This is a genomic window from Paraburkholderia adhaesiva (assembly GCF_021390575.1).
Lineage (GTDB): Bacteria > Pseudomonadota > Gammaproteobacteria > Burkholderiales > Burkholderiaceae > Paraburkholderia > Paraburkholderia adhaesiva.
Map to the genome: position 1 here is coordinate 403112 of NZ_JAJEJQ010000004.1, position 57671 is coordinate 460782.

Here is a 57671-nt window from a genome sequence, read left to right on the forward strand (position 1 = left end):
GTCAGCACGACCGACAACGGCACGCTGAACGTGTCGGGCAACGTCACGAACGACGCGAACGGCACGATCGACACCAGCAATGGCGGCACGACCGATGTCAACGGCAGCCTGGATAACAACGGGACGGTGGCCACCGACAACGGCTCGCTGAACGTCAACGGCAGCGTGGACAACAACGGCACGCTGAACACGACGGGTGACAATGGCACCACCAATATCGGTGGCGACCTGAACAACAGCGGCAACGTCAGCACGACCGACAACGGCACGCTGAACGTGTCGGGCAACGTCACGAACGACGCGAACGGCACGATCGACACCAGCAATGGCGGCACGACCGATGTCAACGGCAGCCTGGATAACAACGGGACGGTGGCCACCGACAACGGCTCGCTGAACGTCAACGGCAGCGTGGACAACAACGGCACGCTGAACACGACGGGTGACAATGGCACCACCAATATCGGTGGCGACCTGAACAACAGCGGCAACGTCAGCACGACCGACAACGGCACGCTGAACGTGTCGGGCAACGTCACGAACGACGCGAACGGCACGATCGACACCAGCAATGGCGGCACGACCGATGTCAACGGCAGCCTGGATAACAACGGGACGGTGGCCACCGACAACGGCTCGCTGAACGTCAACGGCAGCGTGGACAACAACGGCACGCTGAACACGACGGGTGACAATGGCACCACCAATATCGGTGGCGACCTGAACAACAGCGGCAACGTCAGCACGACCGACAACGGCACGCTGAACGTGTCGGGCAACGTCACGAACGACGCGAACGGCACGATCGACACCAGCAATGGCGGCACGACCGATGTCAACGGCAGCCTGGATAACAACGGGACGGTGGCCACCGACAACGGCTCGCTGAACGTCAACGGCAGCGTGGACAACAACGGCACGCTGAACACGACGGGTGACAATGGCACCACCAATATCGGTGGCGACCTGAACAACAGCGGCAACGTCAGCACGACCGACAACGGCACGCTGAACGTGTCGGGCAACGTCACGAACGACGCGAACGGCACGATCGACACCAGCAATGGCGGCACGACCGATGTCAACGGCAGCCTGGATAACAACGGGACGGTGGCCACCGACAACGGCTCGCTGAACGTCAACGGCAGCGTGGACAACAACGGCACGCTGAACACGACGGGTGACAATGGCACCACCAATATCGGTGGCGACCTGAACAACAGCGGCAACGTCAGCACGACCGACAACGGCACGCTGAACGTGTCGGGCAACGTCACGAACGACGCGAACGGCACGATCGACACCAGCAATGGCGGCACGACCGATGTCAACGGCAGCCTGGATAACAACGGGACGGTGGCCACCGACAACGGCTCGCTGAACGTCAACGGCAGCGTGGACAACAACGGCACGCTGAACACGACGGGTGACAATGGCACCACCAATATCGGTGGCGACCTGAACAACAGCGGCAACGTCAGCACGACCGACAACGGCACGCTGAACGTGTCGGGCAACGTCACGAACGACGCGAACGGCACGATCGACACCAGCAATGGCGGCACGACCGATGTCAACGGCAGCCTGGATAACAACGGGACGGTGGCCACCGACAACGGCTCGCTGAACGTCAACGGCAGCGTGGACAACAACGGCACGCTGAACACGACGGGTGACAATGGCACCACCAATATCGGTGGCGACCTGAACAACAGCGGCAACGTCAGCACGACCGACAACGGCACGCTGAACGTGTCGGGCAACGTCACGAACGACGCGAACGGCACGATCGACACCAGCAATGGCGGCACGACCGATGTCAACGGCAGCCTGGATAACAACGGGACGGTGGCCACCGACAACGGCTCGCTGAACGTCAACGGCAGCGTGGACAACAACGGCACGCTGAACACGACGGGTGACAATGGCACCACCAATATCGGTGGCGACCTGAACAACAGCGGCAACGTCAGCACGACCGACAACGGCACGCTGAACGTGTCGGGCAACGTCACGAACGACGCGAACGGCACGATCGACACCAGCAATGGCGGCACGACCGATGTCAACGGCAGCCTGGATAACAACGGGACGGTGGCCACCGACAACGGCTCGCTGAACGTCAACGGCAGCGTGGACAACAACGGCACGCTGAACACGACGGGTGACAATGGCACCACCAATATCGGTGGCGACCTGAACAACAGCGGCAACGTCAGCACGACCGACAACGGCACGCTGAACGTGTCGGGCAACGTCACGAACGACGCGAACGGCACGATCGACACCAGCAATGGCGGCACGACCGATGTCAACGGCAGCCTGGATAACAACGGGACGGTGGCCACCGACAACGGCTCGCTGAACGTCAACGGCAGCGTGGACAACAACGGCACGCTGAACACGACGGGTGACAATGGCACCACCAATATCGGTGGCGACCTGAACAACAGCGGCAACGTCAGCACGACCGACAACGGCACGCTGAACGTGTCGGGCAACGTCACGAACGACGCGAACGGCACGATCGACACCAGCAATGGCGGCACGACCGATGTCAACGGCAGCCTGGATAACAACGGGACGGTGGCCACCGACAACGGCTCGCTGAACGTCAACGGCAGCGTGGACAACAACGGCACGCTGAACACGACGGGTGACAATGGCACCACCAATATCGGTGGCGACCTGAACAACAGCGGCAACGTCAGCACGACCGACAACGGCACGCTGAACGTGTCGGGCAACGTCACGAACGACGCGAACGGCACGATCGACACCAGCAATGGCGGCACGACCGATGTCAACGGCAGCCTGGATAACAACGGGACGGTGGCCACCGACAACGGCTCGCTGAACGTCAACGGCAGCGTGGACAACAACGGCACGCTGAACACGACGGGTGACAATGGCACCACCAATATCGGTGGCGACCTGAACAACAGCGGCAACGTCAGCACGACCGACAACGGCACGCTGAACGTGTCGGGCAACGTCACGAACGACGCGAACGGCACGATCGACACCAGCAATGGCGGCACGACCGATGTCAACGGCAGCCTGGATAACAACGGGACGGTGGCCACCGACAACGGCTCGCTGAACGTCAACGGCAGCGTGGACAACAACGGCACGCTGAACACGACGGGTGACAATGGCACCACCAATATCGGTGGCGACCTGAACAACAGCGGCAACGTCAGCACGACCGACAACGGCACGCTGAACGTGTCGGGCAACGTCACGAACGACGCGAACGGCACGATCGACACCAGCAATGGCGGCACGACCGATGTCAACGGCAGCCTGGATAACAACGGGACGGTGGCCACCGACAACGGCTCGCTGAACGTCAACGGCAGCGTGGACAACAACGGCACGCTGAACACGACGGGTGACAATGGCACCACCAATATCGGTGGCGACCTGAACAACAGCGGCAACGTCAGCACGACCGACAACGGCACGCTGAACGTGTCGGGCAACGTCACGAACGACGCGAACGGCACGATCGACACCAGCAATGGCGGCACGACCGATGTCAACGGCAGCCTGGATAACAACGGGACGGTGGCCACCGACAACGGCTCGCTGAACGTCAACGGCAGCGTGGACAACAACGGCACGCTGAACACGACGGGTGACAATGGCACCACCAATATCGGTGGCGACCTGAACAACAGCGGCAACGTCAGCACGACCGACAACGGCACGCTGAACGTGTCGGGCAACGTCACGAACGACGCGAACGGCACGATCGACACCAGCAATGGCGGCACGACCGATGTCAACGGCAGCCTGGATAACAACGGGACGGTGGCCACCGACAACGGCTCGCTGAACGTCAACGGCAGCGTGGACAACAACGGCACGCTGAACACGACGGGTGACAATGGCACCACCAATATCGGTGGCGACCTGAACAACAGCGGCAACGTCAGCACGACCGACAACGGCACGCTGAACGTGTCGGGCAACGTCACGAACGACGCGAACGGCACGATCGACACCAGCAATGGCGGCACGACCGATGTCAACGGCAGCCTGGATAACAACGGGACGGTGGCCACCGACAACGGCTCGCTGAACGTCAACGGCAGCGTGGACAACAACGGCACGCTGAACACGACGGGTGACAATGGCACCACCAATATCGGTGGCGACCTGAACAACAGCGGCAACGTCAGCACGACCGACAACGGCACGCTGAACGTGTCGGGCAACGTCACGAACGACGCGAACGGCACGATCGACACCAGCAATGGCGGCACGACCGATGTCAACGGCAGCCTGGATAACAACGGGACGGTGGCCACCGACAACGGCTCGCTGAACGTCAACGGCAGCGTGGACAACAACGGCACGCTGAACACGACGGGTGACAATGGCACCACCAATATCGGTGGCGACCTGAACAACAGCGGCAACGTCAGCACGACCGACAACGGCACGCTGAACGTGTCGGGCAACGTCACGAACGACGCGAACGGCACGATCGACACCAGCAATGGCGGCACGACCGATGTCAACGGCAGCCTGGATAACAACGGGACGGTGGCCACCGACAACGGCTCGCTGAACGTCAACGGCAGCGTGGACAACAACGGCACGCTGAACACGACGGGTGACAATGGCACCACCAATATCGGTGGCGACCTGAACAACAGCGGCAACGTCAGCACGACCGACAACGGCACGCTGAACGTGTCGGGCAACGTCACGAACGACGCGAACGGCACGATCGACACCAGCAATGGCGGCACGACCGATGTCAACGGCAGCCTGGATAACAACGGGACGGTGGCCACCGACAACGGCTCGCTGAACGTCAACGGCAGCGTGGACAACAACGGCACGCTGAACACGACGGGTGACAATGGCACCACCAATATCGGTGGCGACCTGAACAACAGCGGCAACGTCAGCACGACCGACAACGGCACGCTGAACGTGTCGGGCAACGTCACGAACGACGCGAACGGCACGATCGACACCAGCAATGGCGGCACGACCGATGTCAACGGCAGCCTGGATAACAACGGGACGGTGGCCACCGACAACGGCTCGCTGAACGTCAACGGCAGCGTGGACAACAACGGCACGCTGAACACGACGGGTGACAATGGCACCACCAATATCGGTGGCGACCTGAACAACAGCGGCAACGTCAGCACGACCGACAACGGCACGCTGAACGTGTCGGGCAACGTCACGAACGACGCGAACGGCACGATCGACACCAGCAATGGCGGCACGACCGATGTCAACGGCAGCCTGGATAACAACGGGACGGTGGCCACCGACAACGGCTCGCTGAACGTCAACGGCAGCGTGGACAACAACGGCACGCTGAACACGACGGGTGACAATGGCACCACCAATATCGGTGGCGACCTGAACAACAGCGGCAACGTCAGCACGACCGACAACGGCACGCTGAACGTGTCGGGCAACGTCACGAACGACGCGAACGGCACGATCGACACCAGCAATGGCGGCACGACCGATGTCAACGGCAGCCTGGATAACAACGGGACGGTGGCCACCGACAACGGCTCGCTGAACGTCAACGGCAGCGTGGACAACAACGGCACGCTGAACACGACGGGTGACAATGGCACCACCAATATCGGTGGCGACCTGAACAACAGCGGCAACGTCAGCACGACCGACAACGGCACGCTGAACGTGTCGGGCAACGTCACGAACGACGCGAACGGCACGATCGACACCAGCAATGGCGGCACGACCGATGTCAACGGCAGCCTGGATAACAACGGGACGGTGGCCACCGACAACGGCTCGCTGAACGTCAACGGCAGCGTGGACAACAACGGCACGCTGAACACGACGGGTGACAATGGCACCACCAATATCGGTGGCGACCTGAACAACAGCGGCAACGTCAGCACGACCGACAACGGCACGCTGAACGTGTCGGGCAACGTCACGAACGACGCGAACGGCACGATCGACACCAGCAATGGCGGCACGACCGATGTCAACGGCAGCCTGGATAACAACGGGACGGTGGCCACCGACAACGGCTCGCTGAACGTCAACGGCAGCGTGGACAACAACGGCACGCTGAACACGACGGGTGACAATGGCACCACCAATATCGGTGGCGACCTGAACAACAGCGGCAACGTCAGCACGACCGACAACGGCACGCTGAACGTGTCGGGCAACGTCACGAACGACGCGAACGGCACGATCGACACCAGCAATGGCGGCACGACCGATGTCAACGGCAGCCTGGATAACAACGGGACGGTGGCCACCGACAACGGCTCGCTGAACGTCAACGGCAGCGTGGACAACAACGGCACGCTGAACACGACGGGTGACAATGGCACCACCAATATCGGTGGCGACCTGAACAACAGCGGCAACGTCAGCACGACCGACAACGGCACGCTGAACGTGTCGGGCAACGTCACGAACGACGCGAACGGCACGATCGACACCAGCAATGGCGGCACGACCGATGTCAACGGCAGCCTGGATAACAACGGGACGGTGGCCACCGACAACGGCTCGCTGAACGTCAACGGCAGCGTGGACAACAACGGCACGCTGAACACGACGGGTGACAATGGCACCACCAATATCGGTGGCGACCTGAACAACAGCGGCAACGTCAGCACGACCGACAACGGCACGCTGAACGTGTCGGGCAACGTCACGAACGACGCGAACGGCACGATCGACACCAGCAATGGCGGCACGACCGATGTCAACGGCAGCCTGGATAACAACGGGACGGTGGCCACCGACAACGGCTCGCTGAACGTCAACGGCAGCGTGGACAACAACGGCACGCTGAACACGACGGGTGACAATGGCACCACCAATATCGGTGGCGACCTGAACAACAGCGGCAACGTCAGCACGACCGACAACGGCACGCTGAACGTGTCGGGCAACGTCACGAACGACGCGAACGGCACGATCGACACCAGCAATGGCGGCACGACCGATGTCAACGGCAGCCTGGATAACAACGGGACGGTGGCCACCGACAACGGCTCGCTGAACGTCAACGGCAGCGTGGACAACAACGGCACGCTGAACACGACGGGTGACAATGGCACCACCAATATCGGTGGCGACCTGAACAACAGCGGCAACGTCAGCACGACCGACAACGGCACGCTGAACGTGTCGGGCAACGTCACGAACGACGCGAACGGCACGATCGACACCAGCAATGGCGGCACGACCGATGTCAACGGCAGCCTGGATAACAACGGGACGGTGGCCACCGACAACGGCTCGCTGAACGTCAACGGCAGCGTGGACAACAACGGCACGCTGAACACGACGGGTGACAATGGCACCACCAATATCGGTGGCGACCTGAACAACAGCGGCAACGTCAGCACGACCGACAACGGCACGCTGAACGTGTCGGGCAACGTCACGAACGACGCGAACGGCACGATCGACACCAGCAATGGCGGCACGACCGATGTCAACGGCAGCCTGGATAACAACGGGACGGTGGCCACCGACAACGGCTCGCTGAACGTCAACGGCAGCGTGGACAACAACGGCACGCTGAACACGACGGGTGACAATGGCACCACCAATATCGGTGGCGACCTGAACAACAGCGGCAACGTCAGCACGACCGACAACGGCACGCTGAACGTGTCGGGCAACGTCACGAACGACGCGAACGGCACGATCGACACCAGCAATGGCGGCACGACCGATGTCAACGGCAGCCTGGATAACAACGGGACGGTGGCCACCGACAACGGCTCGCTGAACGTCAACGGCAGCGTGGACAACAACGGCACGCTGAACACGACGGGTGACAATGGCACCACCAATATCGGTGGCGACCTGAACAACAGCGGCAACGTCAGCACGACCGACAACGGCACGCTGAACGTGTCGGGCAACGTCACGAACGACGCGAACGGCACGATCGACACCAGCAATGGCGGCACGACCGATGTCAACGGCAGCCTGGATAACAACGGGACGGTGGCCACCGACAACGGCTCGCTGAACGTCAACGGCAGCGTGGACAACAACGGCACGCTGAACACGACGGGTGACAATGGCACCACCAATATCGGTGGCGACCTGAACAACAGCGGCAACGTCAGCACGACCGACAACGGCACGCTGAACGTGTCGGGCAACGTCACGAACGACGCGAACGGCACGATCGACACCAGCAATGGCGGCACGACCGATGTCAACGGCAGCCTGGATAACAACGGGACGGTGGCCACCGACAACGGCTCGCTGAACGTCAACGGCAGCGTGGACAACAACGGCACGCTGAACACGACGGGTGACAATGGCACCACCAATATCGGTGGCGACCTGAACAACAGCGGCAACGTCAGCACGACCGACAACGGCACGCTGAACGTGTCGGGCAACGTCACGAACGACGCGAACGGCACGATCGACACCAGCAATGGCGGCACGACCGATGTCAACGGCAGCCTGGATAACAACGGGACGGTGGCCACCGACAACGGCTCGCTGAACGTCAACGGCAGCGTGGACAACAACGGCACGCTGAACACGACGGGTGACAATGGCACCACCAATATCGGTGGCGACCTGAACAACAGCGGCAACGTCAGCACGACCGACAACGGCACGCTGAACGTGTCGGGCAACGTCACGAACGACGCGAACGGCACGATCGACACCAGCAATGGCGGCACGACCGATGTCAACGGCAGCCTGGATAACAACGGGACGGTGGCCACCGACAACGGCTCGCTGAACGTCAACGGCAGCGTGGACAACAACGGCACGCTGAACACGACGGGTGACAATGGCACCACCAATATCGGTGGCGACCTGAACAACAGCGGCAACGTCAGCACGACCGACAACGGCACGCTGAACGTGTCGGGCAACGTCACGAACGACGCGAACGGCACGATCGACACCAGCAATGGCGGCACGACCGATGTCAACGGCAGCCTGGATAACAACGGGACGGTGGCCACCGACAACGGCTCGCTGAACGTCAACGGCAGCGTGGACAACAACGGCACGCTGAACACGACGGGTGACAATGGCACCACCAATATCGGTGGCGACCTGAACAACAGCGGCAACGTCAGCACGACCGACAACGGCACGCTGAACGTGTCGGGCAACGTCACGAACGACGCGAACGGCACGATCGACACCAGCAATGGCGGCACGACCGATGTCAACGGCAGCCTGGATAACAACGGGACGGTGGCCACCGACAACGGCTCGCTGAACGTCAACGGCAGCGTGGACAACAACGGCACGCTGAACACGACGGGTGACAATGGCACCACCAATATCGGTGGCGACCTGAACAACAGCGGCAACGTCAGCACGACCGACAACGGCACGCTGAACGTGTCGGGCAACGTCACGAACGACGCGAACGGCACGATCGACACCAGCAATGGCGGCACGACCGATGTCAACGGCAGCCTGGATAACAACGGGACGGTGGCCACCGACAACGGCTCGCTGAACGTCAACGGCAGCGTGGACAACAACGGCACGCTGAACACGACGGGTGACAATGGCACCACCAATATCGGTGGCGACCTGAACAACAGCGGCAACGTCAGCACGACCGACAACGGCACGCTGAACGTGTCGGGCAACGTCACGAACGACGCGAACGGCACGATCGACACCAGCAATGGCGGCACGACCGATGTCAACGGCAGCCTGGATAACAACGGGACGGTGGCCACCGACAACGGCTCGCTGAACGTCAACGGCAGCGTGGACAACAACGGCACGCTGAACACGACGGGTGACAATGGCACCACCAATATCGGTGGCGACCTGAACAACAGCGGCAACGTCAGCACGACCGACAACGGCACGCTGAACGTGTCGGGCAACGTCACGAACGACGCGAACGGCACGATCGACACCAGCAATGGCGGCACGACCGATGTCAACGGCAGCCTGGATAACAACGGGACGGTGGCCACCGACAACGGCTCGCTGAACGTCAACGGCAGCGTGGACAACAACGGCACGCTGAACACGACGGGTGACAATGGCACCACCAATATCGGTGGCGACCTGAACAACAGCGGCAACGTCAGCACGACCGACAACGGCACGCTGAACGTGTCGGGCAACGTCACGAACGACGCGAACGGCACGATCGACACCAGCAATGGCGGCACGACCGATGTCAACGGCAGCCTGGATAACAACGGGACGGTGGCCACCGACAACGGCTCGCTGAACGTCAACGGCAGCGTGGACAACAACGGCACGCTGAACACGACGGGTGACAATGGCACCACCAATATCGGTGGCGACCTGAACAACAGCGGCAACGTCAGCACGACCGACAACGGCACGCTGAACGTGTCGGGCAACGTCACGAACGACGCGAACGGCACGATCGACACCAGCAATGGCGGCACGACCGATGTCAACGGCAGCCTGGATAACAACGGGACGGTGGCCACCGACAACGGCTCGCTGAACGTCAACGGCAGCGTGGACAACAACGGCACGCTGAACACGACGGGTGACAATGGCACCACCAATATCGGTGGCGACCTGAACAACAGCGGCAACGTCAGCACGACCGACAACGGCACGCTGAACGTGTCGGGCAACGTCACGAACGACGCGAACGGCACGATCGACACCAGCAATGGCGGCACGACCGATGTCAACGGCAGCCTGGATAACAACGGGACGGTGGCCACCGACAACGGCTCGCTGAACGTCAACGGCAGCGTGGACAACAACGGCACGCTGAACACGACGGGTGACAATGGCACCACCAATATCGGTGGCGACCTGAACAACAGCGGCAACGTCAGCACGACCGACAACGGCACGCTGAACGTGTCGGGCAACGTCACGAACGACGCGAACGGCACGATCGACACCAGCAATGGCGGCACGACCGATGTCAACGGCAGCCTGGATAACAACGGGACGGTGGCCACCGACAACGGCTCGCTGAACGTCAACGGCAGCGTGGACAACAACGGCACGCTGAACACGACGGGTGACAATGGCACCACCAATATCGGTGGCGACCTGAACAACAGCGGCAACGTCAGCACGACCGACAACGGCACGCTGAACGTGTCGGGCAACGTCACGAACGACGCGAACGGCACGATCGACACCAGCAATGGCGGCACGACCGATGTCAACGGCAGCCTGGATAACAACGGGACGGTGGCCACCGACAACGGCTCGCTGAACGTCAACGGCAGCGTGGACAACAACGGCACGCTGAACACGACGGGTGACAATGGCACCACCAATATCGGTGGCGACCTGAACAACAGCGGCAACGTCAGCACGACCGACAACGGCACGCTGAACGTGTCGGGCAACGTCACGAACGACGCGAACGGCACGATCGACACCAGCAATGGCGGCACGACCGATGTCAACGGCAGCCTGGATAACAACGGGACGGTGGCCACCGACAACGGCTCGCTGAACGTCAACGGCAGCGTGGACAACAACGGCACGCTGAACACGACGGGTGACAATGGCACCACCAATATCGGTGGCGACCTGAACAACAGCGGCAACGTCAGCACGACCGACAACGGCACGCTGAACGTGTCGGGCAACGTCACGAACGACGCGAACGGCACGATCGACACCAGCAATGGCGGCACGACCGATGTCAACGGCAGCCTGGATAACAACGGGACGGTGGCCACCGACAACGGCTCGCTGAACGTCAACGGCAGCGTGGACAACAACGGCACGCTGAACACGACGGGTGACAATGGCACCACCAATATCGGTGGCGACCTGAACAACAGCGGCAACGTCAGCACGACCGACAACGGCACGCTGAACGTGTCGGGCAACGTCACGAACGACGCGAACGGCACGATCGACACCAGCAATGGCGGCACGACCGATGTCAACGGCAGCCTGGATAACAACGGGACGGTGGCCACCGACAACGGCTCGCTGAACGTCAACGGCAGCGTGGACAACAACGGCACGCTGAACACGACGGGTGACAATGGCACCACCAATATCGGTGGCGACCTGAACAACAGCGGCAACGTCAGCACGACCGACAACGGCACGCTGAACGTGTCGGGCAACGTCACGAACGACGCGAACGGCACGATCGACACCAGCAATGGCGGCACGACCGATGTCAACGGCAGCCTGGATAACAACGGGACGGTGGCCACCGACAACGGCTCGCTGAACGTCAACGGCAGCGTGGACAACAACGGCACGCTGAACACGACGGGTGACAATGGCACCACCAATATCGGTGGCGACCTGAACAACAGCGGCAACGTCAGCACGACCGACAACGGCACGCTGAACGTGTCGGGCAACGTCACGAACGACGCGAACGGCACGATCGACACCAGCAATGGCGGCACGACCGATGTCAACGGCAGCCTGGATAACAACGGGACGGTGGCCACCGACAACGGCTCGCTGAACGTCAACGGCAGCGTGGACAACAACGGCACGCTGAACACGACGGGTGACAATGGCACCACCAATATCGGTGGCGACCTGAACAACAGCGGCAACGTCAGCACGACCGACAACGGCACGCTGAACGTGTCGGGCAACGTCACGAACGACGCGAACGGCACGATCGACACCAGCAATGGCGGCACGACCGATGTCAACGGCAGCCTGGATAACAACGGGACGGTGGCCACCGACAACGGCTCGCTGAACGTCAACGGCAGCGTGGACAACAACGGCACGCTGAACACGACGGGTGACAATGGCACCACCAATATCGGTGGCGACCTGAACAACAGCGGCAACGTCAGCACGACCGACAACGGCACGCTGAACGTGTCGGGCAACGTCACGAACGACGCGAACGGCACGATCGACACCAGCAATGGCGGCACGACCGATGTCAACGGCAGCCTGGATAACAACGGGACGGTGGCCACCGACAACGGCTCGCTGAACGTCAACGGCAGCGTGGACAACAACGGCACGCTGAACACGACGGGTGACAATGGCACCACCAATATCGGTGGCGACCTGAACAACAGCGGCAACGTCAGCACGACCGACAACGGCACGCTGAACGTGTCGGGCAACGTCACGAACGACGCGAACGGCACGATCGACACCAGCAATGGCGGCACGACCGATGTCAACGGCAGCCTGGATAACAACGGGACGGTGGCCACCGACAACGGCTCGCTGAACGTCAACGGCAGCGTGGACAACAACGGCACGCTGAACACGACGGGTGACAATGGCACCACCAATATCGGTGGCGACCTGAACAACAGCGGCAACGTCAGCACGACCGACAACGGCACGCTGAACGTGTCGGGCAACGTCACGAACGACGCGAACGGCACGATCGACACCAGCAATGGCGGCACGACCGATGTCAACGGCAGCCTGGATAACAACGGGACGGTGGCCACCGACAACGGCTCGCTGAACGTCAACGGCAGCGTGGACAACAACGGCACGCTGAACACGACGGGTGACAATGGCACCACCAATATCGGTGGCGACCTGAACAACAGCGGCAACGTCAGCACGACCGACAACGGCACGCTGAACGTGTCGGGCAACGTCACGAACGACGCGAACGGCACGATCGACACCAGCAATGGCGGCACGACCGATGTCAACGGCAGCCTGGATAACAACGGGACGGTGGCCACCGACAACGGCTCGCTGAACGTCAACGGCAGCGTGGACAACAACGGCACGCTGAACACGACGGGTGACAATGGCACCACCAATATCGGTGGCGACCTGAACAACAGCGGCAACGTCAGCACGACCGACAACGGCACGCTGAACGTGTCGGGCAACGTCACGAACGACGCGAACGGCACGATCGACACCAGCAATGGCGGCACGACCGATGTCAACGGCAGCCTGGATAACAACGGGACGGTGGCCACCGACAACGGCTCGCTGAACGTCAACGGCAGCGTGGACAACAACGGCACGCTGAACACGACGGGTGACAATGGCACCACCAATATCGGTGGCGACCTGAACAACAGCGGCAACGTCAGCACGACCGACAACAGCACGCTGAATGTCAACGGCAGCGTCACGAACGACGCGAATGCCACGCTGGACACGACGGGCAACAGCACGACCAACATCGGTGGCGACCTGAACAACAGCGGCAATGTCGGCACGACCGACAACAGCACGCTGAATGTCAACGGCAGCGTCACGAACGACGCCAATGGCACGCTGGACACGACGGACAACAGCACGACCAGCATAGGTGGCGACCTGAACAACAGCGGGTCAGTCACCACCGATGACACCAGCACACTTAACGTTGCCGGCAACATCAGTTGCGACGGAGAGATGAACGGAGTGAGTTGTGGGAACAGCTCAGGCAATGGTTCGGGTGGTGGCGCGGTCGATGACAACAGTAATGGTTCGGTTGGCGGCTCGGTCGATGACAGCGGTAATGGTTCAGGTGGTGGTGGCTCCGGCGGCGGCAGCAATGCCGGTGCGATCGGGGGGGGGGTCGGTGGTGCTGGCCTGCTTGGTCTGGCCGGTTGGCTCTTCTGGTACGACTCGACGCACGACTGGATTCTCGAGAGTCCGCAGGCACTGACGGTGGATGCGGGAGACTCCGTGCTGTGGGTGGACGCTACCCTGGACTATGTCGAGGTTGATGCGTTCAAGCATCGTGCGATTGTGCGCCTGCACACGAGAACCGGGCTCATCGAACGCAATCTGGCCTTCAAGGACCGTGCGGACGGAGTGGACCATTTCGAGGCAGACGACGCGGTGGCGAAGATGCATTCGTCACTCTCGTTCAACCACGAAACCCGCGAGTACTTCTTCGAGGAAAGTGGCGTGAAGGATGGTAAGCCGTACACCGTCAAGGCACACGGCTGGCTGAAGTCGCGCACCGCGTTGATGCAGTAGTGGCTGGTTTGCCGTACCGGAACAGGGAAATCCCGCGCTGTCCCGGTACGGCGGCGTTTTATCTGCCTTGTGTTTTTCGCTGCCGGACGTGCGGTTTGCCGGCCTGGTGATGGACGACGTGATGTGAAACCACTCGACCTTCAGCAAGAACGGTGACCGGCTGCTTGAGCACGACGTCATCGTGGGGTTGTTCAACGAGGCGGTCGAGATGGCGCTCGCACGTGGCTACCTGCCGGACGAGAATTTCAGCGCGGATGGCACACTGATTCAGGCGTGGACCGGACACACGCGCTTTGTGCGCAAGAACTAACCGGATGACGATGCGTCACGCGATGGCGGTACGCGTCAGCGTGAGCGCTGTCACGGTGGGAAACGTAGCAACGAGATGCACAGGATTGAGCAAGGACAGCCAGACGGAACTGTTTCGCAGAACCATCGCACCAGTGCGCTGCTTTACTACATCGGGCACCTCCTCACGGATATCCGGCATGGTCTGGTCGTGAATGCGCAGGTGACGCAGGTAAGTGGCGGTACGGGAGGCTGCGGCTGAAATGCTCGCGACACAGCACAATTTATTGACGTCCCGATTACGGTTGGGGTTGATTTGAGAGATTCAGGAAATTTAGGCCTGCATGAGAAACCGGTCTGACCGTAGTGATCCGTTTTGGGTTGCGTGCGCGCATGTGCAGATTACCCCAGGCAGGTGAGAGTTATGCATATGCGTAGAAAGTACGATTTCCGTGGGTCGAAACATCGATGGTGGTCTGGTCTGGCGAGCGGACCGGTCGTGGCGCTTCTATGGGCAATGAATGTGTCCTGCGTGCAGGCGGGCGAATTGGGGCCTTTCCCGGCCACATTGGCTGACAGCGCGCCCGTCATGGTGCGCGCGTTTCCGGCCGGCAGTCCTCAGGAAAAGGCCGTCCAGGCGGCGCTGCAGGACGCCCTGCGCCAGGGCGTCCCGCCCACCACGTTGCAGGAAGTCGACCAGTGGTCGACACGTCTCACTGCCGACTTGCGCAAGGGGGGATTCCCTCTTGGCCAGGTGCTGATGACGCAGCAGGATTGGGAAGCTCGCTCCCAGACGGGACAGTTGGTGTTTACGGCCTTCCCGGGCCGCGTAAGCGAGATCGTCATCCATAACAAGTCACGCGTGGCGGACGACCGGCTCCGGAGCATTGTGACGCACGCATTGTGCGGGAGCGCGACGCTCGGCGAGGAATGTCTGTTCCAGACCTCGCGGTTTGAGCGGACCACTCAACTGCTGCAAGATCTCCCGGGCGTGGCGCTCGACGGTGCTCCGCAGTTCGCACCAGGCACCGGCACGGGTACGGTGAAGGTCGAGTTCCCGGTGACGCAGAAGGGGAAGCCCGTCTCGGTAAGCGCGTCGATCGATAACAACGGGATTGAAACGACAGGGCGCACGCGCGCCGGAGTGAGCGTCTCCGCCAATAACTACTTCGGGCTCGGAGAAGATTACGCGTTCACGATCACGGGTACCGACAAGCGGATGTGGACCGGGTCGGTAGCCGGAAGTATTCCGATCTTCTCCGACGGTCTACGGCTGACTGGTGGCTTCACCCGGCAGCAATATTCCGTTCTGGCCAGCGGAACGCCTCTGGCCGGTGTAGCCAACACGGTCTCCGCGGGTTTTCTTTACCCCTTTACGCGAGGCCTCGACAGGAACGTCTGGGGCGGTCTGTCGCTGCTGCATACCAACACGTCCGTCGAGTTTAGCGATTTCGGTGTCGGGACACGCAGCAAGCTCGACTCAGTGCAACTCTCGCTGGCAGCCAACAACGGCGACCGAGCGCAGCAGTTGCGCACTAACGTGTGGAGTGCGCAGGGCGCGTTGACCGTAGGGCACCAGCGTAACGATGACCCTAGCGATTCCGTAACTCAGCGCGGAGGGACTTACGTCAAGGCGACGGGCACCGGCTTTGGCACCTATGCGCTGGACCGCACAGGCAACCTGTTCCTGAGCGGACGCGTCACGGGCCAGTTGGCGGACCGGAACCTGGATTCGAGCGAGCAGCTCACGCTCGGCGGCCCGACGGCTGTCCGCGCGTACCGCCCCGACGAGCCGTCAGCCGACGAAGGCATTGTTGCGAACGTGGGGCTGTACCGGCGGTTTTCTATAGCCGCGGGTCACCAGATCCAGCCCGGAGTCTTTGTCGACTATGCGATCGCCCGCATGAACCACAGCCCATGGACGAACTGGGCTTCCAGCTACCCCGGGGTGCCCAACGTAAAAAATATCCGGAATCTCGCCGGTTACGGAGTGAGCGTGGACTGGCTCACCCCCTACGGTGCAACTGTTTCGGCATCTGTCGCAAAGCCATTTGGTTTCTCGGATGGCTCATGGGTTGAGCCGGGTCGCAAGCCCGTGCAGTTCTGGCTCGGTGTCACCTGGAATCACTGATAGCTCCGTCTTTACTTTGTGAATACATCATGGCAGACAAGTTTCCACTGAACGAATTCGAATACCACGCCTACCGGCGCGACCGCGAGCAGGCAGCGCGCACGCTGATCCGGCTTCTTGAGATCGTTGACGCCAACTACGGCGTGCTGATGGACATCGATACGTGGGCGCAGTCAGAATCGGCCCGCGACATCATGGATGATCACCTGCTTACGCGGCTGACGAGCGCGATCACGACCCTTGCAACGGACCCCGAATTCTCGGTCTCGGACTTCGGTGTAGCCCGCCTCGCATTGTTTCACCGGTGGTTGTCGGCGCTCTTTTCGGCGAGCCCTTTCCGCAATGCTGACCACATCCTCCGTTCGCTGGGCACGGAGTCGGACGCCAAGAATATCCTGCAGCTGCGCAACGCCGAATCGCGCAAGTTCCAGCTCTTTTACCTGACCGACTCCGAGGTGCGGCTGGACTGGGACGTGCTCTGGGAATTCGACAGGGTGCGGGCGGCCAACCTTGCCATTTCCATTCTTTCCACGCGGCTGATGGCCTCGCCCTCGGCTCACGCGAAGCGGGAAATGCTGCTGCGCTGGCTGCCGCCGCGCCTGCCCGAGCTGGAATGGGACCAGTTGCCCGGCGGCGTCATCCACGACGCCTACATGCACTGCTCCTATGCCGACCAGCCCGGCAAGCACGACATCAAGCGCTCCATCAATGCGCTGATCCGGCGCAAGCTGGCGAGCCTGGAGATGCTCGACGTGACGCGTCCGGCGCAGGCGCCTGCGGCAGGCGAAAAACCCGTACTCCTGGTGGTGCTGGAGTGGTTTTCCAAAAACCACTCGATCTACCGCACCCACTCGCAGACGATGGTGGCCATGCGTGACAAGTTCCATCTGGTCGGCATGGGCTACGAGAACAGGGTTGACGACGTCGGCAGGGAAGTGTTCGACGAGTTTATCCCCATCCAGGGCGCTCACCTCTGGGAGCATGTGGCGCATGTGCGCGAGGTGAGCGAGACCCGTAACGTCCAGGTCATGTACATGCCCAGCGTGGGGATGTTCCCGACCACCATGGTTCTTGCCTGCCTGCGGGTTGCCCCGCTGCAGATGATGGCGCTGGGTCATCCGGCGACGACGCACGGGCACGCGATGGATTATGTGGTCGTGGAAGAGGACTACGTGGGCGACGAGGCGTGCTTCAGCGAAAAGCTCCTGAAACTTCCCCGCGACGGGATGCCGTACCGCCCGCCCGCTGCGATGACGCAGATGAAGCTCGAGCGCGGGCACCTGGGGTCGCCTGCGACGCCGGATACGGTCAGGATTGCGGTGGCGGCTACCATTATCAAGCTGAACCCGGGGTTCCTGCGCATGTGTGGCCAGATCGTGCGTGAGGCGAAGGTGCCGGTGGAGTTCCACTTCCTCGTCGGTCAGGCGAGCGGGATCACCTATCCGCAGCTTCGCCACATCATCCGGCGGCTGGTGGGCGAGAAAGCGGTGACGCACAAGCACCAGAACTATGAAAGCTACATGAAGGTGATCGCCGACTGCGACATGTTCATGAATCCGTTCCCGTTCGGCAATACCAACGGGATTGTGGATACTGTCTGGGCAGGGCTCGTGGGCGTGTGCAAGACCGGACCGGAAGTGAATGAGCACATCGACGAGGGAATGTTCAGGCGGCTCGGTTTCCCGGAGTGGACGATTGCTGACACGCATGAGGATTACAAGGCGGCCGCGTTGCGGATGATCCACAACGTTGAGGAACGTCACCAGCTTGCTGCGGAGCTGGCCGGCCCGCAGGCCATCGAGAAGCTCATCTTCAAGGGGCGTCCGGAGATCCTGGGCGAGCGTATCGAGGCGCTGTGGCGCGAGCGCTTTTCCGATGCCATTCCAGCCGCCACCGGGGGGCGCCGGTGGAAGCGGAGCAAAACCCGGGTATCTGCGTGAGACGTCCATGGCCAGGACCATCTATCCCGCCTGCCGGTTGTCCACGGCGGGCGGGGATTTCGTGAACATCGGGCACGTGTGCGCGCTGGATGCCATGGGGTTCGACGCGACGCTCGCGTACTTCAATGCAGGCATCGGCGCAAGCCGGATCGCCTGTCGGTCGACCCCTTTTGCGGATTTCCTTGCGCGCGGGGAGAAATTGCTGGCTGTTGCCTGGTCGCCGGGGGAGCGGCCGCTTGAGGCAACCAGCGTGCACACGGCGTTCCGCTCAAGCTCAAGATACCCGAAGCACCGGAACGTGCCCTGGGTGCGGGTCCGGAATATGCCGCGCGAGAAGATCGGTCGTGCGCCCGGCCGGTGGGAAAGGACGACCCATGCATGAAACCCGCAAGTCCGTGGTTCGTCGGGCGCGAGAGCCCGCATTCGTCGACCACTATTTCCGCGGCGCCGGCATCGACATCGGTGCCGGCGACGACTGGCTGGGCAGCTATGCCCACATGTTCCCGCTCATGGGGCAGGTGGTGGCCTGGAATTCACCCAGAGGCGACGCGGTTCATGTGAAAGGTGTAGAGGATGGGACCTACGACTTTGCCCATTCCAGTCATGCACTGGCGAACGTGGCTAATCCGGCACACGTGCTCGCGCGCTGGCTCGATATCGTCAGGCCGGGTGGTTACCTGATTGTCACGGTACCCGACGAGGACCTTTACGGGAAGGGCGTCTGGCCCAGCCGGTTCAACCGCAACCACAGGGTGAGCTTCACCATCGGCAAGCCGGGCGCGCCGGACGACGGCACTGGAGCCCGGCTGCCGCATTCGGTCAGCGTGCTGGATCTGGTGGCGGCCATGCAGCCGGTGGCTGCCTGCGAACGCCTGGTACTCCTGCGGGACTTCTACGACGGGAAGTGCCCGGGCGTCGATCAGACCGCCAAGGGCGTGGCCGAGTGCGCCATCGAAATTGTGTTGCGCAAGCGCGAGGTACCGACGCCCAGGATGCTGGCCGACGAGGCGATCCGGGCAGAGAGTGCCGAAGCTGGCCTCGCGGCATGCCGGCGTGCGCTGGCACTGTACCCGTACCGGTTCGACGTGTACCACCGCGCGATGGTGCAGATGATACGCTGGGGCGTGCCCGCAGAGCAGGACCGCATGTGGGAAGAGGCGCTCGCACGTCTGCCCGATAACATGAGTGTCCGTCTGTACCACTGCCTGCATGAGATCATGAGCGGCCGGCTGCAGAAGGGATTTACCCTGCGTGAGGCGCGTCTGGCGCATTCGGAGTGGCGCCGCCGCACGAAGGTGCAGCCGCCCGAAGATATCCCGGCCTGGACGGGCGAGCCGCTTGTCGGCAGGTCGATCGTGATCTGGAGCGAGTTCGGACTGGGCGACGAGATCTTCTTCTTCCGGTTCGCCCGCATCCTGCACGAGAGGTGCGGCGCCGCGCATGTGGCCGTGGTGTGCCAGGCGCCGTTGCTGGAGCTGTTTGCGGCCTCCGGTGAGGCGGACGAGGTGGTGGACATCGCGCACGTGGCTGATCTTGCGCCTTGCGACTACTGGGTGTATCCGCACGCAATTCCAGCGTACCTGTCGTTAGAACTCGACGGGATGCAGTCCTGCGTGCCGTACCTGCGCGTACCCGAAGGGCAGCCGTTGCCGGTGGCCGTGAAGGAGACGCGCGGCGACAGCCTGAAGGTGGGAATCGTGACAAGAGGCGACCCGACCCACGAGAACGACACCGCCCGGTCCCTGTCGTCGCTCTCGCGCCTCGACAGCCTGTTTGAACTCGAGGGCGTGGATTTTTTCAGCCTGCAAAAGGGGGAAGGAATTGAGGAGTCAGCCCGCTACGCGCGGGAGCGTAAAAACTTCCATGACCTGGGACCGGACCTGCGGACGATGGCGCAGACGGCCGCCGCCATCCGGAGTCTGGACCTGCTGCTGACGGTGGATACGTCGGTCGCGCACGTCGCTGCGGCGATGGGCAAGCCGGTATGGCTGATGCTGCCGCTGATCTGTGACTGGCGCTGGCACTACCTGCGCGAGGACAGCCCCTGGTATCCGACGCTGAGGATCTTCCGCAACAGCTGGAACCGCGATATCCGGGACTGGACGGATGTGGTCAAACGGATCCGCAGCGAACTGCAGGCGTGGCGAGACCGGCTGTGCGACGGGGCGCACTCTGGCGAACGCATCGCGGACCGGTTGTGGCGAAGGCATCCGTGAGATTCACAATGACAGGACTGACATCATGTTCAACCAATCCACAGACCGGCTCGTTTCGGGTGCGGTCACTGGCGCGCTGCTCACGGCTGCCATCGTCATCCTGACGATCTGGCTGGATTTGCCTTCGTGGCGTCACGCTGATGCGTTCGTGCGCCTGGCGGTACCCGCGGCAATCTCGGCGGCGCTGTTGTTTCCGCGGCCACTGCTGCTGCGTACGGTATGGAAAAGCCGGCGCGATCCATGGGTGTTCGACGAGGACCTTGACCAGCTCATGCGCGGACGTGCGGTCGGTCTGGTGGGTGGAATGTTCATCGGTATTACGCTGGCCGGGCAGATGCTCTGAGAAGGATCACGTCAGGGATGCAAAGAACAACTTAGGGCGGGCAATGAGAGCGGAAGCAAGGGCGACCGGGTTTCCACGGGCTCGTTCATCTGGTGGGGATTGCGCTTCCTGCAATGGGCATGTTCCTTCTTTGCACCGCGCTCGCTAGCCATGCACTTACCGCAGGATCGTTCAGCAATGGCTTGCACTTTTTTCTGAAGCAGGGCGAAACAGGCATGCGGCAGGCCGTGGATCGTGGCATACGATCGGACCAGGGCTGACTGCTGCGTGCAATGACGTACGGCGAGACTTCCGGGGTTACGGTATGACACATACAGGCGAGGCAGCCATGACGCCGCCCTGGGGCAAGGCACGCTTCAAGCTGTTCTTTGGAGCAAGGGGGACGGTGGTCCGCGTGACCACCGTCCAGAGCAGCGGTAGCGCGGAACGCGACAGGCAGTGCATCGCGTATTGCTGGCACCGCACGGTTCCGCTGCGCAAGAAGGGGGTGCGGACGAACGCGCAGTGGTTCATCCTGGACATCGACGCGCACGCGGTACTGGACGTATCGCCGCAGTGAATAGCGGAGCGCGAGCAGGGCCGCATCGGCGATGCGGCGCGAGGCGCAGCGGTTGCGTCCTGGATCACAACAACATGGGCATCCTGCTGCGGCGCCAGGGCCATGTGGGGACGAAGCAGATGCAGGGGGGCAGAATTTCCGTGTTCAAGGCGGATTGAGAATCGCACGGATGGTCGAACGAATCGATCCGCGTAAAGGATAGCGAACTGGTTCATCGCTGTCTTCCAGCCGTGAGCAGCACGCCCCCAATCGGCAGCGATATTGCGCAGCGCCAGCCAGATGAGTTTCGTGGCTGCGTCGTCAGCCGGGAAGTGTCACCGGGGTCCTGATGATCTTGTTCAGTTCGTCGATTCTCTAAAAGCAACTAACTGTCTGTCGCAAGCTTATCCCGCAATCAGGCAACGTGCCAAGGTGGCCCGGCAGGAGCTGCGGGCAGGGCTGCGGATTTTATCCACAAGGTTGTCCACCGAAATTGTGGAAAACTGTGCACCGGATGTGCGCCACGGCTTCAGCCTGCCGTCCGCCACGTCCTGAATGACCTTGAACCGGTCCAGCTCCCGCATGCTCATCGTGATCATCCCGGTACAGGCCATTGGCGGCTCCACGCATCGGTAAAACCGCCCAGCATGCACCTCAAGTCAACGCGGGGTACGACATCTGTACTTTGCTCAGGTACGACACTACTACTTTGCTCTTACACGTAATGTCATGGCCAGATACAGATGTCCGATCTCCGGCTCAATAGAAATGTCCGGTTTTGAAGGGAGTTGATTCTGTCTTTCCGGGGTTGAACTTCCATCGTGTTGAAGGGTAGAGGATGAAGCAGCAGGGCGCTGACGTCTATTCAGCGGCTCCTTGCAGACCGCGGGCCCGGTTTTGAATCTGACTTTGGGGCCTGCGCCAGCTTCACGATCACCGCGTCCATGTCCGCCTGCGTGAACTCGCGTTGCTTCTTCGTGCCAGGCACGCGTGCCTTTGCACGCACCGGCTCACCCTGATTCGTGCGTGATGGCGAGCCCGAGGCACGCCGATTGTCGCGCTGCGCCTGCAGCGCCTGCGCCACCTGCAGTGCGTGTGCCAGCCGCTTGTGCTCGATCACCGCGCCCTGGTCCACCCCGGTGAGCCGGTCGTACTCGCGGTACGGCAGCACGCGAGCCTGCGCCCGCAGTTCGATGCGCCCATCCGGGTACTCCCAGACCTCGATGTAGCGATGCACGAGCCTGCGGTTCTGGGGCGTATCGTCGAGCAGGTACATCACGCGGTCGTACTGCACCGTGAGCGACTTCGTCACCCGCCGCGTTTCGCGCCAGGTGAGCAGGGCGTCCAGATCCTCGTCCCCGCGCAGCGGCCGGTGCGCGTCGAACGTGCTGCGCGGCGCCTTCGCGAAGCGCATGTTGTAGGCCGCCATGAAGGCGGGGGCATACGCGTTGGCCTTGCTCACCGTGCTGATGCCACGCAGCCGCAGCTCCTTGACGAGCCGGTCCTGCAGCGTCAGGTGTGCGCGCTCGACCCGCCCCTTGGCCGAACTGCTGTTGGCGCAGAACGTGTCGATGTTCAGCTCGTACATTGCGCGCCCGAAGTGCGTCACGCTGTGGCCAGTCTTGCCGGCGCTCACGCTGCGGAACACGCTGGCGCGGTCGCTGTACAGTGCCACCGGCTTGCCGTGACGCTCCAGGTACGCGCGCGTGGCCTCAAAGTAGCTGAACGTCGATTCGGTCTGCGTGAAGTGCAGGTGCATCAGCCGGCTCGTCGCATCATCGACGTACACCAGCAGCGTGCAGGCCGGCGCCCGGTCCTCGAACCAGCGGTGGTCGCTGCCGTCGATCTGGATGAGCTCGCCCAGGCACGCACGCCGCGCACGCGGCTGGTAGACCTTCGGCGGGCGCTGGGCGCGCGGAATCCACAGGCCCGCATCGCGCATCCATCGGCGCACGGTCTCCCTGGCCAGCGTCATCCCGTGGCACTCGCGCAGCTTCTCGCAGGCCAGCGTCGGCCCGAAATCGGCGTAGCGCTCGCGCACCAGCGCCATGGCCCGGGCCCGCAGGTCGATGGACAGTTCCCGGTTGCTCGGCCGCCCGCGTTTGGACGAAACCAGCCCGGCCGGACCCGCGGCCTCATAGCGCCGGCACAGCCGGCTGATCTGCCGTACGCCGAGCTGCAGCCGCTCAGCCGCCTGAAAACACCGCAGGCGGCCTTCAATGACCGCCTCGATGACCTTGACCCGCTCGAGTTCGCGCATGCTTGCCGTGATCAGCTCACGTCCGTTCATGGTTCGCCCCTGGTCGACGCCTCACGCGAGCGTGCGCTTCAACCAGGGCAGGAATCGGACATCTCTAATGAGCCAGAACCGGACATTTCAAAAAAGCCGTAACACGTAAAAATGCGATAATTAAGATTATGTTAAATTGAGTCGCGCGGGTGCGGCCTGTTTGCTCGTGCTGTGCACGAGCAAACAGGCCGAGACGGATTCAACTCAGGAATCGTTGTACAGAAGCCCGCCGGGACGGACTGTTGATCACTGCACTGGGCCCACAGGGCGCATGGAAAAGATTTCCATCCAGTTCTGGCCGCCGTACGTGATGCCGACGAACGTGACAGCCAAAGTCGGATCATCGACTACATAGGCGAGGATGGTTTCGCCCTCGATGTTCCAGGTTCGCAGCCCCGGCATGACGTCGTCGTGCCGTCCCCCTCGATTCGGAAACGTGGCGAATTTTTCGCACGTGTCAAACACGGTGGATCGGTAGCGATCGATAGACGCATCGGAGCGATCGTGGTCCACCATGTATTCCTCGATATTGCGCAGCATCTCGTAGAACGACTGCAGGTATTGAACCTTGTACTGCATCAGCCAGCCGCCCCCTTCTTTGCTCGACGCTGCTGCCTGTTCCGATCAAGGTGTTCCTCGATCTGCTCCCGGGTCATCGCACTTCCCGGGTTGGCCTTGTACTGAAGATAGCTCGGGACCACTTTCTCGGTCAGCCATTGACGAACCGCGTTGTCGCGCTCCTTCAGCAGCCGGAGCCCATCCCGGATTACCTCGCTATCGCTGTTGTAATCACCCTCTGCGGTTCGTTCGCGGACAAATTCGAGCAGCTCCGGAGTCAGCGTGATTGTCAGGCGTTCGCTCGCCATGATTAAGCCCCAATTTAAGACTGTATGACACTATCATACACCGCGCTCGCCCGGTTGGAAAAGACGCGGCGTGTCACGGCGCTACCACCAGGAGAATGGCCAGCCTCCGCTCTTTTTCTTGTCGTGGTCTTCCAAGGCGCGATGAATACACGCTTTCGCCGTCACGCTGAGGTCTGATATCTGCAGAGCGGCCTTGAGGGCATCCGAACCACCTCTTTTGGCGACCTCGCGCGCTAGCTCCAGAATCTGCTCTCCATCATTGCTCAACTGCAAGGCGCCGCAATCGGAAGACGATACTGGCCATCTGGTCAGTGCGCTGTCGATCACTGATCGCATGCCATAAGAAGTGGCGCTCAAGCGTGCCAACGACGTCTCGAGGTACCGCGTTTCACGGCTGCTTAGGCGGTACGATTTAACCGCACGATACAGGGGGGCGAAAGTTATCCCGGCCAGCTTCCGCGATGCAGGGTCTTCAAGCCGAAGCGATAGCAGATACCCAATTATGAGTGACGAGGTTCCGGCAGGAGGTGCCTTCTCCAAGATTGTGAAAAGCGCAGACCAAATTTGGATGTGGTCGAAAGGCGGCGGCTGCCCAATTTGCGCCGCTGCGAGGACTTCAAGCATGTCCGGCGTAATCGCGTCTACGTTTTCAGCAAGAAGTTGCAGACGAGAAGGACGCGCAACGATCCAGATAGCGATCTTTTCCCGAATCTTTGCATTCCCTTGCTTAAACAGCGCAACTCCGATGCTTTCCCCGTTAGCAGATAGTGCTTCCAGAAGCGCTCCAACGGTATTCGGCCCTATCGTCGGTCGTAACGCACTGAGCACCGCGGCCCAATCGACGTCTCTAAATTCAGCAACCCGACTGATCAACGCTCCTCTGGCCGCATCATCAACTGGCCACCATTCGGGCGTTTCCAGCACATCGGGCCGTAGTTGCGCCATTGCAATCCGATTAATATCACTGGCTGCTCCAGCAACGACGGCGCTCGGCGAATGGGTGACCACTTGCTTGAACAAATCTAACGCAAACCCATCGCTTTCAGCCGACAGGCAGGAGTCCAACAGCGCGCGCATTTGCTGCGACGAAAGCGAGGTCAACCGCTTAGCCAGCGGGCCAGAATCGACGTCTACTGGCGCGCTGCCGGCCATAGACACGAGTTTCATGACGTCATCAAACTCGATCGTCGCTACAACTGCAGCTGCAATCAGATCTCGCGCGAGCCGAGGCATCTTCCCGTCCACGATCAAAGGACGAGCCGCAGCAAGCCGTTCAACCGGGGCTGCCTCACGAGCCTTTAGAAAGAAGCTAGCAACTTGAGCTGCAGATCTACGGGGCACCGGACTCTCTATCGCGTACCGACCCAAGAAAGCTCTCAGGTCGGTCGGTCCCGCAATGGGAAGATCATCAAGCAATGCTGAGTAGCCCTCTGGCTCTGAAATTTGCGCTACATCAGTCGATTCAAGCGTATGCATTGAAAATCGCATTGTGCAGGCGAAGTTAAAGCCAGAAAGGCCACCGCCTTCCGCGGTGGTGAAGGCAAACTCGCGTCGAAGAGCTGGCCACATCTGACGCCACAGCGCAAGCGCGAGGATTTCGTCGCTGCTACTCCTCGTTGAGCGCACAATCACATCGTCTGCTGGACAATCGCCATACAACTGAAGTAAGGCGCTCTGAGCTTGGGACTTGGAAATGTTGATATGCGTGGTCTTACCGCCTTCAGCTGACAGGATCACAGGGCGCCTGTATTCGTCAAACTTTTCAAGACGAGGCGGTTGGAAAAGCGACTGCAGGAAAAGCAGGTCTGGAAGAACAACCAGCGTCTGGTAGTCGAGTAAAAGTGAGTGAGTCCAGACGCTTCCTGGTCGGTATCCTTGTCCTGCCGGCCAAGTGCGTGCGAGCACGTACCTCGATGCTGACTGCAGAGGGTAAGCAGTGAGGTATGACTTTCCGCTGCTGAATGCTGATGTCGCCAGCAAATCGCTAAGTACGAGCATGACGGAGCGCGCCTGGTCGTCGAGCACGGCTGAACTGGCTAGTTCGCGATGCCCGCGATCATAACCATGCAATGTCTGCTCAATGCGGACTTCAGCCTTCCACTGCATCACTGCCGCCTGAAAAATGAATCATCCACCCAATGGGGGCGGTGATATCGTGCGCGTCGGCTCCATGGCCCACAATGTGGATTCGTTCGGAGGGACGGATAATTTTCTCGAGTGCCTCCTTGTCTTCTGGAAGACGACCGTCTTGCGCACTTACTCCATAGACGCGCGAATTCCAGATGTCCTTGTTTGTTTCAAGAAATTGTCCGAGCATGGGGCGCCGGGTTGACAGCCACTTATCAGGTGTCATCTCCTTGTCCTTCATGACTAGGTCCCATGCCGACACGATGACTGCAATTTTTCGGCATCGCGCACGCAATGGGCGCCGGTTCGCGATCTGCAGAAACTCTACGATCTTGACTTCTTCCGGCATGTGCTCGGGCTGAAAGCGATTCGCCGTCTGTTGTTCGATGGCTTGAACAGATTCGTCTGTCGCGTCATCATGTCCATCATCGGCATGGGCGGCTTGGACGACGCCGGCTGTCCCGCTGGATTGAGCATCGCCAAGCGTAGCGTCCTCACTCTGCGCCAGTTCGCTGTCAAGAATGTCAGCGAGCTCGTCGATCAGCATTGCGTCGTCTGCGCGATCCGCATTCGTGAAAAGTAGAATGCCATCTGACTGGGCAAGTGCATCGAAGAGATCCGACTGGCATTGACTGATGCAAGCAGGCTGCTCGAATACTTCTCCGCGCAAGTCCGGTATGAGAAGTTTCGTATCGGCGCCCGTTTTCCTGTCCGCGACGTGAAGCTCCACCCAACCTTCTGTTGCCGGCTTTGTCCTTTCGATGCGTCTACAGTCAAGCCATTCCTTCTCAAGCTTGTTCAGGTGCGCCTCGTGCGCTGACAATCCTACAAGACAGAGGTCGGTCGGTACTTCATCGGCAAGCAACAAATGGCGCAACGCGGCAATGAACGTGCTCTTGCCCGAGTTCGGTATTCCGACTACGAGAAGGCTTCTCATGATCGCTTATCCCAATACGGAAGCATCAACGTATCCAGTTCCGTCATGGCGGAAGGAAATATTTTAGTCAACTGGAACAGCCTCGGGGCGGTCGTGCCAAACACATTATCGATCAGTTCGGTCAGCCCTTGGCCTATCTCTCCTCCCTCCGCCTGCTTTCGCGAAGCGGTTACGAGCGCGATCACCTGTACACTGCCCTTCGTCCGTCGGGAAAGGTCGGTCGCGAGCTCCAGCAGCGTAGCCATCGATTTTTCCAGCGCGCCCGCTGCTTTGAGCTTGTCAGCTTTTGTACCGACTAGGCGAACTACCTTGCCATCGAGAACGCCGCCCTGATGCATCGCCATCAAGAGTCGGCGCGCGTACGATATACAAACATGAGGCGACGCTTCCAGATGGTGCAGGTCAATCAACAGCAGAATGACATCTGCGCGCCCAAGCTCGGCAAATTCGCCGATTTGCACCGGCTGATCAACCGCAGTGTCGAAATGTTCGCCCGAACGATCCGAGAAAATCAAGTCTCTTATCCCTGATCTCGTCGCAATCCGCAGGTGCGTGAAATTAAGCTGCGCAGCTCTCGGTGTGCGTGGAGTGTCGGGTGCGTCGCCGTTGGATGCAATTCGCGCCAGATGACAGCGCTCTTCATAGCCCCTCAATGTTTCAGAGCCGGCAAACCGATAACCAGCAAGTCGTCCACGATGGAGGAGCTCGTATATGGTGGCGATCATCGTGGTCTTGCCGGTCTCCGGCCCAGCTGCGATGCCTACCACTATTCCGCCACGTTCCCGAAGCAACCGGTCGCAGGCATGCACGTCAAGACTTGCAGCTATCCCGGTCCCAGCCATTGATCTGGCTGCATGCGCCTTCGCATCTGGTTGTGTGCCTTGTGCGATTTCTTCCGCTTTTTCAGCAACGGGAACGACATCTGGGCATTCCTTGAAGCTTAGCTCATTGATGCATATTCCTGACCTCGGCCCGCCACACCCCGGCACCCTGCATTCGAATGCGGAAGTATCCATGGACTCACTCATCAAGGGCACTCAGAAGCAGCCGCTCGCGATAGACCTGGATCGCAACCTGCTCCGGCGTAATGCCGGTGGCCAACGACAGCCCCGTCACGCGTTCAAATCGGGGTTGCCAGTCTGACGCGTCGTCGCTGGCAGCGGCGAGTCCTAGCGCCGTGGTGATGGGGACGAGGCTGGCGACCGCAGTTTGAGCAACGGCGGCACAGTGTGTCTGCCGCCATTTGCGGTTTGGAGCCGTTGCAGCTTCTGCGATCGACAGGGGCTTCTCCTTACGTGGACGACCCTTCTCGAGCACCATCGCAAGAAGAGCAGGTGCCGCAAACAGTCCTGCAGTCGTCGCACTCTTTTCTGCGAGTTCTTTCGCAGCAAGCACTGCGGCCTCTATAGGCGGGAAGCTTGCAAATGGTTTGCCAGTGTCGATGCTCCAACCGCTGTTCACCCACCAGTACACGCGCATCTCGCTTTCCAGTTTGCGCAGGTACGCGAGAATAGCGTTATCGTTTCTTGCCGCTGCGAGTGCGCTTGCTTCTGCATATGTGGCGAGTTCTGCAAGCGCGGCATGCGCATGCTGTATTCCATTGGCCGGCTGCTGTCTGGCCGCAGGTTGCGCGAGATTTTCCAGGGAATCCGTCAAGGCGGACGGTTGCTTGCTGTATGTCCGGTCCTTCGGGACCTCGTTGCTAGCCGATTGGGCAGCGGCCAGAGCGTGCTCGGCCAGAGAAAGAAGCTCACCATCGGCGACAGCGGGCCGGACACCACCGAACGACGCAGTGACAAGGCAAAGCGAAAGATAGTCAGCGAAGTTGCACTTGGCTTCGAGACAGCAGGCGATCGTGCTCGCAGCCAGCAGGGCGGCCTCCTTGTCCTGTGGGGCGACATCGAAGGTTGGGTCTTTTTCCGAGAAAAACGTCCAGAACTTCTCGTCCGCTTCCATCCCTTTCAGTCCAAGGGCGCAGCTGACCAACCCGGGAACGTGCTCAGCGCTTATGCTTTCACTCGCGGCCAGCACTCCTTGTCCGCGCGCCTCAATCAATGCAGCCTGTGTTGCCAGCCCTAGTTTGCCGTACAACACCCCCATGCGTTTAATCGCTTCCACTATTGTTTCTCCTGTTGATCGATCAACGCTTCGAGCGCGTCCAACTGCCCGCGTTCCCTTGCTCGTGCTAGCGATAGCTTGAAGCGTTCAACATCCGTGAGCCTGCTGTCGCTCTCTTCCGCCAGACGTAAGTGCCCGACGATTTCATCTTTCTTTGAGAGCGAAAGGCGAAAAAATCTGTACACGATCATCCTGAAACGACGCGGCTGATCCACCGGTTGAGTTTCACTGTTCACGTCACCCTCGAGCGTTGCGAACGCCGCCTCTGTCTGGTCTTCCGCAGTCGTCGACCGACGAGCGAATGTGGCAGGAAGATCAGGCAGGACGATGTCTACACTAAACACAGGCTTGTGCCCGACATCTTCAACAGCGCGAAATTGCGGAGGATTCCCTTGCCATTCCCGGGCATGGACATCGATTTTTAAGCGTCGCGGGGGACCGCTTTCGACATGAACTTCGATGAGGTTGTAGCCGGGACGCCAGTTCGGTTCCGCCCTGTGCGGATTGATGGACCCGGCAAACAGCTTGATCCAGTCCCGCCCCGCCTGGACGCGCTGATTGTGTTCGTGACCAAACACGTGAATGCGTGCAACGCCCTCAAAGGCACGGTCGGCCTCATCCCCGTCAGCCAGCCATTTCGGCGGATGGTGAGCCATCACCATATATTCGACACCGTCGCGACGAGGCAACGTCAATGCACGTGAACCGAGAAACAGGCTTCTCTCGACGTCGGCCAGCCCGGAAAGCAGAGCTGTGTTGATTCCGCGGATGCGAAGTGTCGATCCGTCGTTAAGCTCAAAATCATGTTCCCAGACGTAGGTGCGGTCATCGGCGAAGAACGATGATTGATACCGGGCGGCGAACGCGTTGTACTCCGAAATCGGGGAGTAAAAGAGCGCCCTGGCATCCGGCTGTACAAGACGCTGGGTCAACGCCTGATCGCGTTCATAGAACGACGGCCCCTTCCGGATCGCGTCATGGCCATCCTGAATCAGGGGGTTGCGCTGGATAGCCGCCCGGTCCACGTCATGATTGCCCGGACACATCAGTACGGATTCCGTTCCGCATCCGGCGGCCTCGCACACGCTGTCCAGCCACTGGGCCGCATCGTCAAACTCACGCCGTTGTCCCGCGTATGCAATATCGCCAGAAACAAGAACCGCATCCACGGAACCGAGATGACCGACCATCTCAGCAATGTCCCTTCGTACCAGCTCCCTCAACTCACGATCGGGATCAAAGCCGAAGGAAGCTGCGCGACAGTTGAAATGGATATCGGACAGATGGACGAAGCGACGCTTCTGGATAGCTTGCATGTGAAGACTGGCCTCCTTTTATCTTTGAACACGGTCATTCTGCCCGAGTCCAGGCTCGGGAGCGAACCGCTTGAATGCAACCATGTCCTTCTCGCAACCATGTTGGCAGAGCGGCACGAGCACCCCTTGCCGTGCTCGGTGCACGGCGGTAAGTCTTCCGCACAAAGTAACAGTGCCACCTGCTAGCAGAACAGACCCTATTATATTCCTAGGTGCTTTTCGCGCCCTGGCAGTGCACGAACAACGGCATGCAAGCGCCCCCGGCACGGAGATCATCGATTCTGCCAAGTTTGCTGAAGGAGGCTAGCGGACAGACTGACGAACCGGTGCCCATGTTCCAGTTCATTCGGTGTGGAATACCACGCTTCAATGTAGCGATGTACTTCGGTTGGTGTTGGACCGTAGAGACTTGTGATGTCCCGGCCAGTCAGCGGAACAGGTCGATGAGGCGCTTGGTCGCCTGGCCAGCTGCTGTTGGCGCGATTCGGAAGAAGTCAGTATTCACGCCGGCGTCACGCGCTGCCCGCAGCCAGTTCGGCATGGCGCCCGAACCGTTCCACTCATTGCCGAACGCATCGCGGTAGACCGGCGCATGATCCAGGTCGTACTGAATGGATTCGGCGAGTGCCTCTGGTGTAATGCCGAACTCCGCCATGCGGCGGCGCATCTAGGCAATCAGCCGCTCGCGGGCCTCGCCATCGCGAATATTGCCTTTCATAAAGAATATGAACCTCGTAATGGCAAGGCAGAAAACCCGATGCTTACAGCGGCTGGATATTCGCTGCCTGCTTGCCCTTGGGACCCTGCTTCACCTCGAACTGGACCTTCTGGTTTTCCTGCAGCGTCTTGAAGCCTTCCGTGCGGATCTCCGAGAAATGAGCGAACAGATCTTCACCGCCGCCATCGGGCGTAATGAAGCCAAAGCCTTTTGCGTCGTTGAACCACTTGACAGTACCGGTTTGCATTTTGAATCTTCCTGAAGTGGATAAAAAGAAGGCCGAAGCCCCGACGTGCATCATAATCAAAACGGCGTACCGGAACCAGCCGGAGTACCGTTAGCGGGAAAAGAATCAGGCTTGTGTCGCGCAGCTATTGTGTCCGGTGACTATCTTCTCCTACGTCTCATCGCAGATCTGGTGCCTGCAGATTTTGGTCGATGCCAGTGGCAGTGGTTCGAGTGCGATCCCCCAGGCGTTGAGCAATCCATCGAAGCATGGTTGGGCACTCGTATGAGACACCGGCAATGCGACGCCGGTGATCTGGTAGCGTACCCGCTCCTTCGCACTTGCGCCACGGCGAACGATACGTTTAAGCGCACCATGTCGAACGGCGTACTGCACGGCGTCGGATGCTGTGCGTGAACTCATCAGGCTGGCTGCAGTAATCTCGCCAACCGTAGCGTCGGTGCGTTCACGTAACCACTCCAGCAACAATTCGGCCTTTGCGTGTGTACTCATTTCAATGGTCCCTGGCTTGTGCCCCGGATGATTTGCTGGAGATCGACAAAGTGTCATGTCTGTCCGCCAGGGCCTGCCGCAACATCGGCCGCGTGTACTTTTCGACGGGATCGACTTCTCGCGAATCGTCGCGATGATAGAACTCGCCATTGTCGAACGCGTGAAAGACAGACCACGCAAAATCTGAAAGATGCCATTCTGAGAGTGGCATCATGTTATTGGCAACGCCGTCGCAAAAGGTGAAATCGCGTCGTTCCTCAAGAAACTCGATGGCAATCCATCGGGCGAGTTCGTCGAAGAAGCTGGGTCTTGATATGTTCGCGGCCAGACACGCGGCATCTACATCAGCCTGGCGCAGTTCCTGATCGCCACAACGAGTGGCCAGATCCTCAATATTCATGCCGCAATTATATCTCCTCGCCTTTGGCTCTCTGGCTGAGTGCCAGGAACTGTCAGCCGGTGCCCGCTTCGGGATCCTGCGCAACCTGCTGGAACTCCTTCATCATTCTGTCGTTGACACGGTCCCCGCTCTGCAGGGCCAGCAGCGACTGCTCGAGCACAAAGGCGACCAGGTCGCTGGGCAGTGACAGGAACTCGATCAGGTTCAGTCCAAAGTGAGCCAGTACCTGGCGCTTCTGATACAACCGGATCCGCTCGTACAGCAATCCTCCGGAGGAGATGTCTTCGGCCTCGTGCATGGCAACCAGCGAGAGCGTCGCGCCCCGGTTATCGAGCGCGTGGTTGTAGATGCCGTAGGCCGTCTCGTAGCAGTCGCGCAGCAGCAGCTGCGTGTCGGTCGAGTTCGCGATTGCCGGTGCTTCCTCGAGCGCGAACTGTACCGGATTGTCCTCGGGCACGCGGGCGCCGAAGTCGGGCTGCGAGACGTGCGCGCGCCTTAATCCCTCTGGTTGATCTGGCTCACCTTCTGTCCGAGCAGGGTAAAAAAAGTGTTTTCGACATTCATCGGCAGGATGTGCGGAAAGCGTGGCAGACGGTTTTCTTCATCGGGCGCCACCGTATTCGTGCCGATCAGTGCAATGGTGCAGTCGTCAATATACTGCCGCACGTGCGTGAAATAACGGGTGCGCACCTCCTCGTCCGGCGAGAGCTCGTTGATCGCGTTTTCGAGCGTTTCGCGATCGACAATGCCCGAATCGCTTCCGGCCGCCCCAAAGTGGATTTCCTGCACCCAGTGCACGTACTGGCGCATGTTGGTGGCCTGCCCGTGCGAAAGGATGTAGCTGTTACGCTTTTCATCGGTGGGCGGGACCTCCATCGCACGGTCGACGAGCCGCACGATCTCGCCGATCCAGCGCTCGCCGGCGAGCACATAGTCGGCCGCCGACGGCACCCGCAGCGTCATGGCAATGTCGCTCGTGAGTTGCACGCGCCGCGGCTGCCCGATCGTGAACTCGCTGCGATAGCGCTTTACGCTCTCGGCGCTCATGGTGCTGCTGCCGCGTCCCGCCATGTGCCGCACCTGCCAGGCGGTGAGCGCCTTGTTGTCGACCCACAGCAGCTTGCTCACGTTCAGCCTGCTGCGCAGGATCTTTTCTTCCTTCGTGGCCGGATCGATATACGGGCGCGCGTACTGGAAGCCGCGCGGCCAGATCGAGCAGGCGAGCCCCCAGAAGAGGATGGGCAGGTCGGGCGCGAGAATCAGCTCGCGCAGTTTGACGGGGTCCTTCTCCTGCAGCGACGTGTCGTGCAGATGGTCGATGGCAAAGTCGAGCAGCCATTTCGTGAGATACGACGACGTATTGGCGAAGGCAAAGCCGGTGGTGTCGCGCCCCAGATCGATCTTGTCTTCCATGAGATGGCGATTCAGCTCCAGCATCGCCATCTCGTTGGGGGCCTTGATCGAGACATGAAAGCCCGAATGAAAGAGCGGCACCTGGATGACCGCGCCCAGCCCGAGCATCGAGCGGATCTGCAGGATGGCCTTCTCGCCCGAGACCTTCTCGCTGGGCGCGCTTGCAAACGACAGGCGCCCCAGATTGATCCTGCCCTGCTCGGAACTGATGCCCTGGCGCCACTCACTGCCCTCGCGGCTGACCGACTTCTGCCACTGGTCGCCGCGTGGCGCGAGCGTGTTGGCGGCGCTGGCCATGCGGTACCACTCACGCCCGTCCTCGGTCTTCGTGATATCGATATTGGGCAGCGTATCCATGATGGCGCTGATGTGCTGACGGGTACTCGCATGTCCCACCAGAAAGACGTCTTCCGGATTCCAGTCGCGCTCAAGCGGCGGGAACGTTTCATATTCCTGAATGGTTGTCTTCGAGGGTTCGAGCGGCGCGACAACGACATTGACGTTTTCGGGCTCCTCGGCCTCCCCTCTCGCGTCGGGCTCACCGGAGCGGGACGGCTGTGCGTCCGGTGGCTCTTCAATGGGTGCGGCGCTCGCGGCGCCACCGTCCTCCCCGGTGGCCGGCACCACCTCGAATCCATCGGCGGGCTCACCGGCCGGTACGGTGTGCCCTTCGGGGCGCCCTCAAGAAACGGATTTTTACGTACGTTAAGCCGCGATCACGGCGGATTTCGCCGCAAGTCGGCTGGTTCGCTCGCTACTTCTTGTTGCGCCGCCCAAAAGCCTCACTAAACTGACGGGAGCGCTTGAGGTCGTCTCCACGCAGGTACATCGAGGTCGTTGAGATGGATGAGTGACGCAGGTTATCGCGTACGCTTGTCAGCTCCGCGCCGCGCGCCAGTGCATGACTGGCGTGGGAGTGGCGCATCCAGTGTGGGCTCGCGCGGCGCATTTTTTCCGCCAGGAGCGGGTGATCGCCCTCAATCGCGTCAGCGGCCTCCACGAAGAACCGGCGCATGACGCGCCACAGGCGCGCGCCCGTAATCCCGGCACTCTCATCCTCCCCAAGGCTGGCAAGAATTGGCGTAGCCGGGTTCCAGCGCTCCCGCGAGACCGGCAGACTTCGTTCAAGCAGGGACTGATCAAGCGCGTCGCTTGCCAGCGGCGGCAACGCCACCCGGCCGGGTTTTCCGCCTTTGCCAATGAGGTAAAGCCACGACTCTCCGTGTTCGTCAGGGCGGATATCGCGTAGCACGGCACCAACGAGTTCGCTTGCGCGCAGGCCTGTCGCATAGCCGAAGTCGAGCAGGAAGCGCAACCGCTGCGCAGCCGCATCGGACCAGCCGTACGACCATTCGAGTCCGTCAGCAATGGCTCGCAGCAGCAGCCACTCGCCTTCGGTGAAGCCGCGTGTCGTGTCGAGCGCGGGGCGTAGCGCCGCACCGCGAACCTTCACGCCGGCAAAGGGGTTGGCCAGCACGTAGCGCTGCTCGATGAGCCAGCGAAATAGCGCAGAGAGAACCGTGAGTGCATAAGCTGTCGAGCGAGGCGACAGGCCGCCTGTGAAGGGGCGCCATTCAACCGAGTCCCGTGGCCGCGGCGGACCCACCCAGCGCTCGCGCGGAGTGGGACGCCGCACGAATGCACGGTATGCGATCGCATCGTCGGTCGTGAGCGACGACAGCGCGAGGCCACGCTCGACGATGGCCCAGAGGATCAACCGCTCAGCCTCCTTGCGATACGCACGCTGGGTGGCAACTGTCTCGTGCAGCGAGAGCCACGATTGCACCGCCTCGTAGTCGTTTGTCGCGTTGAGCGTGCACGCATCGCGCGGCGCCCGGTACGTGCCCTGCGAGCCGTCGACCTCATGCGGCAGACTCAACTGCTCCCACGGCACGATACCGGCTGGCAGCGTGAGCGTGATCAAAGCACGGGCGCGTTCGGTCAAGGCCGGATGCGCGGCAAAGAAAGCCTCGATAGCGTGCGCGCCAGTTGCCCCAAGCCCCTTGATCCCGGTCCACCACTGGCGCCGGCGCGGAATTCGCACTGTCAGATCTGCCAGCGTGCGAATGCCATGGGCATGCAGCGCACCCACTGTGCGCGCCGCGAACCACAGCGCGACATCGTCGGCTACTTGCGGTTGTGGAACGGGCAACGATCCAAGCGTCCGGATCGCGCGCTCGACCGTGTCCGCCCGGGCGTGCCGTTGCGCGGATGGATGTTCGAAGACGGCCGCCAGATCGGGCCGATGCCGCTCATGAGCGAAGGCGACCAGTTGCCTGCGGATGTCTCCGATCAGGCCACGCGAGGATTCGCCAGTTGCCCTGCGCTCGGGCAGATAGCGGGCTACGGCTGCGCGCGAGGACAGGCCCGCATACCAGCCGCGCAAGGCGGCCAGGGTGTCGGCGTCGGGGAAACCCTGCCCGACGGGAGCCTGGGTCTGACGCGTTTCCATGGCTTTAGCTTTTCATCTATGAAGTGAGTGGCGCGATAATATCAATTATCTGAACCACTCGGATCGGTGATCGTTTTTCTGAAAGCTGCTGTATAGTGAAATCCGTAACGCGTGCCTGGCGCATGGCCTTCCCGAGGCGTTTCGCCCGGAACGGCGCGATTCGATAGCGACGTGGAGACTAACGAAAATGCCTCGACGTGAATTGCTTACTGCGGCACAGCGCTTCGAACTGCTTGCCTTTCCTGATGACGAGAGCGCGCTGATTCGTCTCGCCACGCTGTCGAAGGAAGATTCCGCCTTCATCCGGCAACACCGCGGTGACCATAACCGGCTTGGTCTGGCCGTGCTCATGGTTTATCTGCGTTATCCCGGTCGGGTGCTGGGGCCTAACGAACAGCCACACGCGCGCATACTCGGCATCATTGCCGCACAACTGCGAGTCACGTCAGCGGTGTGGGACCTGTATGCCCGGCGAGACGAAACCCGGCGCGAACATCTGCAGGAGCTTCTTGCCCGCACGGGGCTTGTCCAGTTTACGCGCGGGCACTATCGTGAACTGGCCGCGCTCCTGTTGCCCGTCGCCATGCAGACGACTCAGGGCATTGTACTCGCGCGTGCTGCGGTGGAGGCGCTCCGGCGCCAACGCGTACTGCTGCCGCCTGTCGCCGCGCTCGAAAAGCTCTGTGCGGCCGTGGCAACCCGGGCGCAACGCGACGTGTACAGGTTGCTCACCCGGGCGCTAACCGATGGACAACGCACGGCACTTGATGCGCTACTGCTGCCCTACAGCGAGCGCCCCGTGAGCCGGCTGGCCTGGCTGAGGCAATCCCCCGGAGATCCCAGCGCGAGGGCCGTGCTGGCCCATATCGAACGCCTGCGGGCAATCCGGGAGATCGGGTTGCCGCCGGACATTGGCCACAGTATCCATCAAAACCGGCTGCTGCAACTCGCCCGTGAGGGCGGGCAAACCGCCGTCTACCAGATCGAGGAGTACGAGACCGATCGACGTCATGCCACGCTGATCGCGATCCTGCTCGACACATCGGCGAGCTTGACCGACGAGACTATCAACCTGCATGACCGGCTGATCGGTTCCTTCTTTACCAAGGCCAAACACAAGTACGAGAAACGTTTTGCGGCCGATGGCAAAGCGGTCAACGAGAAGGTACGTCTCTACGCGAAAGTCGGCGCGGCGCTGATCGCGGCAAAGGAAGCGAAGTCTGATCCGTTCGAGGCGATCGAAGCAGTCGTGCCATGGGAAGCATTTACCGCGAGCGTAAAGGAGGCGCAGGATCTGGCCCGTGATACCGAATTCGACTCGATGGCGCTGCTTGCCGAGCACTATATCCAGCTTCGGCGCTACGCGCCGACGTTTCTCGATACCTTTGAATTTCGCGGGGCGCCAGCGCGGCAAAACCTGCTGGATGCCATCGCCTTGCTGCGCGAGATGAATCGCACCGAAGTTCGCAAGGTTCCGGCCGACGCGCCCACAACATTCCTGGGACCAAGATGGAAGCGATTCGTCATCAAGGATGACGGTGTCGATCGCAAGTTTTATGAGCTGGCAGTCATGAGCGAGTTGAAGAATGCGCTGCGTTCGGGCGATATCTCGGTGCCAGGTAGCCGGCAGTTCAAGGATTTCGACGAGTATCTGATCTCGAGAACCGAATTCGACAGTCAGCGTCGTGATGATCGGCTCGGGCTCTCGGCCCCCACCTCGGCGAGGATCTGGCTTGACGAGCGCCTCGCCCGTCTTCGCGAAGCGCTCGACGAGACGAACCGGCTGGCCGTTGCCGGTGAACTACCCGACGTCGAGCTGAACGAAAGGGGGCTCAGGATCACGCCGCTCGACAACGCGACGCCGCCGGCAGGTAAAACGCTCAGGCAGCGCGCGTACGACCTGCTGCCGCGCGTGAAGATTACGGATCTGCTGCTCGAGGTCGATCAGTGGACCGGCTTCACGCGACACTTCACGCATCTGAAAAATGACGCCGAACCGGCAGATCGCACATTGTTGCTCACGGCAATTCTCGCCGACGCATTCAACTTGGGGCTCGAGAAAATGGCCGATGCCTGCCCCGGTACAAGTCTCGCGAAGCTCTCGTGGCTGGTGGCCTGGCACATTCGCGACGAGACCTATCAGAAAGGACTGGTTGATCTCGTCAACTATCAGCACAAGCTGCCTTTCGCCAGCTACTGGGGCGAAGGCACAACCTCGTCATCGGACGGGCAGCGCTATCAGGCCGGAGGTCACGGGCGCGCGGCTGGCTACCGGAATGCGAAGTACGGCAGCGAGCCCGGCGTCCTGTTCTATACGCACATATCCGACCAGTACGCGCCGTTCTACACGAAGGTCATCAACTCGCCGGTGCGTGACGCCACGCACGTACTCGACGGGCTGCTTTACCATGAGTCGGATCTGCTGATCGAGGAGCACTATACCGACACCGCCGGGTTTACCGATCACGTGTTCGGATTGTTCCCGTTCGAAGGTTTCGTGTTTGCACCGCGCATCGCTGATCTTCCCGACAAAAACCTATATGTACCGGGGCAGGCGTCCGACTGGCCCGCCTTGAGCGCCTTGATCGGGGGCACGATCAACCAGAAGGTGGTCGAGCGGGAATTTGACGACGTGCTTCGACTGGCGGCCTCGATCAAGCAGGGGACCGTGACGGCCTCCCTGATCCTGCGCAAACTTGGTGCGTATCCGCGGCAGAATAGCCTCGCAGTCGGTCTGCGAGAAATAGGCCGGATCGAGCGCACGCTGTTCACTTTGAAGTGGCTGCGGGATCCGGTACTGCGGCGCCGCGTGTCGGCCGGGCTGAACAAGGGCGAGGCCCGCAATTCGCTGGCGCGGGCGGTCTTCTTTTACCGACTCGGCGAGATCCGCGACCGTTCATACGACAACCAGCGATACCGGGCCAGTGGGCTGAATCTCGTGGTGGCGGCCATCACGCTGTGGAACACCGTCTATCTGGAGCGCGCGATCGCAACTTTACGCCAGCATGAAGAAATCGATGAAAGCCTGATGCCGCACGTCACGCCCCTTGGCTGGAACCACATCATTTTGACCGGGGACTACGTCTGGCATGCCAACAAACGGGTTGCCAACGGGAGGTTCCGGCCGCTGCGGCCTGTCAAATCAGGAACCCCGAAGTCTTAACGTACGTAAAAATCCGTTTCTTGAGGGCACCCCTTCTGAAACCGGCTGGTTCTCGGACACGGCAGGCTCCTCACATCAAGATCAATGACATCGGGGAGAACTACTCGGAAGACACTGGCGGCTCCTGTTCCTCGATCTCCATTCCGGCATCCGGTTCGCTCGCTGGTGCATCGAATCCGGGCATGAGGCCACGCTGTTTCGCAAGCGCCAGCTCGGCCGCGTGGGTGAATTCGAGCAGGTGATTGACTACCGGAATGAGCGTCTGGTCGTGACGTAGCTGCCACATCACGTACCGCTCGAAGATGAGCGCTGCGCGCAGGTTCTCGTTGGGGTCGTCCGTGCCGCCCGTCCTGTGCGCATGCAGTGCGTGCAATCCGGTGAGCTCATGCGTGAGCTGTTCCATGTCACACCGGAACTGGCGGAGCAGCGCGCTGTAATCCCGTTTGTCCTCCACCTGTTCGAGCAGCACCGGGTTGCTGATCACGGGCACGGCGCGCGTAATCCAGTGATCCATCAACGCGGTCATCTTCAGATACATGTCGTTGAGCTCGTCCCACTGGCTCCGTGCCGTATCGAGGGCGATACGGGCAGCCTGTGCCATGGGGGATGTGCGCAAGACCGTCTGACCGTTCGCCTGCTCCTGCGTACGTGCGCGCGCCCTGTCCTGCACCCGGGCCGGTGTGAGCCCCCGGGCATCGCGGTTGCGCCGCGAGCGGGATTTCTTCGTCATGTGCTGCCACTCCCCTGAATCTGGTTTTTGCCCTTCGCGATTCATCATTTGAGACCCGTGAGAGTCGCGACCCCGATCCCGTCAGGCGCCACACGCTGCGACGCAGCCGTTCACCACAGCATGGAAGCTGCAGATATTTTTTAACGTAAGGATTGCGTATGATTGACATCATGCGAGACTATCTGGCGCAGGCGACGTCCCCCGAATTCACGCAGATGATCGGGGAGGCGCATGCCGTATTCGATGCGTTCGGGGTGGAAGACTATGCCGATATCTTCGTGCAGATCCTCATGATGGACGACGTGGTCGATCGCGGCCAGAGCGTGCAGGACGTGTACGACGCGACGCGCGACCTGCAGGTGGGGCTTTTACGCGCGCTGGGCGTGACGGTTTCAAACGAGGCGCGCGTCGATGAGCTCACCGGGCTGCTGCGCGGGCTCAAAGCCGTCGAAACGTTCGATGACCCGCATGCGATCCTGCGGCACTGCGAGCTCGAACTGCACCCCGAGGAGCTGTTCGCCGAGGTGCTGGGCCTGACCACGGGGATTCCGGCCGAAGCGCTCGTTATCGAACTCCATGCGGTCGACCAGGCCGTGATCCAGCGCATCATCGAAGTGGCGATGACCCGGATTGAGGAGCAGGCACCGGTGGACCGGCAGGAGAAGGTCCCCTATATCGAAGCTTGGAAGCGCTTCACTGAACTGGCCGATACCCCACCCGTGCTGCTTGCGCGCTTCTTCGCCGACGGGCTCGATGTGGGCTATCCGTTCATGCTTTACGTGAACATGATCGGGCCGGAGATCGAAACGCTGCCGCCCGGGACGATCGCCGCCGATCTGGTCGCGATGGCGCTCATTTCCCGCGACGGCAACGCCAACCCGCGCGGTGTGATCGCCGAACACATCGACACCCTGCTGCGTGATCTCTCGCTCATCACGAAGGTGACGGTGGCGGCGAACGACCTACTGGTCAAGGCCGAGATCCGCGCCACTACGCCCATCAGGACGGAATTGACCGGGACGCAATTGCAGGTGGAGCCTTCGCACGATGGATAAGCGTACTTTTTTTCTGAGGGCGATGCGTGGCGAGGAATATCGCCGCCGCGCATGGGTCATCTCCGCGTTCAGCCAGACGCGCGAGAACCCGGATGCGTGGAAGACCGATCGCTACCCGTGGCGCATTGTGCAGACGCCGACTGCATACTTCTTTGTCGATCCGGAAAAGGAAAACGAACTGACGGCCATCGACGATGCGGACACCACCGCACCGCCCTTCCGGTTTCGGGATCCCATCGATCTGAAGACCGGTGAAGTGCCCAACCTCTACCGGGATGTGCGCACGACCTACGGCAACACGCTCTTCAATTTCCTGGTGCTCGTCTACCCGTTTGGCAACCGGGTCGAATTCCAGCCCGGGCGCGTGAGTGCCGGACAGCTCGAGGATCATGTGCTCAGCCGCACGATCGATGACCCCGAACGCGCGGACAAAAGATCCGGGACGCCCGCACCACCCGTAACGGATGGCCTGAAGGCCCCGCTCTATACGAGCGAGTATGTGAAATTCTCCAACGCGATGTTCCAGCTCACGGCCTTCACGCAGCTGTGCGTGCCGGCGGTCACGCGCAAGACCATGCAGGCGGCACCCGGCATCCACGAGTTGCGCGAAAAGCTGCTGGAGCAAAACAGGGGCCGCCTCGACGATCCGGCCGTGGTCGCCGGCATCATGAAGGAGCTCGTCAAGTACGACAAGGACTGGCTCAAGGACGATGAGGGGGCGAACTTCCTCATCACGAAGAAGTCGTGGGAAGTAGTGAGAACGCGCCTGTTTTCGATGATGGACATGGAGGCGGGCTTTGGTGACCTCACGAAAGCCGATCTCGTGAAGACGTCGCTAGCTGAAGGCTGGGACATCAGCAAGTTCCCGAGCATGAACGACACCCTGCGCGCGGGCTCCTACAAACGCGGCGCCGAAACGGCGCTCGGCGGCGAACTCGTCAAATGGCTGCTGCGTGTGTCGGCGAATCTGGGCGTCACGCAGGAGGACTGCGGCACGCGTCTGGGGCTCGAGATGACCGTCGACGAGGGCAACCTCTACAAGCTGCCGGGTTCCGCGGTGGTGACGGCTACAGGCCACGAAAAGATCGACAGCGAGGAAGCCGCGTGCAGGTATCTGGGCAAGAAGATCATGCTGCGCAGCCCCATGTTCTGCGCCCTGCCGAAAACCGACTACTGTTCGGTATGTGCTGGCGCGCGTCTCTCACTGAATCCCACGGCGCTCTCGGTGGCGATCTCCGACTATGGCTCCGCGTTCATGGGACTTTCTTTGGGCGCTATGCACGGGAAAGTATTGGAGACCGCCAGAATGGACTACCGGAAGGCCATTTCATGACGAAACAGGCATTTTTCTTCTGTCTATCGTATGTACAGACAGCAGGAAAGGTGTTCACGTGCATGAGTCAGAAAAAACTATCAGCATTCCGAATGGATATGTCGCGGTTCCTGGTTATCCACACATAGCGGTCAATCGCTCAGGAGCAGTGGTTAGCTTGTTGACTGGAAACAGGTTGAGTGTTGCGCTTCACCGGATCTCCGGGTATCTGAAAGTTGGTCTGAGCATCGGAGGAGGAAAGACAAGAACTTACATGCACCATCGTCTGATGGCACTCGCCTTCATCGAGAGACCCGAGCGCCATGCGGACAAGAACTTCGATGAACTGGACGTCAACCACATCGATGGCAACAAGGCGAATAACCGGCTGGATAACCTCGAATGGGTCACACCTCTCGAAAACCTCGAGCACGCCATCAGGAACGGCCTGCTTGTCATGCAGGCTGTCATGAGCCGCAACATCAGGACCAACGAGATCCGGGTCTTCCAGTCGGCTGACGATTGTGCCAGAGCCTTCGGTGTTAGCGGAATCCGGATGCGCAAGCATGTCGCTTCGCCTCGAGCGGGCTACGTGACGAAGAAGTGGTGCGTGTTCAAGAAGGCGGATGACATGCCTTGGCCGGACTTAAGCGACGAGTATTTCGAAGCAAACAGCTGGGAGATGGTATTCGGCGCGTGGTACGCGACGGATGTCGCCACCGGCAAGGTACTGATTGCCCAGACGCTCCAGCAGCTTGCCGAGGTCATTGGCGTGTCGTTCTGCCGGCTGCAGACCGCCTACGGCAACCGGCCGGAAAAACCCTATCAGGGCAGGTGGCTCGTCCGGTACGACGATCTGGCATTACCAGACGCGCTCAAGAAGATCTCGCACTATAAGGAACGGCTAATGTTCGCACCGAAGCTCGTTACCGCAACGCATGCCAGGACGGGGGAAGTGCTGCGCTTCGCCAGCCGGAACATCGCGGCCAGTGCTCTCGGAATTCATCCAGACCGGATCCGGTACGCGACGAAAGTCAAAGGTGGTGTCGTCGGTGACGGGCGATTCGTTGAAGAAGATTCCGATGTCGACCAGGCGATCCTGCAAAACAGGGTGACATTCAGGGAGTACCTGAAAGTAGTCTGACCCGGAAATATGCGTATTGATGGACACATATGGCCAATTTGTGTCCAGAGCTGTGAGAGTTTCGCCTACTCAGGCTCGGCGCAAAACACTTCCTGGAAGATGGGCGCAACGACCTGCGCATAAGACTCGTTAAAGCGATCAAGGAAGTTTCTGGTCTCACCATCATCTTTTGCCTTGCCTGCCTGATGAACCTCGAAACATCCATTTTCGTTGTTGAAGCAGATCAGAAACAGGGAAAATTTCCGGTCTTCCTTGGTGACGACGTAAAACATTACGGGCACCTGGATCAATGACGGGTCAATGCCTCCTCGCGTTACAATATGTATGAACCTGTCCAGATGTGCCCTGTCATCCTTGGGCAGATAGTATGCACTTGTCTCTGCGTTCCATTGCACTGGCGTAATCGTGCCGAAGATGTCGTTTTTGAAGTCGCGGCCGAAGATTGTTTTGCGGAAGTCCCATAGCAGCTCTTTCACGAAGTCGTTGATCGGGAAGTTGCTGCGGAATTTCGCCTCGACAAAATGATGGTCGTATGACGCATGGCTGATCAGCAGATCTGGAAGACGGCCAATGTAATTCTGGATCTTGCTGACGTTACTTCCATCCGCGCCGTTGCGCCCACGCGAAGACCGATAGGCAAACCGGGTTGCGAAATGCTCTATTCCCGCGTTTTCGACCTCGAAACCCATTGCTGCAAAGTGATTCCTGCAGATTACCTCAACAATGTCGCCCTTGATCTTGCGTACACCGTATGCATTTGTCATTACCGCTCCCAACCCGTTGGCATGGACGACCGCCTGCGCAGGCTATCATGGTGGGTAACGGCATATTTTGAGGTCGCACAGTATTTTCGTTACCAGGGCCTGGACGGCTGGTGCTGTATCTATAAGGCATTCCCGGATACAGTATCGAACGACTGAAAGGCGCACGGGAAAGTATTGGAGACCGCCAGAATGGACTACCGGAAATCAATCATCTGAGGGACACCGCCGATTGCGCGCGCGACCCGTCAACTTTCGATGGGGGAGTTCATGATGAACGATGAACCGGCCGAAGGCAAAGGTGCGGCTCCAGCCGCACGTGCGCGAAGTGGCGCGAAAGAGCCTGAGAAAGTGGCACCGCCCGATGAACAGGGTGAAAAGGCGCGTGACGTGGGCGAGCCGCAACCCGCGCAGCAGAGCGAGGACGCGGAAAGCGCTGCCGGAATTTCCCGCGCCACCGTAGCGCGCAAGACGACAGCGCGCACAGGCGGGGAGCCACAGGCTGCGAGCGTGGCCGCAGCGTCCGCAGACGGGCCTCTCGGGAACGAACCGGTACAGGAGGACACGGCCGCTGCAAAAGACATTTCGATTGCCGGCCAGATGATCATCAACACGATCACGCGGTACGCGCAAACGATGAAGCCCGGACAGCTTTTCACCCAGGCCGAAGGCATGCGGCAGCAAGTGAGCCTGCATAACGCGATCTTCGCCGCGATCAACACGCTTGATGCGGATTTCAGACCCGTGCTCACAAGATCCTGGCGATCCTGCATGAGAGCGTGATGCCGCGTTTCGCGAGACACACCTCTTTCGTTACTGGGACAGCGTGCCGCTCTCGAAGAACCAGCGCCGTGGTTTCGAGAAAATCATCACCCTGCTCAAGACGCTCGCGGACCCAAAGACACGGCCCGTAGCGCTGCGCCAGGTCGACTTTGAACGCCTGCTGCAATATGGACTGACCGAGCAGGGGCGAAACCGTCTCGCGGCATACTTCGGCAAATAATCACACCAGGCAGTACTGAGCGATTCGGGAGTTCCACCCATCCTGTGAATGCCCTCGCCCACCTGCGTTACTGCGGGCGCCGGGCGAGGGTTTATTCCGGCGATGAGGAGAATGCCATGCCCGCCCTTCAGTCAGGTACCACCACCACGCAGGCCCAGCAGATCCAGCGCGCCCTGAACGAGAAAACAGGCGGAAGCCTGAAGATCGACGGCCAGTTCGGGCCACTGTCCATTGCCGCACTCCAGAAGTACCAGAGCCAGATCGGGGTTGCCGTCACCGGCATCTACGATTCGGCGACGCAGGCAATCCTCGGGCCCTTCATGGCCCAGAAGTATCTGGGCGCAACCTCCTTCCACTAGGCCGCACAAAAGCTCGGTATCGATGTCGCCACGGTGCAGGCGGTGTGCCAGGTCGAGGCGAAAGGCGCAGGCTTTCTCGACAATGGCCAGTGCATCATCCTCTTCGAGCGTCACCAGCTCCACAAACAACTGGGCCCGGTGCTCGCCGCGGCGAAACTCAGCCAGCTCGTGAGCCAGTATCCGACGCTCATCAATACGGGTGCCGGCGCCTATCTCGGGGGCGCGGCCGAATGGACGCGTCTCACGCAGGCCCAGCAGATCCTCAGGAGCAGTGGTGTGGATGCGACGCTTGCCTTTCGGGCCTGCTCCTGGGGGCTCTTCCAGATCATGGGCTACCACTTCAAGGATCTCGGCTATGCGAGTGTCACGGACTATGTGAATGCGATGCAGGCGAGCAAGACAAACCAGCTCGATGCGTTCGTGCGCTTCGTGACGAACCTCAATGGTGGCGCGATGCTGCGCTACCTGAAGGCAAAAGACTGGCTGCACTTTGCGCTGCAGTACAACGGTCAGGCGGCGGTGACGATGAACAACTATCCAAAAAAACTCAAGGATACCTACGCGACGCTCATTAAAACCAGTCCTTAATTACGCTAAAAGAACAGGTCCTTGACCCTGGATCATGAATTGCTTCGTCGTTTGCTATGTTCTTTAGCATTGACGACTTGTGCAATCCAATGATGTCCATCGGCAGCAATCATTGCCAGATTCGCGGGTTTCCCTGCCTCTATGAGAGACGGGCCGACAGAATGGACCGTTGCAGCGGGACAAATCACATCTACATCAAATGGCCCGTAGTTTTTGCCGAGAATGCTAAGGTTAAGCTGGTAATTGATACGAATATCCACCGCAGCTTGGTTTGCGATCATCGTTTTCAGCTGCTCCTCAGAATCTATCGAAATCATGCGTAGCCGGATTTCACGTTCTCCGGATTTGTCGATATTAACCATTGCCAGAAGTTCCGATATATCACCTCGGTCACGTATAACGTCAGTCAAATCTGTTGGTAGTGTTAGATCAAGGCCGAAAAAATCGTCAAGCTGTCGAAGTTCATCAATTTCATTGAGAAAGATTCGCAAAAAACGGAAATGCTCCCCACCATCGACAAACCCCTTGCCAACATCCAATTCAATACCATTATGCGTGCATTGAATCCGGATCTGCACGGGTGAGGCAAGTGACTGCATTATTTGCTGCAAGCGCGCAAAGTACGGCAATCGCTTTGCCGGCTTCTTTGCCCACCCTTCAAGATTGAAGGTGAACGCGAAGTCAGGTCTACCACCGTCATAGTCTGCAGTCGTGATGGCAGTCATCATTCCATCAAAAGCGGATCCCTTGAACCGAAAGCCCTTGCTCCCTTGAGTAGCATTCCCTGTGAATTCGACAAATAGAGGTGTCGTCGTTTCCTCATTGAGTATTGCTGTTATAGTGACAGAGCGCGGCTGGGTAGACAACCGAAAGCGCTTGATGTTCTCAGAGGGAAATAGCGGAGAACCTTCCATGCGGATATCTACGCTGTCGGAAACATGATTTCCGCCGTAGTCGAAGAAATCATGCAGGGCAAGAAATTCACTTTCCTTTCCTTGGGTTCCTATGACAAGCCGTGTTTCCACGGGTTCCTTTGCGCTAATTTCATAAATTGTCCCTGACTCACCCATGTGAACTGCAACCTTGAAGCGCGGGTCCAATCGTTCTTGTCGTGCGGCTTCGCGTCGACAAAACACATTTATTGCGCGTCGAATCTCCGACTGCGTCTGGAGTGCGGTTTCAGGATTTCGACCTACGCGATCTCGAGCAAGTTGCTCCGCTTCATGTTTCAGTCGTAGTAATTCTTCGACGGAGTACGCATCAGCATCACGATCGATAATATCAGCACAGGTCGCGCACGCCCAGAGTCCGTTTTCGATGGAAGCCCGCTTCTCAGGACTCTGATTCGGGTCATATCTCGGTCCGCCTGGAGCTGCAGCCTTGATGTGCGCCGCTTTCCCAATAGAAAAATCTTTGTTGGATGTTCCTGTCTTGGGTCCGGTCGTTTGCACATCGCAGATCGAGCAGCGAAAGTTGACGCGTTTGGCCAGAATGAGTTTAACGCTCTGAACAAAGTCATCCCGGATTCGTTTTGCCCCTTTCACGTTCTTTTAACCTTCCTCGGTGTCGTTTATAGACATTTTATCCGCAGATGGCTTGAATTGGCGTCAGTTCTCATCTTCGCGTTCGAAATCATCGTCCCGATCTTCATTCTCCCCACCATCCTCTCCTCCGTACCAAACATCACCGGTGTCGCGATTCAGCATGAGCGAATATGCCGGGATATCGAATTTCAATCCTTTCGTACGCGCAAACGGGTAATGCCCCCGCAAATCCATCGTCGGGAGAAGTAGAATTTTCTCGTTAAGAGGGAGTTCTGCAGATGAAGAAGTCGAGATTCACGGACAGCCAGATACTGGAGGCGCTCAAGCGCGCGGAGGCCGGACTGGCGGTGCCGGAGCTGTGCCGGGAGCTGGGCATCAGTTCGGCGACGTTTTATAAATGGCGCTCGAAGTACGGCGGCATGGACGCGTCGATGATGTCGCGCATGAAGGAACTGGAGGCGGAGAATGCCCGGCTTCGCAAGATGTACATCGAGGAGAAGCTCAAGGCTGAGATTGCCTCGGAGGCACTGCAAAAAAAGTTCTGAAGCCATCTCGTCGGCGCGAGATGGCAAAGCGGGTTGTGCAACAGCGGCGCGTGTCAATTCGTGTGGCGTGCGCGGCGTTTGGCATCAGCGAGTCGTGCTACCGGTACGAGGCGAAGTTGAACACGGAGAACGAAGAGATTGCCAACTGGCTGCTGCGTATCACGGGTTGCCATCGCAACTGGGGTTTTCTGCTGTGCTACTTCTACCTGCGTAACGTGAAGGGATTCGGCTGGAACCATAAGCGCATTTACCGGATTTACCGCGAGCTGGAGCTGAACCTGCGCATCAAGCCGAAAAAGCGGCTGGTGCGGGAAACGCCGCAGCCGCTATCGGTACCGGAGGCCATCAATGAAGTGTGGTCGATGGACTTCATGCATGACCAGCTGGTTGACGGGCGCAGTATCCGGACGCTGAACGTGATTGATGATTTCAACCGCGAGGCGCTGGGCATCGAGGTGGATTTCTCGTTGCCATCCGAGCGGGTGATTCGCACGCTGAAGCAGCATATGGAATGGCGAGGCAAGCCGAAGGTCATCCGGTGCGACAACGGCCCGGAATATCTGAGCGCGGCCATCGTGACGTGGACGCAGAAGCAAGGCATCCGGTTGGAATACATCGAGCCGGGCAAGCCGCAGCAGAATGCGTATATCGAACGGTTCAACCGGACTGCTCGGTACGAATGGTTGTCGCAGTATCTGTGGGAAGACCTGGAGCAGGTTCGCGAAGCGGCGGCCGACTGGATGTGGATTTACAATCACGAGCGCCCGAATATGGCATTGGGCGGTTTTACCCCGAAGCAGCGGCTGGCCATGGCCGCTTAGTTTCTACTTCTGCCCACCGTGGAAAACGGGGGCATTACCAACGCATCGAGCCACTGATCGAGTGACGGCAGTCCGAACAACCCGCACGCGACCTCGACCGCATTGGTCGCGCCCCCCGACAGGTTGATGCCCTGCATGCGTCTCGCGCGCTCGCCCACGCCATCAATACGGCAGAGCTCGCGCGAAGTCGTTTCCTTGCTGATGTTGAAGGTCTCCTCGCCCGTCGGATAGGAACTCAGGGCGTCGAGGTCGGCCGCGTGGGCACGGATCGAGGTGCGCAGCTTTGGCGCCTCTTCAATGAGGCACAGGCCGTTCTCGGCCACGAGATGCGCGGGCAGTGTGACGATCCAGCCCGAGGGGCTCACCACCTGGGCATCGAGTTCCGTGTGCATCGAGTCGGATGTGGTGCCGATGACCCGTCCCTTCTCTTCCAGACAGAAGTAATGCAGCCGGTCGACCAGGCGCCGCGGCTGCGAGTTGAAATTGCTGAAATCCGACCAGCCGGCAAAACTGGGGAGCGTGAGTTGCAGGTCACGCGTTTGCTCGTCGAGCAGCTCCATCGACGCGCAGTCGAACACGTTGTAGATCACGTATTCGAGCGGATAGTGGCGCTGCATGAACCGGTGCCACGAGATACCGGTGAGGTGCGCGGCTTCCTCGAAGCGCAGCTTGTGCAGGCGTTCGCCGAAGGTCTTGCGCAGGATTGCGTCCAGCGAGTAGGACGGGTCCTTGCCCTTCTGTGAGCGCAGATGCCAGTAGACGGTATGCCACTGTGCCTGGGGCGGGACGGGACTCACCTTGCCCGAGGCGGTGACCTTGCGGTTGCTGCCGGTCCTGTAGCGGAAATGCCGCCACTTCTCAGGCACGCCCGGATCACTGAATACATCTTTCGGGTCGACACCGGCGTTCGCGAGACACTCGAGCATTTTCGGCATGTCGAAGTTGATGTTCCAGATCGCGATGAAGTCCGGCATCCACGCGTGAGCCTTCCTGAAGCACGTCGTGATGATGTCGACCGGCCTGTCGACCAGCACGATTTCCCAGTCAATGTTTCGCTGCGCACAGATCGCCCCGATGTAGCGCTCGAGCTTCTCGCGCAATGACGGCTCGACAGCCCCACAGCCAGCGACGAACGGGCGCTGAATCGCGGTGATGGCGTGCGCGCCATACGAGAGCGTGGCGATGATGATCTCGCCCGTGCTGTCGCTGGTGCCTTGGAGCGCATCGGTCTCGACATCAAAGGCCGCCACGCTGTACGGCGTAGCGATGCCCGGAAAACGCTCCATGTACGTCTTCCTGATGACCGAGGTGGACAGTAGGTCGGCCCCGTAGAGATACGGCGAGCGCCTGAGAATATGGGGGTCGCGTACGCCGGGCGTGCCCAGCGCCCTAGCCATCGCGATGGTCTGTCCTGCACGGGTGCTCTCGAAGCGGGTGAGCCGCTCGAGGAGTTCCCATTCTTTTTTTTCGTGATGATTGCGGTACGGGCGTTTCGTTACCCAGAACGGGAAAGAAAAATTCCTGATGAGCCGGACGTGCGGTTTCGTTGAGCCCTCCGGGTCATGCACGATCTCCTTGACCAGGTGGTAATCGTCGCCCTCGCCCGCGGGCGGTGCACAGTACACGGCGAACCGACACTCGCGGGCAGACGGCTTGTTCTCCGTGGCCTCTGGCATGGCATACGCCCTCCTCCAACGATGAGCGCTGTGTGAATCAATGCGTGGCTGGCCATCCCTATGAAATGCGGGTGAGAGTCAAATGCAGCTCACCCGTGGGGACTGCCGGCACACGATGGCAGGCAGCCGGTCAAAACTGGTTTTTCAGTGACAGGGGGTGTGCGCCATGTGGCTCAGGGATCCGGCTGTGCGGCTGGCCTGCGAGGACGTCGACTTCCAGAGCGATGCGTTTTTCCGTGAACTTTGTGCGCTATTCGCGGAACTGGAGAAGGTGAGGCCCGAGGAGATGGCCGATCAGGATGCCGCGATGCAGCTACCGGCTGTGATCGCGCACTACACGGGCATGAATGTGAAGGTGGCCTGGGGCAATGACGGTCCGGTCATTTTTCCGCCCACCATCACGAAAAACCATGTACTGCTCAGCCGCTGGGGGGACTACTACCGGCAGTACGTGCTGACCAGCATGGATGCGGACAAGCTCCTCGCGCAAAGCCAGACCCGGCCCATTGGCCGGGTTGATCGCAGGAACGCGCGCGTATCCGGTGTATTCAGTGAGCTGGAAGCAGTACTGGTCATGCCCGCGCAGATCTTTCAGGAGAGGCTCACGGCCGAAGAGGTTGCAGCAATGGTCCTGCATGAGCTGGGCCATCTTTTTGCGTATTTCGAGTTGATCGGTCAGTCGCTGACAACCAACCAGATTCTGGCTGGTTTGTCGAAGAAGCTCGATCAATCCGTGGGCGTGAAGGACCGTGAAGCGGTGCTTGCGAAAGTGAAGTCCATCGCGCAGCTGTATGATCTGGATGTGGAGATGCTGGCGAAGTCGGCTGACCAGAAGGTCATCGAGCTCGTGGTGGTATCGAGCATCGTGCGGGCCCTGCAGTCAGAGCTGGGCATGCCGCTCTTTGATTTGAACAGTTTCGAGGCGCTGGCTGACCAGTTTGCCGCGCGCCTGGGTGCTGGCAGGGCGCTGGTCATGGGGCTGGACAAGCGCAATCGGGCGCACGGCCACATCGCCTACCGTAGCCGTCCGTCGTGGTTGCTGGCTGAGTCGATGAAGGTCATTTTGCTGCTGGCTGTGCCGCTCACGCTCGGCGGCACGTGGTCGAGTTTGATGGCCAGCTGCACTCGGGATGCAACGGGTGTGGAAACCGCGGTCTACGGTTCGGTTAAAACGCGCTTTGACCGTATCCGCGAGCAGCTTGTCGAGGGCATGAAAGATCCGAAGCTCGATCGCGACATGCAGGCGAGCTATGTCGAAGATATTGCGGCGATCGATGAAATCCTCGCAAATGTAAGCGAGCGCCGGCAGCTCCTGAGCTACATGGCCGATTTTTTCTCGCCTTCCCGTCGCCAGCGGATATCCCAGGAAAAGCTTCAGCGCGAGCTGGAGCGCATCGCGAACAATGACCTGTTCGTGAAGGCCGCGGCACTGAAGCACACTGCCACCGGAGCACTCCCGTCATGAAAGCACAATTCGTCCCCTTTCTAACCGCCACCAACGTGCAGATCCGGGAGCTGGAAAACCGCAGCCGCATCATTGCTACGGCTGTGGCGCTTGCGGTCTCACGTGTCGTCTCGCTGCCCTCGGCTGCCGTGGAAGCGCCGGGCACGCACTACAACTTCACGGTGCTGCCCGAAGTGCAGCACCATATCGGCGAGTTCAACGAAGAGGTCGTCTTCGATGTGCGTCTCGCGCTCGCCGCCGCGCGCGAGTTCTGGATGCTGCGCTACCACGCGGCCCACGCTGAAACATTCGCCCTGGTCGATCCGGGCGCCGGCTTCTACGACAACCTGATTGGCGTAGCGATGTACGTGGACCGCGACAGCTGCTGCTTTAACAATGCGCATCTGGTGGCGATCTACGCGCTCGCCAGTGAAGCGCTGGGACTGATCCAGCAGGAGCAGATGCAACAGGTGCAACAGGGAGCGGCGCATGTTTAATCAAGGTCTGAACGCCGGGATCGATGACGACTACGACACGGACCTCGATCTTGTGCCGCAGATCGTTGAGACCATCGGCACGGGCGCGCCCCCGGAGTACGAGGAAGAGGCGCAAACGATTTCGGCCATGGAAGCGCGCATCGAGGACCTGCTCGTGCTGCGCGCGCAGATCCACCATCAGCGTGGCATGAGCCAGGCGCTTGCCATCGAGGGGCTGCGCATCATGCCGGAGTTCGGCGAGGGTGCGCCCGCGAGCTTCTACTCGCTGCAGCCGGGCGCAACGCGTCTGGCGATCGCCAGTGAATCCATTATCCGCGGCATCTGGGAGGCGATCAAAACTGCAATCGCGGCATTGCGGGCCATGATCCGCAAGTTCATCAACTGGCTGCGGGGCGGCACGGCCGATGATGCCGGTGGACTCGACGAAGCAGCAGCCAGGACTGAAAAGAACATCGACGCGCTCGTGAAGGTCGCGCATGAGCTGCTCGATGTGCTCAGGGCGTACCGCAAGGGCACGTACCGCAGTCGTGACGGTGAGGGTCCCGCGCACCTGACGTTCGACCAGGTGTTCGATTACGTGAGGGGCAACGCACGCGACTACTTCTACGGCGCCCAGCCTGGTCCGGAAAAGCTCTACCTCGACCTGCTCCACGGGGGCGAATATTCGAAGGCAATGGGCGAGACCGGCTCGCTGTGCGAGGGGCTGGCCGTGATCGTGAAGCAGCGTGTGGCCCTGCTCGATGCGATCCTCGAAAAGGACTTTCAGCGCCCGGCTTTCTCCGGCGACAAAATGGCGGGTCTCGCGAGCCTGAAAAAGCTCGAGGAGCCGCTTACTGTGACGTTCGGGCATCAGGAGCTTACGCTGGGGGAACTCAACGCCGAGCTGCGCGATCTGCGGCATGCGGGTGACGCGAAACACGATCATGACCGGCTTGAGATCGATGACCTGTACACGGCGTTTTCGAGGGTCGGCGAGCGCCTGACGATCAGCGACTCGATCCGCTCGCTCAAAAAGCTCACGCCGCTCATGGCGGCAATGGAGCAGCACCTAGCGGAACTGGAGAGGCTGGTCGGCCAGTTGCCCGCGGACGAGGCGCCAGACGATGCGTCAGCCGTGATCGGTCCGGGTCTCAGAAGCGCGATCGTGAAACTGGGCCGTGACATGAACGACCTGGGCGTGCTGGTGCAAAGTGTGCTGTCCTATGCGGCCGAAATCCGGCTCACCGCGCAGATGGCGATCCGTCTGGCGAAAGACGTTGCTCGCTTTATCGTGGAGAACATTGTTGATGAAAGTAACAAGGCGCTGCCGCAGTGGATTACACTTCACGCGAAGCTTGAACGCATTCGTGCCTGAAGGCGCGCAGACGTCGCCATGCACCATGGACGGCGCTAGAACCGATCTTGAAAGGGTATCTTTGATGGCTTCACAATGGCGTGGCCGACTGGGCGTTCTTGCACTATGTGCCGGACTTGCTGGATCGAATACCGCTTTTTGCGGTCCGTCGCAGTCGATGGAGATTGCGCGAGTGAATCTCGCGTCGCTTTTTAAAACACGGTCGGCATGGCAGTTCGTTGCTACCCAGGGGCCTGAGACAGAGGACTATGGCGGCAATCCAGCGCCGGGCAAGCTGCATCTGTGCCTTCAGAATACTCCTGCTGGCCAGTGTCTGGAAGACATAACGCAGGCGCCGCCCGACACTGGCGGCTCGAACGACGGCTGGGAGCCTCATTACCTCCAGATCGCGCAGGCGATCTATCCGCAGGGACATTCGGCAGCACCGCTTTTCAAGATAGTAACGGCCAGCCTGGCTGCCGGTAATGGCGATCAGGTGGTTGTCACGCAATTGCTGGACTATAAACCGGCGAGCGACACCTTCGAGCGCGTCTACGTACACTCCACTGGTACAAACAACAATCAGGAGGTCCGGTTCATTTCCAGCGGACCTCTCGCGGGCAGCATTGTTTCCTCAGAGCCGACCAGAGATGCCCCGTATGCCTACTGGATTCAGGTAGACAGCTTTACGTCGAACCGTGCTTACCGGCAAGTACTCCGATATCGCAGTGCAACTCGCTACAACGACGGAAATTCTCTGGCCGTGATTGACTCGGAGATGCCAAATATCGGACAGCATCTGGGTTTCTGGCGGCCGGGCATGCCTTTGCCTCTTCCCGAAAAGGCGTGTCCGAAGCCACGACTGGTCCACACGGAACTGTGGTGCAACTGATCCGGGGGGGCTGGTAATCAGCCCTGGCGCCTGGGCTTCGCCCCCGTGCAGTTGAGAATAGTCCGGTTGCCTATCTCGTTGTCACGCTGTACGACACGAACGACACCACCACGTTCTCCTTCACGCTGAGCGTGCCGTCGGCATTGGCTACCAGTTGCCGCGCGATGCCGAGCTGTGTGGAGCGATCGACGAGCGTCACCGCGCTCAGGTTCAGCGTGCCACCCAGACCCGAGGCGACAAAGCTGATCACGTCGTTGCCGTAGACCTCGCTCAGCGCCGCGGTGATCGCCGACATCGAGACCACGTCGTTCTGCAACTGCGTGTTGATCGTCGAGATTGTGATCGTCTGCAGCTGCTGCTTCAGGTCGTCGTTGTCGAACACCGTGGCGGCGACTAGGCACGTGACCTGGAAGCTCTGGGCAGCATCGATGTTGTAGAGGATGCTGTCGGGCCCCCACACCTGCACGCTGCCCATATTCGCGACCGGATAGTAGTAGAGCGATGTGTTCTCCAGCAGGTTGTCGTTGAAGGTCTCGAACTCCCCTGTCAACCACCCCACCACCGTATCGACGAGTTGCCCGACATAGGCCGGTGCCACCGAATCGGTCGCGAAGCGGTACACCGCGTCGATCATCATGATGTCCAGTTCCTGGCTCACCCCGCGCGGATTCACCGGCACCGGATTGCCGTTGATGAGGATCACATCGCCCACCTTGAACTGGTAGCTGGGCGTGCCGTCGGCGTTCAGCACCGGATCCCCCTTGTAGTGCAGGATCGTGAACCGGGGCTCGCCGTCGACGATGGTGATCGCGCTGCCCGTTTCCGGGTCAATCTCGTAAACATCGTCCTGGTAGTAGTACGGAATGTTGACCTGATAGGTTTGATACTGAAGGGTTGAGACCACGGTTCGGCAATGTGCCCAGAGCGTGTCCAGATACTGGCCGAACCTGATGACCAGTTGTTCGTTGGTGATCCCGACTGTCCCCTGCGGCACGAGGAAGGTACCCACCACACTGTCCACGGCCGCCTTCTGCCACGCTGGAGACATCGCGGCACTCGTTGAAT

Annotated in this window: 42 protein-coding genes and 2 pseudogenes (2 of these 44 running past the window's edge); 21 read left to right on the forward strand and 23 right to left on the reverse strand. The window is 60.3% G+C overall.

What is annotated here, in order from left to right:
- From L0U80_RS29695 to L0U80_RS29730, 8 genes and pseudogenes are all read left to right on the forward strand, one after another.
- Nucleotides 1–14907, forward strand: the 3' portion of a protein-coding gene (locus L0U80_RS29695; protein ID WP_233874668.1) for an ESPR-type extended signal peptide-containing protein. It extends 13824 nt beyond the left edge of the window; the window shows 14907 of its 28731 coding nt (coding positions 13825–28731); its start codon lies off the left edge, out of view; the stop codon is at nt 14905–14907.
- Nucleotides 14908–15001: 94 nt separating this feature from the next.
- A pseudogene (locus L0U80_RS29700) lies at nt 15002–15511 on the forward strand (IS5/IS1182 family transposase); the annotation flags it as partial.
- A 201-nt stretch (nt 15512–15712) separates the two neighbouring features.
- Entirely contained in the window at nt 15713–17326 is a 1614-nt protein-coding gene (locus tag L0U80_RS29705; protein ID WP_233874669.1) for a ShlB/FhaC/HecB family hemolysin secretion/activation protein, read from the forward strand.
- Between the two features lie 29 nt (nt 17327–17355).
- Entirely contained in the window at nt 17356–19266 is a 1911-nt protein-coding gene (locus tag L0U80_RS29710) for a peptide transporter (protein WP_233874670.1), read from the forward strand.
- 7 nt (nt 19267–19273) lie between these two features.
- Nucleotides 19274–19648 (forward strand): hypothetical protein, encoded by a 375-nt coding sequence (locus L0U80_RS29715; RefSeq protein WP_233874673.1) that lies wholly within the window; start codon nt 19274–19276, stop codon nt 19646–19648.
- Nucleotides 19641–21482: a methyltransferase domain-containing protein gene (locus L0U80_RS29720; protein ID WP_233874675.1), complete on the forward strand. Its 1842-nt coding sequence runs from the start codon at nt 19641–19643 to the stop codon at nt 21480–21482. Before L0U80_RS29715 ends, L0U80_RS29720 begins: the two co-directional genes overlap by 8 nt.
- Nucleotides 21483–21507: 25 nt before the next feature.
- Nucleotides 21508–21825, forward strand: a complete 318-nt coding sequence (locus tag L0U80_RS29725) for a hypothetical protein (RefSeq protein WP_233874677.1) — start codon at nt 21508–21510, stop codon at nt 21823–21825.
- Nucleotides 21826–22153: 328 nt separating this feature from the next.
- A complete protein-coding gene (locus tag L0U80_RS29730) occupies nt 22154–22384 on the forward strand; it encodes a hypothetical protein (RefSeq protein ID WP_233874679.1) in 231 nt (76 codons plus the stop codon).
- A 167-nt stretch (nt 22385–22551) separates the two neighbouring features.
- Here L0U80_RS29730 and L0U80_RS29735 read toward each other — a convergent pair.
- The 17 genes and pseudogenes from L0U80_RS29735 to L0U80_RS29815 form a co-directional block, all read right to left on the reverse strand.
- A pseudogene (locus L0U80_RS29735) lies at nt 22552–22698 on the reverse strand (IS256 family transposase); the annotation flags it as partial.
- A gap of 69 nt (nt 22699–22767) precedes the next feature.
- Nucleotides 22768–22977 (reverse strand): hypothetical protein, encoded by a 210-nt coding sequence (locus tag L0U80_RS29740; RefSeq protein ID WP_233874681.1) that lies wholly within the window; start codon nt 22975–22977, stop codon nt 22768–22770.
- 251 nt (nt 22978–23228) lie between these two features.
- On the reverse strand, nt 23229–24653 hold the full coding sequence (locus L0U80_RS29745; RefSeq protein ID WP_233863292.1) for an ISNCY family transposase: 1425 nt from the start codon (nt 24651–24653) through the stop codon (nt 23229–23231).
- A gap of 246 nt (nt 24654–24899) precedes the next feature.
- Nucleotides 24900–25232 (reverse strand): type II toxin-antitoxin system RelE/ParE family toxin, encoded by a 333-nt coding sequence (locus tag L0U80_RS29750; protein WP_233874683.1) that lies wholly within the window; start codon nt 25230–25232, stop codon nt 24900–24902.
- On the reverse strand, nt 25232–25519 hold the full coding sequence (locus L0U80_RS29755; protein ID WP_233874686.1) for a type II toxin-antitoxin system ParD family antitoxin: 288 nt from the start codon (nt 25517–25519) through the stop codon (nt 25232–25234). Before L0U80_RS29755 ends, L0U80_RS29750 begins: the two co-directional genes overlap by 1 nt.
- 81 nt (nt 25520–25600) lie before the next feature.
- Nucleotides 25601–27625: a GAP1-N1 domain-containing protein gene (locus tag L0U80_RS29760; RefSeq protein ID WP_233874690.1), complete on the reverse strand. Its 2025-nt coding sequence runs from the start codon at nt 27623–27625 to the stop codon at nt 25601–25603.
- Nucleotides 27609–28583 (reverse strand): TRAFAC clade GTPase domain-containing protein, encoded by a 975-nt coding sequence (locus L0U80_RS29765; RefSeq protein ID WP_233874692.1) that lies wholly within the window; start codon nt 28581–28583, stop codon nt 27609–27611. Before L0U80_RS29765 ends, L0U80_RS29760 begins: the two co-directional genes overlap by 17 nt.
- Nucleotides 28580–29599, reverse strand: coding sequence for a TRAFAC clade GTPase domain-containing protein (locus L0U80_RS29770; protein WP_233874694.1), 1020 nt, complete (start codon nt 29597–29599; stop codon nt 28580–28582). The genes L0U80_RS29765 and L0U80_RS29770 overlap by 4 nt, the downstream gene beginning before the upstream one ends.
- A gap of 4 nt (nt 29600–29603) precedes the next feature.
- Nucleotides 29604–30701, reverse strand: coding sequence for a GTPase-associated system all-helical protein GASH (locus L0U80_RS29775; protein WP_233874697.1), 1098 nt, complete (start codon nt 30699–30701; stop codon nt 29604–29606).
- Nucleotides 30701–32017, reverse strand: coding sequence for a metallophosphoesterase (locus tag L0U80_RS29780; protein WP_233874698.1), 1317 nt, complete (start codon nt 32015–32017; stop codon nt 30701–30703). The genes L0U80_RS29775 and L0U80_RS29780 overlap by 1 nt, the downstream gene beginning before the upstream one ends.
- Before the next feature lie 427 nt (nt 32018–32444).
- The gene (locus L0U80_RS29785; protein ID WP_308444901.1) at nt 32445–32672 is read right to left on the reverse strand and encodes a hypothetical protein; all 228 of its coding nucleotides are present in this window, start codon (nt 32670–32672) and stop codon (nt 32445–32447) included.
- A gap of 106 nt (nt 32673–32778) precedes the next feature.
- Entirely contained in the window at nt 32779–32982 is a 204-nt protein-coding gene (locus L0U80_RS29790) for a cold-shock protein (protein ID WP_233874699.1), read from the reverse strand.
- A 150-nt stretch (nt 32983–33132) separates the two neighbouring features.
- Complete coding sequence (locus L0U80_RS29795) at nt 33133–33474, reverse strand: hypothetical protein (RefSeq protein ID WP_233874700.1); 342 nt, start codon at nt 33472–33474, stop codon at nt 33133–33135.
- Nucleotide 33475: 1 nt separating this feature from the next.
- Nucleotides 33476–33874, reverse strand: coding sequence for a hypothetical protein (locus L0U80_RS29800; RefSeq protein WP_233874701.1), 399 nt, complete (start codon nt 33872–33874; stop codon nt 33476–33478).
- Between the two features lie 52 nt (nt 33875–33926).
- Entirely contained in the window at nt 33927–34331 is a 405-nt protein-coding gene (locus tag L0U80_RS29805) for a hypothetical protein (RefSeq protein WP_233874702.1), read from the reverse strand.
- Nucleotides 34332–34369: 38 nt separating this feature from the next.
- Entirely contained in the window at nt 34370–35914 is a 1545-nt protein-coding gene (locus tag L0U80_RS29810) for a hypothetical protein (RefSeq protein ID WP_233874704.1), read from the reverse strand.
- Nucleotides 35915–36041: 127 nt separating this feature from the next.
- Nucleotides 36042–37739, reverse strand: a complete 1698-nt coding sequence (locus L0U80_RS29815; protein WP_233874707.1) for a site-specific integrase — start codon at nt 37737–37739, stop codon at nt 36042–36044.
- A gap of 187 nt (nt 37740–37926) precedes the next feature.
- Here L0U80_RS29815 and L0U80_RS29820 point away from each other — a divergent pair, with 187 nt between their 5' ends.
- A complete protein-coding gene (locus tag L0U80_RS29820) occupies nt 37927–40902 on the forward strand; it encodes a Tn3 family transposase (protein WP_233874710.1) in 2976 nt (991 codons plus the stop codon).
- A 100-nt stretch (nt 40903–41002) separates the two neighbouring features.
- Here the strand turns inward: L0U80_RS29820 and L0U80_RS29825 are convergent, their stop codons facing one another.
- Nucleotides 41003–41632 (reverse strand): hypothetical protein, encoded by a 630-nt coding sequence (locus L0U80_RS29825; RefSeq protein WP_233874713.1) that lies wholly within the window; start codon nt 41630–41632, stop codon nt 41003–41005.
- Between the two features lie 158 nt (nt 41633–41790).
- On the opposite strand from L0U80_RS29825, the gene L0U80_RS29830 reads away from it, so the two are divergent.
- The 3 genes from L0U80_RS29830 to L0U80_RS29840 all read left to right on the forward strand — a co-directional run bounded on the left by L0U80_RS29830 (nt 41791) and on the right by L0U80_RS29840 (nt 45143).
- Nucleotides 41791–42687: a hypothetical protein gene (locus L0U80_RS29830; RefSeq protein WP_233874715.1), complete on the forward strand. Its 897-nt coding sequence runs from the start codon at nt 41791–41793 to the stop codon at nt 42685–42687.
- Complete coding sequence (locus L0U80_RS29835; RefSeq protein ID WP_233874717.1) at nt 42680–44020, forward strand: hypothetical protein; 1341 nt, start codon at nt 42680–42682, stop codon at nt 44018–44020. The genes L0U80_RS29830 and L0U80_RS29835 overlap by 8 nt, the downstream gene beginning before the upstream one ends.
- 268 nt (nt 44021–44288) lie before the next feature.
- Complete coding sequence (locus L0U80_RS29840) at nt 44289–45143, forward strand: HNH endonuclease (protein WP_233874719.1); 855 nt, start codon at nt 44289–44291, stop codon at nt 45141–45143.
- Between the two features lie 65 nt (nt 45144–45208).
- On the opposite strand, the gene L0U80_RS29845 is transcribed toward L0U80_RS29840, so the two are convergent.
- A complete protein-coding gene (locus L0U80_RS29845; protein WP_233874721.1) occupies nt 45209–45907 on the reverse strand; it encodes a hypothetical protein in 699 nt (232 codons plus the stop codon).
- Between the two features lie 267 nt (nt 45908–46174).
- On the opposite strand from L0U80_RS29845, the gene L0U80_RS29850 reads away from it, so the two are divergent.
- From L0U80_RS29850 to L0U80_RS29865, 4 genes are all read left to right on the forward strand, one after another.
- A complete protein-coding gene (locus L0U80_RS29850) occupies nt 46175–46687 on the forward strand; it encodes a hypothetical protein (RefSeq protein WP_233874723.1) in 513 nt (170 codons plus the stop codon).
- 43 nt (nt 46688–46730) lie between these two features.
- Nucleotides 46731–46907 (forward strand): hypothetical protein, encoded by a 177-nt coding sequence (locus L0U80_RS29855; protein ID WP_233874726.1) that lies wholly within the window; start codon nt 46731–46733, stop codon nt 46905–46907.
- A gap of 116 nt (nt 46908–47023) precedes the next feature.
- Complete coding sequence (locus L0U80_RS29860) at nt 47024–47266, forward strand: peptidoglycan-binding domain-containing protein (RefSeq protein WP_233874729.1); 243 nt, start codon at nt 47024–47026, stop codon at nt 47264–47266.
- Nucleotides 47267–47299: 33 nt separating this feature from the next.
- Nucleotides 47300–47854 carry an N-acetylmuramidase family protein gene (locus L0U80_RS29865; RefSeq protein WP_308444902.1) on the forward strand — a complete coding sequence of 185 codons (555 nt, stop codon included), beginning with the start codon at nt 47300–47302 and terminating at the stop codon, nt 47852–47854.
- Between the two features lie 32 nt (nt 47855–47886).
- Here the strand turns inward: L0U80_RS29865 and L0U80_RS29870 are convergent, their stop codons facing one another.
- Together L0U80_RS29870 and L0U80_RS31625 are read right to left on the reverse strand one after the other, a co-directional pair.
- Nucleotides 47887–49398, reverse strand: coding sequence for a hypothetical protein (locus tag L0U80_RS29870; protein WP_233874734.1), 1512 nt, complete (start codon nt 49396–49398; stop codon nt 47887–47889).
- A 63-nt stretch (nt 49399–49461) separates the two neighbouring features.
- Nucleotides 49462–49590, reverse strand: coding sequence for a hypothetical protein (locus L0U80_RS31625; RefSeq protein WP_267955017.1), 129 nt, complete (start codon nt 49588–49590; stop codon nt 49462–49464).
- A gap of 86 nt (nt 49591–49676) precedes the next feature.
- On the opposite strand from L0U80_RS31625, the gene L0U80_RS29875 reads away from it, so the two are divergent.
- A protein-coding gene (locus L0U80_RS29875) for an IS3 family transposase (protein ID WP_233862864.1) occupies nt 49677–50764 on the forward strand; the annotation gives its coding sequence in 2 pieces (ribosomal slippage) (nt 49677–49926 and nt 49926–50764; 1089 coding nt in all).
- Here L0U80_RS29875 and L0U80_RS29880 read toward each other — a convergent pair.
- A complete protein-coding gene (locus L0U80_RS29880; protein ID WP_233874737.1) occupies nt 50761–52440 on the reverse strand; it encodes a 3'-5' exonuclease family protein in 1680 nt (559 codons plus the stop codon). The genes L0U80_RS29875 and L0U80_RS29880 overlap by 4 nt on opposite strands.
- Before the next feature lie 166 nt (nt 52441–52606).
- Between L0U80_RS29880 and L0U80_RS29885 the strand changes: the two genes are divergently transcribed.
- The 4 genes from L0U80_RS29885 to L0U80_RS29900 all read left to right on the forward strand — a co-directional run bounded on the left by L0U80_RS29885 (nt 52607) and on the right by L0U80_RS29900 (nt 56606).
- A complete protein-coding gene (locus L0U80_RS29885; RefSeq protein WP_233874740.1) occupies nt 52607–53905 on the forward strand; it encodes a hypothetical protein in 1299 nt (432 codons plus the stop codon).
- Nucleotides 53902–54381 (forward strand): hypothetical protein, encoded by a 480-nt coding sequence (locus L0U80_RS29890; RefSeq protein ID WP_233874743.1) that lies wholly within the window; start codon nt 53902–53904, stop codon nt 54379–54381. Before L0U80_RS29885 ends, L0U80_RS29890 begins: the two co-directional genes overlap by 4 nt.
- Entirely contained in the window at nt 54374–55735 is a 1362-nt protein-coding gene (locus L0U80_RS29895) for a hypothetical protein (protein WP_233874746.1), read from the forward strand. Before L0U80_RS29890 ends, L0U80_RS29895 begins: the two co-directional genes overlap by 8 nt.
- 172 nt (nt 55736–55907) lie before the next feature.
- The gene (locus L0U80_RS29900) at nt 55908–56606 is read left to right on the forward strand and encodes a hypothetical protein (protein WP_233874748.1); all 699 of its coding nucleotides are present in this window, start codon (nt 55908–55910) and stop codon (nt 56604–56606) included.
- A 70-nt stretch (nt 56607–56676) separates the two neighbouring features.
- On the opposite strand, the gene L0U80_RS29905 is transcribed toward L0U80_RS29900, so the two are convergent.
- Nucleotides 56677–57671: the 3' portion of a hypothetical protein gene (locus L0U80_RS29905; protein ID WP_233874750.1), read on the reverse strand. 1357 nt of this gene lie beyond the right edge of the window; only the last 995 of its 2352 coding nucleotides appear in the window; its start codon lies off the right edge, out of view; it ends in the stop codon at nt 56677–56679.

Excerpts from the sequence above, each read along its gene's own strand:
- L0U80_RS29705 (WP_233874669.1), top strand. The coding sequence starts at position 15,713 with ATGAATGTGTCCTGCGTGCAGGCGGGCGAATTGGGGCCTTTCCCGGCC.
- L0U80_RS29710 (WP_233874670.1), top strand. The coding sequence starts at position 17,356 with ATGGCAGACAAGTTTCCACTGAACGAATTCGAATACCACGCCTACCGG.
- L0U80_RS29715 (WP_233874673.1), top strand. The coding sequence starts at position 19,274 with ATGGCCAGGACCATCTATCCCGCCTGCCGGTTGTCCACGGCGGGCGGG.
- L0U80_RS29720 (WP_233874675.1), top strand. The coding sequence starts at position 19,641 with ATGCATGAAACCCGCAAGTCCGTGGTTCGTCGGGCGCGAGAGCCCGCA.
- L0U80_RS29725 (WP_233874677.1), top strand. The coding sequence starts at position 21,508 with ATGTTCAACCAATCCACAGACCGGCTCGTTTCGGGTGCGGTCACTGGC.
- L0U80_RS29730 (WP_233874679.1), top strand. The coding sequence starts at position 22,154 with ATGACGCCGCCCTGGGGCAAGGCACGCTTCAAGCTGTTCTTTGGAGCA.
- L0U80_RS29740 (WP_233874681.1), bottom strand. The coding sequence starts at position 22,977 with ATGGCCTGTACCGGGATGATCACGATGAGCATGCGGGAGCTGGACCGG.
- L0U80_RS29745 (WP_233863292.1), bottom strand. The coding sequence starts at position 24,653 with ATGAACGGACGTGAGCTGATCACGGCAAGCATGCGCGAACTCGAGCGG.
- L0U80_RS29750 (WP_233874683.1), bottom strand. The coding sequence starts at position 25,232 with ATGCAGTACAAGGTTCAATACCTGCAGTCGTTCTACGAGATGCTGCGC.
- L0U80_RS29755 (WP_233874686.1), bottom strand. The coding sequence starts at position 25,519 with ATGGCGAGCGAACGCCTGACAATCACGCTGACTCCGGAGCTGCTCGAA.
- L0U80_RS29760 (WP_233874690.1), bottom strand. The coding sequence starts at position 27,625 with ATGCAGTGGAAGGCTGAAGTCCGCATTGAGCAGACATTGCATGGTTAT.
- L0U80_RS29765 (WP_233874692.1), bottom strand. The coding sequence starts at position 28,583 with ATGAGAAGCCTTCTCGTAGTCGGAATACCGAACTCGGGCAAGAGCACG.
- L0U80_RS29770 (WP_233874694.1), bottom strand. The coding sequence starts at position 29,599 with ATGGATACTTCCGCATTCGAATGCAGGGTGCCGGGGTGTGGCGGGCCG.
- L0U80_RS29780 (WP_233874698.1), bottom strand. The coding sequence starts at position 32,017 with ATGCAAGCTATCCAGAAGCGTCGCTTCGTCCATCTGTCCGATATCCAT.
- L0U80_RS29785 (WP_308444901.1), bottom strand. The coding sequence starts at position 32,672 with ATGGCGGAGTTCGGCATTACACCAGAGGCACTCGCCGAATCCATTCAG.
- L0U80_RS29790 (WP_233874699.1), bottom strand. The coding sequence starts at position 32,982 with ATGCAAACCGGTACTGTCAAGTGGTTCAACGACGCAAAAGGCTTTGGC.
- L0U80_RS29795 (WP_233874700.1), bottom strand. The coding sequence starts at position 33,474 with ATGAGTACACACGCAAAGGCCGAATTGTTGCTGGAGTGGTTACGTGAA.
- L0U80_RS29800 (WP_233874701.1), bottom strand. The coding sequence starts at position 33,874 with ATGAATATTGAGGATCTGGCCACTCGTTGTGGCGATCAGGAACTGCGC.
- L0U80_RS29815 (WP_233874707.1), bottom strand. The coding sequence starts at position 37,739 with ATGGAAACGCGTCAGACCCAGGCTCCCGTCGGGCAGGGTTTCCCCGAC.
- L0U80_RS29820 (WP_233874710.1), top strand. The coding sequence starts at position 37,927 with ATGCCTCGACGTGAATTGCTTACTGCGGCACAGCGCTTCGAACTGCTT.
- L0U80_RS29825 (WP_233874713.1), bottom strand. The coding sequence starts at position 41,632 with ATGACGAAGAAATCCCGCTCGCGGCGCAACCGCGATGCCCGGGGGCTC.
- L0U80_RS29830 (WP_233874715.1), top strand. The coding sequence starts at position 41,791 with ATGATTGACATCATGCGAGACTATCTGGCGCAGGCGACGTCCCCCGAA.
- L0U80_RS29835 (WP_233874717.1), top strand. The coding sequence starts at position 42,680 with ATGGATAAGCGTACTTTTTTTCTGAGGGCGATGCGTGGCGAGGAATAT.
- L0U80_RS29840 (WP_233874719.1), top strand. The coding sequence starts at position 44,289 with ATGGCACTCGCCTTCATCGAGAGACCCGAGCGCCATGCGGACAAGAAC.
- L0U80_RS29845 (WP_233874721.1), bottom strand. The coding sequence starts at position 45,907 with ATGACAAATGCATACGGTGTACGCAAGATCAAGGGCGACATTGTTGAG.
- L0U80_RS29850 (WP_233874723.1), top strand. The coding sequence starts at position 46,175 with ATGATGAACGATGAACCGGCCGAAGGCAAAGGTGCGGCTCCAGCCGCA.
- L0U80_RS29860 (WP_233874729.1), top strand. The coding sequence starts at position 47,024 with ATGCCCGCCCTTCAGTCAGGTACCACCACCACGCAGGCCCAGCAGATC.
- L0U80_RS29880 (WP_233874737.1), bottom strand. The coding sequence starts at position 52,440 with ATGCCAGAGGCCACGGAGAACAAGCCGTCTGCCCGCGAGTGTCGGTTC.
- L0U80_RS29885 (WP_233874740.1), top strand. The coding sequence starts at position 52,607 with ATGTGGCTCAGGGATCCGGCTGTGCGGCTGGCCTGCGAGGACGTCGAC.
- L0U80_RS29890 (WP_233874743.1), top strand. The coding sequence starts at position 53,902 with ATGAAAGCACAATTCGTCCCCTTTCTAACCGCCACCAACGTGCAGATC.
- L0U80_RS29895 (WP_233874746.1), top strand. The coding sequence starts at position 54,374 with ATGTTTAATCAAGGTCTGAACGCCGGGATCGATGACGACTACGACACG.